General features: G+C 34.8%; 53 protein-coding genes (2 of these 53 only partly in view). 25 read left to right on the top strand and 28 right to left on the bottom strand.

Features of this window, described 5'->3' with window-relative positions:
- From IPI31_10565 to IPI31_10595, 7 genes are all read left to right on the top strand, one after another.
- A protein-coding gene (locus IPI31_10565; GenBank protein MBK7568251.1) for a S9 family peptidase crosses the window boundary here: on the top strand, nucleotides 1-1223 show its 3' portion. Its footprint begins 592 nt before the window's first position; only the last 1223 of its 1815 coding nucleotides appear in the window; its start codon lies off the left edge, out of view; it ends in the stop codon at nucleotides 1221-1223.
- Nucleotides 1224-1227: 4 nt separating this feature from the next.
- Nucleotides 1228-2082, top strand: coding sequence for a TraB/GumN family protein (locus IPI31_10570; GenBank protein ID MBK7568252.1), 855 nt, complete (start codon nucleotides 1228-1230; stop codon nucleotides 2080-2082).
- A gap of 99 nt (nucleotides 2083-2181) precedes the next feature.
- A complete protein-coding gene (locus tag IPI31_10575) occupies nucleotides 2182-2964 on the top strand; it encodes an ATP-binding cassette domain-containing protein (protein MBK7568253.1) in 783 nt (260 codons plus the stop codon).
- 24 nt (nucleotides 2965-2988) lie between these two features.
- A complete protein-coding gene (locus IPI31_10580; protein MBK7568254.1) occupies nucleotides 2989-4197 on the top strand; it encodes an ABC transporter permease in 1209 nt (402 codons plus the stop codon).
- A 195-nt stretch (nucleotides 4198-4392) separates the two neighbouring features.
- On the top strand, nucleotides 4393-4869 hold the full coding sequence (locus IPI31_10585; GenBank protein MBK7568255.1) for a GNAT family N-acetyltransferase: 477 nt from the start codon (nucleotides 4393-4395) through the stop codon (nucleotides 4867-4869).
- Between the two features lie 112 nt (nucleotides 4870-4981).
- Complete coding sequence (gene mscL, locus IPI31_10590) at nucleotides 4982-5395, top strand: large-conductance mechanosensitive channel protein MscL (GenBank protein MBK7568256.1); 414 nt, start codon at nucleotides 4982-4984, stop codon at nucleotides 5393-5395.
- A gap of 96 nt (nucleotides 5396-5491) precedes the next feature.
- A complete protein-coding gene (locus IPI31_10595) occupies nucleotides 5492-6424 on the top strand; it encodes a DUF3078 domain-containing protein (protein MBK7568257.1) in 933 nt (310 codons plus the stop codon).
- Nucleotides 6425-6485: 61 nt separating this feature from the next.
- On the opposite strand, the gene IPI31_10600 is transcribed toward IPI31_10595, so the two are convergent.
- The 8 genes from IPI31_10600 to IPI31_10635 form a co-directional block, all read right to left on the bottom strand.
- A complete protein-coding gene (locus tag IPI31_10600; GenBank protein ID MBK7568258.1) occupies nucleotides 6486-7124 on the bottom strand; it encodes a hemerythrin domain-containing protein in 639 nt (212 codons plus the stop codon).
- Between the two features lie 330 nt (nucleotides 7125-7454).
- The gene (locus IPI31_10605) at nucleotides 7455-8729 is read right to left on the bottom strand and encodes an acetyl-CoA hydrolase/transferase family protein (protein MBK7568259.1); all 1275 of its coding nucleotides are present in this window, start codon (nucleotides 8727-8729) and stop codon (nucleotides 7455-7457) included.
- A 56-nt stretch (nucleotides 8730-8785) separates the two neighbouring features.
- Nucleotides 8786-9715 carry a ChaN family lipoprotein gene (locus IPI31_10610; protein ID MBK7568260.1) on the bottom strand — a complete coding sequence of 310 codons (930 nt, stop codon included), beginning with the start codon at nucleotides 9713-9715 and terminating at the stop codon, nucleotides 8786-8788.
- A 126-nt stretch (nucleotides 9716-9841) separates the two neighbouring features.
- Nucleotides 9842-10693, bottom strand: a complete 852-nt coding sequence (locus IPI31_10615; GenBank protein MBK7568261.1) for a hypothetical protein — start codon at nucleotides 10691-10693, stop codon at nucleotides 9842-9844.
- 25 nt (nucleotides 10694-10718) lie between these two features.
- The gene (locus IPI31_10620) at nucleotides 10719-11693 is read right to left on the bottom strand and encodes a deoxyhypusine synthase family protein (protein MBK7568262.1); all 975 of its coding nucleotides are present in this window, start codon (nucleotides 11691-11693) and stop codon (nucleotides 10719-10721) included.
- Nucleotides 11694-11823: 130 nt separating this feature from the next.
- On the bottom strand, nucleotides 11824-12468 hold the full coding sequence (locus tag IPI31_10625) for a hypothetical protein (protein MBK7568263.1): 645 nt from the start codon (nucleotides 12466-12468) through the stop codon (nucleotides 11824-11826).
- A gap of 26 nt (nucleotides 12469-12494) precedes the next feature.
- Nucleotides 12495-15389 carry an aminomethyl-transferring glycine dehydrogenase gene (gcvP, locus tag IPI31_10630; protein ID MBK7568264.1) on the bottom strand — a complete coding sequence of 965 codons (2895 nt, stop codon included), beginning with the start codon at nucleotides 15387-15389 and terminating at the stop codon, nucleotides 12495-12497.
- Nucleotides 15390-15900: 511 nt separating this feature from the next.
- The gene (locus IPI31_10635) at nucleotides 15901-17355 is read right to left on the bottom strand and encodes a hypothetical protein (GenBank protein MBK7568265.1); all 1455 of its coding nucleotides are present in this window, start codon (nucleotides 17353-17355) and stop codon (nucleotides 15901-15903) included.
- A 270-nt stretch (nucleotides 17356-17625) separates the two neighbouring features.
- Here IPI31_10635 and IPI31_10640 point away from each other — a divergent pair, with 270 nt between their 5' ends.
- The 3 genes from IPI31_10640 to IPI31_10650 all read left to right on the top strand — a co-directional run bounded on the left by IPI31_10640 (nucleotide 17626) and on the right by IPI31_10650 (nucleotide 19338).
- Nucleotides 17626-18129: a T9SS type A sorting domain-containing protein gene (locus tag IPI31_10640; protein ID MBK7568266.1), complete on the top strand. Its 504-nt coding sequence runs from the start codon at nucleotides 17626-17628 to the stop codon at nucleotides 18127-18129.
- 259 nt (nucleotides 18130-18388) lie between these two features.
- Nucleotides 18389-18622, top strand: coding sequence for a hypothetical protein (locus IPI31_10645; protein MBK7568267.1), 234 nt, complete (start codon nucleotides 18389-18391; stop codon nucleotides 18620-18622).
- 89 nt (nucleotides 18623-18711) lie between these two features.
- A complete protein-coding gene (locus IPI31_10650) occupies nucleotides 18712-19338 on the top strand; it encodes a carboxypeptidase-like regulatory domain-containing protein (GenBank protein MBK7568268.1) in 627 nt (208 codons plus the stop codon).
- 213 nt (nucleotides 19339-19551) lie between these two features.
- Here the strand turns inward: IPI31_10650 and IPI31_10655 are convergent, their stop codons facing one another.
- Both IPI31_10655 and IPI31_10660 read right to left on the bottom strand, forming a co-directional pair.
- Nucleotides 19552-21708, bottom strand: a complete 2157-nt coding sequence (locus IPI31_10655; protein MBK7568269.1) for a S46 family peptidase — start codon at nucleotides 21706-21708, stop codon at nucleotides 19552-19554.
- 93 nt (nucleotides 21709-21801) lie between these two features.
- On the bottom strand, nucleotides 21802-22125 hold the full coding sequence (locus IPI31_10660; GenBank protein MBK7568270.1) for a cupin domain-containing protein: 324 nt from the start codon (nucleotides 22123-22125) through the stop codon (nucleotides 21802-21804).
- 194 nt (nucleotides 22126-22319) lie between these two features.
- Here IPI31_10660 and IPI31_10665 point away from each other — a divergent pair, with 194 nt between their 5' ends.
- A complete protein-coding gene (locus IPI31_10665) occupies nucleotides 22320-22574 on the top strand; it encodes a hypothetical protein (GenBank protein MBK7568271.1) in 255 nt (84 codons plus the stop codon).
- A gap of 41 nt (nucleotides 22575-22615) precedes the next feature.
- Complete coding sequence (locus IPI31_10670; GenBank protein ID MBK7568272.1) at nucleotides 22616-25351, top strand: T9SS type A sorting domain-containing protein; 2736 nt, start codon at nucleotides 22616-22618, stop codon at nucleotides 25349-25351.
- Nucleotides 25352-25987: 636 nt separating this feature from the next.
- Here IPI31_10670 and recN read toward each other — a convergent pair.
- Entirely contained in the window at nucleotides 25988-27649 is a 1662-nt protein-coding gene (gene recN, locus IPI31_10675; protein ID MBK7568273.1) for a DNA repair protein RecN, read from the bottom strand.
- Nucleotides 27650-28043: 394 nt separating this feature from the next.
- Between recN and IPI31_10680 the strand changes: the two genes are divergently transcribed.
- Nucleotides 28044-29234 (top strand): DUF3179 domain-containing protein, encoded by a 1191-nt coding sequence (locus IPI31_10680; GenBank protein ID MBK7568274.1) that lies wholly within the window; start codon nucleotides 28044-28046, stop codon nucleotides 29232-29234.
- Between the two features lie 27 nt (nucleotides 29235-29261).
- Here IPI31_10680 and IPI31_10685 read toward each other — a convergent pair whose 3' ends face one another.
- From IPI31_10685 to bamD, 4 genes are read right to left on the bottom strand one after another with little or no spacing between them, the layout of a single operon-like run.
- The gene (locus tag IPI31_10685) at nucleotides 29262-30161 is read right to left on the bottom strand and encodes a DUF4835 family protein (GenBank protein ID MBK7568275.1); all 900 of its coding nucleotides are present in this window, start codon (nucleotides 30159-30161) and stop codon (nucleotides 29262-29264) included.
- Nucleotides 30154-31371, bottom strand: a complete 1218-nt coding sequence (coaBC, locus tag IPI31_10690) for a bifunctional phosphopantothenoylcysteine decarboxylase/phosphopantothenate--cysteine ligase CoaBC (protein MBK7568276.1) — start codon at nucleotides 31369-31371, stop codon at nucleotides 30154-30156. The genes IPI31_10685 and coaBC overlap by 8 nt, the downstream gene beginning before the upstream one ends.
- Nucleotides 31371-31739 carry a DNA-directed RNA polymerase subunit omega gene (locus IPI31_10695; GenBank protein MBK7568277.1) on the bottom strand — a complete coding sequence of 123 codons (369 nt, stop codon included), beginning with the start codon at nucleotides 31737-31739 and terminating at the stop codon, nucleotides 31371-31373. The genes coaBC and IPI31_10695 overlap by 1 nt, the downstream gene beginning before the upstream one ends.
- Entirely contained in the window at nucleotides 31717-32571 is an 855-nt protein-coding gene (bamD, locus tag IPI31_10700; GenBank protein ID MBK7568278.1) for an outer membrane protein assembly factor BamD, read from the bottom strand. The genes IPI31_10695 and bamD overlap by 23 nt, the downstream gene beginning before the upstream one ends.
- 138 nt (nucleotides 32572-32709) lie before the next feature.
- Between bamD and IPI31_10705 the strand changes: the two genes are divergently transcribed.
- The 3 genes from IPI31_10705 (at nucleotide 32710) to IPI31_10715 (ending at nucleotide 34925) form a co-directional block, all read left to right on the top strand.
- Nucleotides 32710-33951: a pyridoxal phosphate-dependent aminotransferase family protein gene (locus tag IPI31_10705; GenBank protein MBK7568279.1), complete on the top strand. Its 1242-nt coding sequence runs from the start codon at nucleotides 32710-32712 to the stop codon at nucleotides 33949-33951.
- A gap of 121 nt (nucleotides 33952-34072) precedes the next feature.
- Nucleotides 34073-34255: a histone H1 gene (locus tag IPI31_10710; GenBank protein MBK7568280.1), complete on the top strand. Its 183-nt coding sequence runs from the start codon at nucleotides 34073-34075 to the stop codon at nucleotides 34253-34255.
- A gap of 319 nt (nucleotides 34256-34574) precedes the next feature.
- Nucleotides 34575-34925 carry a four helix bundle protein gene (locus IPI31_10715; protein MBK7568281.1) on the top strand — a complete coding sequence of 117 codons (351 nt, stop codon included), beginning with the start codon at nucleotides 34575-34577 and terminating at the stop codon, nucleotides 34923-34925.
- Between the two features lie 223 nt (nucleotides 34926-35148).
- On the opposite strand, the gene IPI31_10720 is transcribed toward IPI31_10715, so the two are convergent.
- The 3 genes from IPI31_10720 to IPI31_10730 form a co-directional block, all read right to left on the bottom strand.
- Nucleotides 35149-36066, bottom strand: a complete 918-nt coding sequence (locus tag IPI31_10720) for a 4-hydroxy-tetrahydrodipicolinate synthase (protein ID MBK7568282.1) — start codon at nucleotides 36064-36066, stop codon at nucleotides 35149-35151.
- A 584-nt stretch (nucleotides 36067-36650) separates the two neighbouring features.
- Nucleotides 36651-37178: a hypothetical protein gene (locus tag IPI31_10725; protein ID MBK7568283.1), complete on the bottom strand. Its 528-nt coding sequence runs from the start codon at nucleotides 37176-37178 to the stop codon at nucleotides 36651-36653.
- 9 nt (nucleotides 37179-37187) lie between these two features.
- Nucleotides 37188-38165: an acetyl-CoA carboxylase carboxyltransferase subunit alpha gene (locus tag IPI31_10730; GenBank protein ID MBK7568284.1), complete on the bottom strand. Its 978-nt coding sequence runs from the start codon at nucleotides 38163-38165 to the stop codon at nucleotides 37188-37190.
- Nucleotides 38166-38681: 516 nt separating this feature from the next.
- Here IPI31_10730 and IPI31_10735 point away from each other — a divergent pair.
- The 4 genes from IPI31_10735 to IPI31_10750 all read left to right on the top strand — a co-directional run bounded on the left by IPI31_10735 (nucleotide 38682) and on the right by IPI31_10750 (nucleotide 41469).
- Complete coding sequence (locus tag IPI31_10735) at nucleotides 38682-39107, top strand: hypothetical protein (GenBank protein ID MBK7568285.1); 426 nt, start codon at nucleotides 38682-38684, stop codon at nucleotides 39105-39107.
- Between the two features lie 29 nt (nucleotides 39108-39136).
- A complete protein-coding gene (locus tag IPI31_10740) occupies nucleotides 39137-39691 on the top strand; it encodes a YceI family protein (protein MBK7568286.1) in 555 nt (184 codons plus the stop codon).
- A gap of 72 nt (nucleotides 39692-39763) precedes the next feature.
- The gene (locus tag IPI31_10745) at nucleotides 39764-40642 is read left to right on the top strand and encodes a hypothetical protein (GenBank protein MBK7568287.1); all 879 of its coding nucleotides are present in this window, start codon (nucleotides 39764-39766) and stop codon (nucleotides 40640-40642) included.
- 395 nt (nucleotides 40643-41037) lie between these two features.
- Entirely contained in the window at nucleotides 41038-41469 is a 432-nt protein-coding gene (locus tag IPI31_10750; GenBank protein MBK7568288.1) for a hypothetical protein, read from the top strand.
- On the opposite strand, the gene IPI31_10755 is transcribed toward IPI31_10750, so the two are convergent.
- Nucleotides 41470-42147 (bottom strand): hypothetical protein, encoded by a 678-nt coding sequence (locus IPI31_10755; GenBank protein MBK7568289.1) that lies wholly within the window; start codon nucleotides 42145-42147, stop codon nucleotides 41470-41472.
- 219 nt (nucleotides 42148-42366) lie between these two features.
- Here IPI31_10755 and IPI31_10760 point away from each other — a divergent pair, with 219 nt between their 5' ends.
- The 3 genes from IPI31_10760 (at nucleotide 42367) to IPI31_10770 (ending at nucleotide 45081) form a co-directional block, all read left to right on the top strand.
- Complete coding sequence (locus IPI31_10760) at nucleotides 42367-43065, top strand: endonuclease III (protein MBK7568290.1); 699 nt, start codon at nucleotides 42367-42369, stop codon at nucleotides 43063-43065.
- Nucleotides 43066-43479: 414 nt separating this feature from the next.
- Nucleotides 43480-43794 carry a helix-turn-helix transcriptional regulator gene (locus IPI31_10765; protein ID MBK7568291.1) on the top strand — a complete coding sequence of 105 codons (315 nt, stop codon included), beginning with the start codon at nucleotides 43480-43482 and terminating at the stop codon, nucleotides 43792-43794.
- Between the two features lie 78 nt (nucleotides 43795-43872).
- The gene (locus IPI31_10770; GenBank protein MBK7568292.1) at nucleotides 43873-45081 is read left to right on the top strand and encodes a type II toxin-antitoxin system HipA family toxin; all 1209 of its coding nucleotides are present in this window, start codon (nucleotides 43873-43875) and stop codon (nucleotides 45079-45081) included.
- A gap of 476 nt (nucleotides 45082-45557) precedes the next feature.
- Here IPI31_10770 and IPI31_10775 read toward each other — a convergent pair whose 3' ends face one another.
- Nucleotides 45558-46568: a hypothetical protein gene (locus tag IPI31_10775; protein MBK7568293.1), complete on the bottom strand. Its 1011-nt coding sequence runs from the start codon at nucleotides 46566-46568 to the stop codon at nucleotides 45558-45560.
- A 452-nt stretch (nucleotides 46569-47020) separates the two neighbouring features.
- Nucleotides 47021-48106: a tetratricopeptide repeat protein gene (locus IPI31_10780; protein MBK7568294.1), complete on the bottom strand. Its 1086-nt coding sequence runs from the start codon at nucleotides 48104-48106 to the stop codon at nucleotides 47021-47023.
- 444 nt (nucleotides 48107-48550) lie between these two features.
- Here IPI31_10780 and IPI31_10785 point away from each other — a divergent pair, with 444 nt between their 5' ends.
- Nucleotides 48551-48832, top strand: a complete 282-nt coding sequence (locus IPI31_10785) for a hypothetical protein (GenBank protein MBK7568295.1) — start codon at nucleotides 48551-48553, stop codon at nucleotides 48830-48832.
- A 411-nt stretch (nucleotides 48833-49243) separates the two neighbouring features.
- Entirely contained in the window at nucleotides 49244-49666 is a 423-nt protein-coding gene (locus IPI31_10790; GenBank protein ID MBK7568296.1) for a hypothetical protein, read from the top strand.
- 31 nt (nucleotides 49667-49697) lie between these two features.
- On the opposite strand, the gene IPI31_10795 is transcribed toward IPI31_10790, so the two are convergent.
- From IPI31_10795 to IPI31_10825, 7 genes are all read right to left on the bottom strand, one after another.
- Entirely contained in the window at nucleotides 49698-50249 is a 552-nt protein-coding gene (locus IPI31_10795) for a hypothetical protein (GenBank protein MBK7568297.1), read from the bottom strand.
- The gene (locus tag IPI31_10800; protein ID MBK7568298.1) at nucleotides 50224-51126 is read right to left on the bottom strand and encodes an HNH endonuclease; all 903 of its coding nucleotides are present in this window, start codon (nucleotides 51124-51126) and stop codon (nucleotides 50224-50226) included. The genes IPI31_10795 and IPI31_10800 overlap by 26 nt, the downstream gene beginning before the upstream one ends.
- Nucleotides 51127-51206: 80 nt before the next feature.
- Nucleotides 51207-52061, bottom strand: coding sequence for a hypothetical protein (locus IPI31_10805; GenBank protein ID MBK7568299.1), 855 nt, complete (start codon nucleotides 52059-52061; stop codon nucleotides 51207-51209).
- A gap of 1 nt (nucleotide 52062) precedes the next feature.
- On the bottom strand, nucleotides 52063-52770 hold the full coding sequence (locus IPI31_10810; GenBank protein ID MBK7568300.1) for an OmpA family protein: 708 nt from the start codon (nucleotides 52768-52770) through the stop codon (nucleotides 52063-52065).
- A gap of 4 nt (nucleotides 52771-52774) precedes the next feature.
- Complete coding sequence (locus IPI31_10815; protein MBK7568301.1) at nucleotides 52775-54187, bottom strand: MotA/TolQ/ExbB proton channel family protein; 1413 nt, start codon at nucleotides 54185-54187, stop codon at nucleotides 52775-52777.
- Between the two features lie 100 nt (nucleotides 54188-54287).
- Complete coding sequence (locus IPI31_10820) at nucleotides 54288-57590, bottom strand: DEAD/DEAH box helicase family protein (GenBank protein ID MBK7568302.1); 3303 nt, start codon at nucleotides 57588-57590, stop codon at nucleotides 54288-54290.
- Nucleotides 57591-57593: 3 nt separating this feature from the next.
- Nucleotides 57594-57671: the final stretch of a site-specific DNA-methyltransferase gene (locus tag IPI31_10825; GenBank protein MBK7568303.1), read on the bottom strand. It continues 1725 nt past the right edge of the window; only the last 78 of its 1803 coding nucleotides appear in the window; its start codon lies off the right edge, out of view; its stop codon occupies nucleotides 57594-57596.

Here is a 57671-nt window from a genome sequence, read left to right on the forward strand (position 1 = left end):
TTTCTCCTCTGTTTTTCGATTTCGACAACGATCAGTTTTATGCTTTGAGTAATGTAAACAGAGATAAGGTCGCTATTGTAAGGTTCGATCCGAAAACGGCAACTGAAACGGAAATTTTATTTGAACATCCCGATGTTGATGCAGATTCCATGGGATTTTCCAAAAAAAGAAAAGTATTGACCGTAGGAGTATTTACAACGTGGAAACAAGAATTTAAATTTTTCGATGCCTTGACCGAAAAAAGGTATAAAAGATTACAGGAGTTAATAAAGGAGGATGCCGAAATATTTATTGTTGCAAAAAATAAAGAAGAAAATAATTTTATTGTAAGAACTATATCTGATATTTCCCTTGGAAATTATTATTTATTTGATGAGCAAATTGATGCAGTAATACCACTCGCAAACGTTAGTCCTTGGTTAAAGCCGGAGGAACTTTGTGAAATGCAACCCATTCAATATAAAAGTTCTGATGGATTAACAATTCACGGGTATTTAACATTGCCTAAAAATAAAAAACCGGAAAATTTACCCTTAATTGTAAATCCTCATGGTGGTCCCTGGGTTCGTGATACTTGGCGTTTTAATCCGGAAGTTCAGTTTCTGGCAAACAGAGGATTCGCTGTTTTACAAATGAATTATCGTGGCTCCACCGGATATGGCAAAAAATTTATGGAAGCTGGATTTAAACAGTGGGGGAAAAAAATGCAGGATGATATTTCAGATGGTGTGCGGTATTTAATTTCGGAGGGAATTGTAGATAAAAATAGGGTTGGTATTTATGGTGCCAGTTATGGGGGATATGCAACCTTGGCAGGTTTAACATTTAGCCCCGAACTTTATGCATGTGGCGTTGATTATGTTGGCGTGAGTAATTTATTTTCTTTTATGGAAACAATTCCCCCTTATTGGAAACCATATCTGGAAATGATGTATGAAATGGTAGGTCATCCGGAAAATGATAAAGAATTATTGGCCTCCTCCACACCATTATTCCATATCGACAAAATTAAAGCACCCTTATTTGTTGCACAGGGCGCCATGGATCCTCGTGTAAAAAAATCGGAAAGTGATCAGATAGTAAATGCCCTGCGCGATAAAAATATCGATGTGGAATATATGGTGAAAGATAATGAGGGACATGGATTTTCCAATGAAGAAAACCGATTTGAATTTTATACCGCAATGGAAAAATTTATGGAAACTCACCTTTTAAAAAAATGATTTGATGTTGAGATCCTTAACTATATTATTGAGTTTAATTGGCATTTTAACGATAAAAAATGCCGGCGCTCAAAACAGTTTACTGTGGGAGATATCAGGTAATGGATTGGAAAAACCTTCCTATATATTTGGGACGATACATTTGATAGCACAAAACGATTTTGTAGTTCGAAAGGAAATTGACTCAGTATTCGAGCTTAGTGAACAAGTTGCATTTGAAATTAAATTGGATGATCCGTCTTTACTTACAACCTTTCAGGAATGGATATATCTTCCTGACGGTACAACAATTAAGGATCTTTGCACAGAGGAAGAATATCAGAAATTAAAAAAATATTTTTTAGAGTCATTAGAAACAGATATTGAAACTTTAAAAGATCAAAAGCCATTTGTATTAACACAATTGCAAATTGCTGATTATGCAACTGGAGAATCGGCTTCCTTTGAGATCTACTTCTTTAATAAATGTATGAGCACCTATGTTCCGATCTATGGATTAGAGAAGCTGCAGGATCAGTTGAATATTTTTGATTCCATACCATATGAGGAGCAAATGGATATGGTGATAAACAGTGCCAAAAATGCATCATATTATCAAACAAGCTGGTCGTCGCTGATCAAGGCATATAAAGAGGAAGATATAAATAAATTAAATCAAATATCAATGGAGGTTTCTCCTGAATTAATTAAATATGATGACATATTTTTAGACGAAAGAAACGCCAGATGGGTACCTGTAATAGAATCATTGGTAATGACAAAATCAACCTTTATTGCAGTTGGAGCAGCACATTTGGGAGGTGAAACAGGAGTGCTTCAATTATTAAAAAACCGTGGATATACGTTGAAACAATTATAATTTATTTTATCACGAAACTTTCTTTTGATTTTTTTTTACGCAATAAATCATTTTCATTATACAAAATAACATATTCCATAAATAATTAATTTTTCACAAATGATAGAAATACAAAACCTTTCTAAAACCTTTTCTCTTTCCAAACAACAAAAAAAGGAAATGGGAACTGAATTTAAGGGATCGTCGATTGATGCTGTTAAGAATGTGAGTTTCGTTTGTCACCCTGGACGTGTCTTTACCTTACTGGGTCCAAATGGTGCAGGAAAAACAACAGTTTTGCGTATGATCGCTACCATATTGAAACCTTCAGTGGGATCAATAAAGGTGTGTGGATTAGATACGGTAACTCATGGAATGGAGGTTCGCAAAAAGCTCGGTTTTCTCACTGGTTCAACTGGTTTATACGACAGACTCACACCCGATGAAACCATTACCTATTTTGGAAGGCTCAATGGAATGGATGAATTGCTGATTGAAAAAAGAAAAAAAGAATTATTTGAGCTTTTAGGGATTAATGACTTTGCACACCGAAGAGTTGGAAAATTTTCTACCGGTATGAAACAAAAAGTTTCCATTGCCAGAACAATGATACACGATCCTCAGGTTGTTGTTTTTGATGAACCTACTTCAGGTTTGGATGTGATTGCAGCAAAAAGTATTATCGAATTGATACGCGACTGCCGAAAACAAGGTAAAACCGTTATACTTTCCACACATATCATGAGTGAAGTAAATATGCTTGCCGATGATTTTGCAATTATGCACAAAGGAAACCTTATTTACAATGGACTGTTTACTGATTTTAAAAATTCCATGCACGAAAAAACATTGGAAGATGAATTTATTCGTATTGCTACCGAGCATGATAAAACTCTTGCATAATATTTATTAAATTAAAAAAGACATATGAAAAATATATTCACCATATTCAGGAAAGAACTTAAGGATATTACGCGCGACAAAAGAACACTAATGATCATGCTTGTTATTCCTCTTTTTGTTTATCCTGCAATTTTTGTAGGTATCTCAAAATACATGACCAAACAATCGCAGGATGCAGGTCAGCAGGTTTTACGTTTGGGAATTGTGAGCAACGGCAATGAAAAAAACTTTGAGCAATTTGTTTCCGCCATGCCAAATGCAAAGATCATTTCCATTGCCGATACAGTGGAAGGTAAAAAAATGATTTTAAGTGACAGTATTGATGCGGCATATTATTTTCCGGCAGGTTATGACACTGCACTTGCAAAGTTGGAGCCAACAGATTTTCATTATTTTTATACCAGTACTAATAATGAATTTGAAGTAGGTTTTATCAATAGTATCAATGATGCTTACCAACAAAATTTGGTCAAAAATAAATTGGCCGAGGTAAATATATCTGAAACAATATTGGAGCCGGCAAAAAGTGTTGCAAGAAATCTCGCTTCATCAAGAGAGCAGATAGGAAGTATAGTAGGAGGGATCCTGCCGTATTTCTTTATCATATTTTGTATGATAGGATGCATGTATCCTGCTATAGATCTGGCAGCAGGAGAAAAGGAACGAGGTTCTCTGGAAACTTTATTGGTGAGTTCCGCAACCAGATTCGAAATTTATATGGGGAAATTATTGACCGTTGCATTAAGTGGGTTTATTTCAGCCATGGCAAGCATAGTAGGATTAATTATTTCCGGACAAATGATGAGTGCTGATGCAGGCGGTGGAGAAGATTCTATGCAAATATATTCACTGCTTAGTGGAATTATAGAACCGAAATCTATTTTACTTCTATTGGCAATTTTACTTCCCTTGAATATATTTTTCGCAGCTGTTACATTAATGTTATCTATTTATGCAAGAACATTTAAAGAAGCACAAAGTATGATAACTCCACTAATGATATTTATTGTTTTTCCAAGTATATTCGGAATGTTACCCGGTGTTAAACTTGATTACTCAACGGCACTTATTCCTATTTTAAATGTTTCACTCGGTTCCAAAGAAATAATTTCTGGAAATGTATCCATCGGACCATTAATAGTTACCTACCTGGCACTTATTGCGTATGCAGCAATAGCTCTTATTGTGAGTGTTCGCTTTTTTAATAATGAAAAGAATATTCTTAGGGGATAGAACTCCTATTCCTATAAAGTGAACAATTATTCCGGTAATCCACCATTATCGGAATAATTTCTTTTTTAGGATAGTTTCAAGTTCCCGAACATTGCATCCCCATGTTTGTAAACGTAATGTTGACAAATTCAGGGGGTATGTTTACAACCTTTTTTTACTTTCAAGCGTTTAAATCTTTAGGATAGAACTAATACCATGGAAAATTTATTTTGGAAGATCAAAAGTTTTCATCAACTGAATGTTTTTGAATTGTATGGTATTCTTAAGTTGCGTCAGCAGGTTTTTGCTGTGGAACAAAACTGTGTGTACCTTGATGCAGACGGGAAAGATCAGTTATGTGACCATATCTTTGGCGTTGACGATGCCGGTCAGGTAATGGCTTATTGTCGCATTTTGCAACCAGGTTCCGCATTTCAGGAAGTTTCTATCGGAAGGGTGTCTACGCATCCCGATAACCGTCATAACGGCTGGGGTAAATTAATTATGGAAAAAGCCATTAATTTTATTGATGATAAATATGGCCCTGTTGCTGTTAAAATAGAGGCACAATACTATTTAGAAAGATTCTACGCAAATTTTGGTTTTGAAACCAGCGGATCAGTGTATTTGTTGGATGGTATTGAACATGTTGAGATGCTGCGCGACAAAAATGCAGTAAATGTTAAGGCCTGAAAAGGGTTTTGGAGTTTGCAAAAATATTATATCACACTTTTGTTTTGCTTATCCATCAAATATTTATAATATTGCATTTTAACCCGATTCTTTAACTTTTAAATTTATTTTTATGGGAATGATGAGTGAATTCAAGGCCTTTGCTATGAAAGGTAATCTTGTCGACTTAGCAGTCGGATTCGTTATGGGGGCTGCATTTACTTCGGTAACTACCACCTTTATCAATGGCATTGTGATGCCTTTGGTAAGTTTGATAGCAGGTAAAGATTTTTCTGATTGGACTTTTGTGTTGAGGGAAGGCAAAACAGATGCAACTGGTGTTATTACCACACCTGCAATTGTAATTCAATATGGTACATTCATCTCCGCCGTAATTTATTTTCTAATTGTTGCCTTTGTAATGTTTATGGTGATAAAAGCAATAAATGCAACAAAACGAAAAGAAGCGGATGTTCCTGCTGCTCCACCGGCTCCAACTAAAGAAGAAATTTTATTGACAGAAATAAGAGACCTTTTGAAAAAATAAAAATAAAAAAAAACACTTTCGGCCGAAGGTGTTTTTTTTCTCTTTTTGGCACACACTTAATTAAAGCCAAAAAAATTTGCTATTTAAAATTTTTGTATGAAAAAACTATTTACACTAACAATTCTATTTGGGGTATACTCCACTGTATTTACACAAGTTGATACAACATGGAAAAAGGGTGGGGGCGCCATATTAAATTTTAATCAAACATCATTAACAAATTGGGCAGCCGGCGGTGAAAGCAACCTTTCAGCAACATTGCTCACGAATTTTTATGCTAATTATAAACTTGAAAAAACAACATGGGACAATACACTAAACATGAATTATGGATTAGTTACCGCAAATAATTATGAGGACATCAGAAAAAATGAGGACCGCCTGGAATTAAACAGCAAATATGGCAGATATGCATTTGCGGATGATTTTTATTACAGTGCCCTGGTCAATTTTTTAACCCAGTTTACCGCGGGTTACGATTATATAACGGATCCGGAAGCGGCAATGCCTATTTCCAATTTATTATCGCCCGGTTATCTAACTGCAGCTGTAGGTTTGGATTGGAAACCAAGTGATAAATTTTCAGTCTTTCTCTCCCCGGCAACCGGAAAATTTACTTTTGTACTGGATGAGGAAATTTCCACTTATGTAGCTGATACCCTAAATCAGAAAAACAGATATGGTGTTGCGGTAGGAGAGTCGCTTCGAGCTGAATTCGGTGCATCTATGATCGCTTCCTTAAATACACCATTGAGTTCAACAATTAGTTATTCCTCTAAGTTAGTTTTATTTAACAATTTTACTGATCCTATAGCAGAGCATCGAGGAAATATAGATGTTGATTTTCAGAATAATCTCAACATGAAAGTAAGTAAATATTTTGCAGCTACGTTGTTTCTTCAAGTATTATACGATCACGATATCGTAATTTCTACATTCGACGAAAATGATGTTATTATTGGTTCAGGTCCTAAAACACAATTCAAAGAAGTGTTTGGAATCGGATTAAGTTATTCGATAAATAATTAAATAATATTTTAAATAAAAAAAAGCCGGAGCATAATACTCCGGCTTTATTATTTCTATTAATTTAAATACAGGAGGTCAATTTTTCGAATTTCGGTTTTGCTGATAAATTATAGATCCATTTCACAAAAAATGGGGCGAGTCCGAAAAAATATTTTTTATCCTTCTCGTCCATTGCGTCAACCATCCAGGGCATTAATAATGCCATCTCTGAACGGGGGATCTGATTTCGATATTCTAATTCTGCTTTTAAAACGTCCGCTTCCGGTAATTTACTTATCACTTCATTTACAATTACCTCCTCTTTATCCAAATGACCAATTACTAATTCAATATAATTTTTAGAGGCTGAAATAAAATTATTTAATTCTGTTTTATTTCCGGATTTTAACTCCTTAAATAATCCATTGAGTTTTGCCAAACCTTCATCTAATGCAATATGTTCGTGTTCCATTGCATCGATCTTAGTTAAAAAATCAGGTTGTTTTTCGCGCATGATCGGAAAAAAGAACCCATCCTCACCATGATGGTGTGCGAGAATACATTGTTCGTGATAAATGAACCAATTATGCAACTTATTAAAATCGTCTGTAGAATAAGAATCGATCTTATTAACTATTGTTTTGAGCTTATCCATATCCTTACGAATAGCATCATGGTTCCAATAGTAACCCTTGAGTAATTTGCGATCTGAAGTCTTCATTGTGTGGTTGTTTTTCAACCCAAATATAGATAAAATGGGGCAAAGGACACGGGACACGGGACACGGGACACGGGACACGGGACACGGGACACGGGACACGGGATGTATCGGGTATCAGGAAAACTTTGGATTTTTTTAATTTCGAAGAAATTAAAACTCAGAACTGAAACATGCAGTGATCGACGCAGGAGATCTACTGCATGTCAGAACTCAGAACTGAAACATGTAGTGATCGACGCAGGAGATCTACTACATGTCAGAACTCAGAACTGAAACATGTAGTGATCGACGCAGGAGATCTACTACATGTCAGAACTCAGAACTTTATGCTTACCAACATTTTCCATAAAGTCTATATGCTTCTTCCTCAAGTATATCGCGATGTTCAGGACTAGCTATACTTATGAGGGCTTTTGCTCTTTGGGCGATGTTTTTTCCATAAAGATCTACAACACCAAATTCGGTAGCCACATATTGAACATGCGCCCTTGTTGTTACAACTCCGGCACCTGTTTTGAGTACGGGCACTATTTTAGACACTCCTTTTGCTGTGGCTGCACCAAGCGCGATAATGGGTTTGCCACCGTCACTTAGAGCTGCACCCCGAATAAAATCCATTTGCCCTCCAACACCACTGAATATTTCTGTTCCAATGGAATCGGCACATACTTGTCCTGTAAGATCAATTTCAATTGCGCTGTTTATGGCAGTAACTTTCTTATGTTTTCTAATTACGGAAGTATCATTTACATATGCAACGTCAAGCATTGCAACCTCCGGATTATCGTTAATAAAATCATAAAGCGCTCTTGACCCCATTGCAAAGGAGGAAACAATTTTACCGGGATGTTTACTTTTTAGTTTTCCGTTTATCACACCACTTTTTACCAGCGGTAAAATTCCATCTGAAAACATTTCCGTATGTACTCCTAAGTTTTTATGCGTATTAAGAAAATGTAAAACTGCATTTGGAATGCCACCAATTCCCATTTGTAATGTTGCACCATCTTCTACTAATTCAGCAACGTTTTTTCCTATAGCCATTTCAACATTACTCATTTCACCTAATAATGATTCGTGAATTGGATCTTCGGCATAAACGGCTGCTGTTATTTGTGAATGATGAATAAATCCATCACCATGCGAACGCGGCATATTTGGATTAACGAGTGCAATTATTTTTTCTGCCACCTCACAGGCTGCTTTAGTAATATCTACTGAAATTCCAAGAGAACAAAATCCATGTTCATCTGGAGGACATACTTGTATGATGGCTACATTAATTGGAAACTTTTTCTTGCGTATAAATAAAGGAATATCACTCAAAAACATGGGAATATATTGCACGTTGATTTCATTAACGTGTTTACGAACATTCTTCCCGACAAAAAATGCATTCACGTGAAACGAAGATGCAAATGCAGGATCTGCGTAGGGTGCTCCACCCTCCGTGTGTAAATGCGCTATCTCAACATTCGACAATTCTGCATGTCTGTTGGTTAATGCGTCAACAAGTCGGCTCGGTGTTGCGGAACCACCGTGTATAAAAACTCTATCATTACTTTTTACAATAGAAAGGGCTTCTTCAGAACTAATAAAATGCATGGAAAATATTTATAAAATGAATGAATTAAAAAAATGAATGAATGAAAATTGCGGATCTATTCTTCATAGGTTTTTGCAACTTTTGGATCTGTAATAATAATGTAATCACCCAAATATGTAAAATCATTCCAATTGATATTTGGAAAAGAATCATCAGAGCCGGCGGAGATCACTAACGCCTTTGTTTTTGGACTATAATTTTTAAGTTGTGTAACAATAGCAAACTTTTCATCGCTGTGAAATCTTCCATTCACTTGCATTACTTTATTTCCTTTATGTTTTTTTATATATTCTGAAATGGAGTATGCCATGGTGGCATCCCAAAGCGATTGACCCATTATTAAATTAAATCCTGTCATATAAGGTACAGGTGGAAGTGGTTTTCCAGTAGAATCCACTGCCGCACCATGGGAGGTAAGTTCCACCAACTTTTCATAATATTTTCCTGATGCTGTATCATAAGGTAAAGGCGCAAAAAACTTTTTAGATTCCTTGGGTAATTCCATTAATGCTTGTTGCCCTTTTCGGCCGGCAAGGTTTGTGTAACGAGTTGGAGTATTTGCACAAATTACATTCAACTGATTTGTTTTTGCAAATTCCACCATCGGTTTATAATCACTATAATTACTCCAAACCCGTGCATCTTTTGTAAAATTCTTTTCTCTAATATAACCAGTCAGATATTCATTCATTACAGGTTGCACATCTCTGTCGAACATTTCCATAGAAAGTGCAACTTTATTTCCATAAACGTTGTATAAAGTTTCAAGCATCATTTTTTCTAAAAAATGTGTTACGCTGTCATTATGTTCTTCTCCAAAAAACAATACGTCGTAATTTGCCATGTCATTAGCGATATCATTTAGGGTAACTTCCTTCGCTAGTTTTACTGAATATATACGATAGTTTTCTGATGTAATTTGTGTGAATAAACTAAAACTGCAAGTTAAAAATGCAACTGTGACAAATGTTCTTATATAAAACATGATAAAAATTTAAATTTTGAATTAATTATGCGTTTGGCAAATGGAAATTATTTCGCCTTAATATATGCCGAAAGGTAAGCTAAAAACCCGAATTATTTGATGATGTTGGTTGGGGGGACGAAAATCTCAGTACAACGAAAGTCCCAACTTAACTCCATAACAATGATCCACATCATATCTTGAAAGGAATTTGGATTTTACGATCTTCGAAAAAGGGATTCCATTAAAATTGGCATTTTCCAATTCTAATTGCTCATAATAAAAACCAACAGTAATTAATTTCCAAATATCCGTAGAATGAAAATTATTTACATCTGCATATCCGTTTTTAAAAAATGTGTATGGCTTAATGGAAATTTCTGCAGAATAATTTTTTTTTAACTGAAAAAGGGTATTGTCAAGTTTACCATCATCTATAAAATCATTTCCATAGGTTCCAAAAATTGGAAAATCGCGATAACCTCTTTTTGCAGATATTAATACCCCACCATATTTTTGAGGAAATAAGGAAAACATAATCCCAAGATTACCCGAATAGTTTCCAAAAAATCCATGGCCCGGTACATCATTTATTGCCTGGCTAATTACATAAGCCTTGGCTGAATCTGAGGGTTTATTATATTCTGTTATAAAACTTTCATTAAAGTCGTTTATAAAATCATCGGAAAAATGTTGTTGTGTTAAACCTTTTACGCCTTTTACATCTGCAATGATTCCGATCACAAATTTATTGGAAAAGAAACGGGCAACGTTTACTCCAACAGAAAGTTGCATACCACCCGTTCTAAAAGATTCGAATTGGTACGAATATAAATATTGCCAACTACAAGTCAGCAGCCTGGCTTGAGCATCATCGGCCGGAATATATAATTGATTTAAATAAGGATGATCGGATATAAATTTAGGTATTTTGATCGTATCCGTTTGAGCTTGCAACTCAAAATTTAATAATAGAAATATTAAAAGTAGTTTTTTCATTTTACGGGGAATAAATGTAAAAAAATTACCAGCCTAACACCCAGGCGAATATCAATGGTGCTACAATTGTTGCATCACTTTCCACTATAAATTTAGGTGTATTGATGTCTAATTTTCCCCAGGTGATCTTTTCATTTGGAACAGCACCGGAATAACTTCCGTATGAAGTTGTGGAATCACTTATCTGACAAAAATAACTCCAGAAGGGAACATCATGCCATTCGAGATCCTGATACATCATAGGTACTACACATATTGGAAAATCGCCTGCAATACCTCCACCTATCTGAAAAAAACCAACCCCTTTCCCGGATGAATTTTCGCGATACCAACTGCTCAGCATCACCATATATTCAATTCCGCTTTTCATGGTAGATGCTTTTAATTCTCCTTTTATACAATAGGAAGCAAAAATATTTCCAAGTGTACTATCTTCCCATCCTGGTACGATAATCGGAATATTTTTTTCTGCAGCAGCGATCATCCACGAATGTTTAGGATCAATTTCATAACCATCCTTCATCACTTCACTTAGTAAAAGTTTATACATATATTCATGAGGAAAATATCTTTCGCCGTTCGTTTCTGCTTTTTTCCAGATATTTACTATGTGTTTTTGAATTTTTCTAAAAGCTTCCTCTTCCGGGATACAGGTATCCGTTACACGATTTAATCCCTGCTCCAATAATTCCCATTCCTGCTCAGGAGTAAGGTCTCTGTAATTCGGAACGCGTTTGTAATGCGAATGTGCAACAAGATTCATCACATCTTCTTCCAGATTTGCCCCGGTGCATGATATGATATCCACCTTTCCTTGGCGGATCATCTCTGCAAAAGATATTCCGAGTTCGGCAGTGCTCATTGCTCCGGCTAGGGTAACCATCATCTTTCCTCCCTCCAAAAGATGCGTTTCATAACCCTTTGCAGCATCAACAAGTGCAGCTGCATTAAAATGGCGGTAGTGGTGTTCAATGAAATTAGATATTGGTCCTTTGCTCATAATATCGGTTTTATAGTTGCAAATTTAATAAGGAATAGCAGATAAATCATTAATTATTTAAATGGAAAGCCGGCTAAGGTAAAGGTGCTCTTTTATGCTTTCAAACTAAAAAAATGCTATGAAATTGATATTAATTCAGAAAAATTTTAATACCAACATTGTAATTAAATGCAAAATCAGAAGCTACATCAATAAACATAATATCACCATAATTATCTGTAAACGGGTATTTAAATAAAAAATCATTTACAAGGTATAAATTATCACCTATCTCAACCTCAAAACCGGCACCTAAAACCACTCTTAATTGTTTATTGGTAAATTTATAAATCGTTTGTGCATCAGTATAAATATCATAATATTCATCTCTGCCCCTTGCCCAAACCATTTCTAACCCGCTGTTTGTAAAAACACGGACCGCATTACCTTGCATTCCTATTAAATAATAACGCCCATATAAACCGAGCTCATAAATGGAAATTCTTTGTTCAACACTTGTTTCGTATCCATTACCACTGTAAATATCTCCAATGTATTTATCAAAAACATAATTTCGCGGGATATAAACACCGCTTTTTAACAAAATACTCATCGTTTCCCCTTCTGCTCCTATTTCTGCACTTAGCCCTGTAAATAATCGTTCAGGACCATTTTCATCAATTATTGGATAGATATAACTCGTGTTTGCCTGGCCAGTGGCAAATACCTGCGCATCAACTTTTGTAAATGGAATAAATATCAATATTCCAACTAATAAGCTAAATGTATATTTCATAGGTGCGGATAAATTATTTAAATTTTTTATTCAGCACTTACCATATAACTTTCTATGGGCGGACAAGTACAAATTAAATTTCTATCACCATAAGTATTATTGATCCTGCTTACACTTGGCCAGAATTTTTTATCCTTTAAATATGCAATAGGATAAACTGCTTTTTCTCTGGTGTATGCATGATGCCAATCTGCAGTTATGATATCATTAACTGTATGCGGCGCATTTTTTAATACATTATCCGTTTTATCAGCACTGCCGTTTTCAATTTCCTCAATCTCCTTTCTTATTCCCAACATTGCGTCAATAAATCTGTCGAGTTCTTCTTTGCTTTCGCTTTCGGTTGGTTCTATCATCAGAGTACCGGCAACTGGAAATGAAACAGTTGGAGCATGAAATCCATAATCCATTAATCGTTTTGCAACATCCTCCACTTCCAAACCAATGGTATTTTTCCATTTTCTAAAATCGATGATAAATTCATGTGCCACTCGACCACTTTTACTCACAAATAATATATCGTATTGTTTTTCCAATTTACTTTTTAAATAATTGGCATTTAAAATTGCATATTTGGTTGCATTGGTACAACCCTCACTTCCAAGCATTTTAATATATGCGTAACTAATTAATAAAATACTTGCACTTCCAAAAGGTGCGGCATTAATTGCATGAATTGCCTGATTTCCACCCGTTTTAAATAATGGATGGCCCGGTAAAAAAGGAATTAATTTTTCGTTCACACAAATGGGTCCCATTCCGGGTCCGCCGCCTCCGTGTGGTATCGCAAAAGTTTTATGAAGATTTAGATGGCAAACATCTGCGCCTATTTTTGCCGGTGAAGTTAAACCGACCTGTGCATTCATATTTGCACCATCCATGTAAACAAGTCCGCCATTTTGATGAACGATATTACATATCAACATAATGGTCTCTTCAAAAACTCCGTGTGTGGAAGGATATGTTACCATTAATGCTGCAAGGTCATTTTGATGTTCCTCTGCTTTTAATTTGAGATCTTCAATATCAATATGTCCTTCCGCATCACTTTTTACTACTATAACTTCCATGCCTGCCATTACAGCACTTGCGGGATTTGTTCCATGCGCACTTGCCGGAATTAATACTTTGTTTCTGTGCGCAGCATTATGATGAATATGATATGCCCTGATCACCATTAATCCTGCATATTCTCCCTGCGCACCTGAATTTGGTTGAACACTGCATCCCTCAAAACGGGTGATCTCACAAAGATCATTTTCCAACTCCTTTATTATTTCTAAATATCCTTCCACTTGTTCAGCTGGAACAAAAGGATGTATTTGAGAAAATTCAGGCCAGCTTACAGGAAATAATTCCGTTGCGGCATTTAATTTCATAGTGCAACTTCCAAGAGGGATCATGGAGGTTGTTAACGAAAGATCTTTATTCTCCAATCTTTTTATATAACGCATCATTTCACTTTCTGAATGATAGGTATTAAAGACTGGATGAGTTAAGTAAGAGGAAGTGCGAATTAATTGATCGGGAATAGATGCATTTAAAGTTTCAATATTGGGTAAGTCTGATTTATGTCCATTTTGAATTCCTTTTACTTCTGAAAATATTTCGAGTATATCTTTTACATCTTCTATTTCCGTTGACTCATCAAGCGAAATTTGAATATCTCCATTTGGATGATAAAAGAAATTCATATGTTTTGCAATTGCGTGTTGATGGATCAATCCGCAAAGTGCACCACATTCAATATATAAGGTATCGAAAAAATAATTATTTGTTTGTTTGAAATTCAATTTGGTAATTCCATCATTTAATACACAGGTAAGACCATGCACTTTTTCTGCAATGTTTTTAATTCCTGTTGGTCCGTGATAAACACCATACATGCTTGCCATAATTGCAAGTAAGGCCTGTGCAGTACAAATGTTTGATGTTGCCTTCTCTCTTCTGATATGTTGCTCACGGGTTTGTAATGCCATGCGCAGAGCAGGATTATTATCGCGGTCGACACTCACGCCAATAATTCTTCCGGGAATGTCTCTTTTAAAATCCTCTTTTGTTGCAAAAAATGCAGCATGCGGACCACCAAATCCCATTGGTACTCCAAATCTTTGAGAATTTCCAATTGCGCAGTCGGCGCCTAATTCACCCGGTGATCTCAAGATTGCTAAGGATAAAATATCTGCTGCCAGTGTAACATAAATGTTATGGCTGTGTGCATTTTCAATGAAATCGCTGTAGTCAAAAATATTTCCATTTGATGCAGGATATTGTAACAATGCACCAAAATAGGTTTCATCCAATTGAATTGTTTTATGATCACCAATCACCAAATTTATTCCTAGAGGTTCCGATTTAGTTTTAAGGATATCAATTGTTTGAGGCAAACACAAGGCGCTGACAAAAAAATTGGGTGAAAGCACCTCTCTTTTATTTTTGTGATGATAAAACATGAGCATTGCTTCACCTGCTGCGGTTCCTTCATCCAACAAACTGGCATTGGCAATTTCAAATCCAGTTAAGTCGGAGATCATTGTCTGAAAATTAAGCAGCGCCTCTAATCTTCCCTGAGCAATTTCTGCCTGGTAGGGCGTATATTGCGTATACCAACCCGGATTTTCAAATACATTTCGTTTTATAACACTTGGCGTAAGTGTGTGATGATAACCTAAACCAATATAGGTTCTATAGACCTTATTTTTTGAAGCTAACTTTTTAAGGTGCTTCAGGTAGTTGTGCTCAGTCATTGGCTCTCCTATATGAAGAGGTCGTTTCAAGCGGATATTTTCAGGAATGGTCTGGTTTATAAGGGATTCAATAGAATCTGCACCTATGGCATGTAACATTTCCCTAACATCGTGTTCACGAGGGCCCAGATGGCGATTTTCAAATTTTTCGTTGGTAGCTATTCGAAGTTTCAATTTGCGTAGTATTTAAAATTGCTGCAAAATTAAGGATAGATTAAATGCCTTTCGGATTTATCTCAAAAGATTGCACACGGAATGCACATAAATTTATAGTATGCAAGTTTGGACACGGGACACAGGACAAGGGACACAGGATTTGACAAAGGACATTGGAAAAGGACACTGGAAAACAAAGGGTGGGATTTGTAAAAATTCGGAGACTGTGAGGCTCTCGCTCCCAGCGAGGGTCTCACTAATGGTACAGACCAAAAATTTAGCTAAAAATTTAAACTCCTTTCTCCTTTTTAGGTATCAAGAATCAGGTATCAAGTATCAGGAAAACAAACGATGGGGTTTGGTAAAATTTCGCTAGAAATTTAAACTCCTTTCTCCTTTCTCCTTTCTCCTTACTCATTACTCCTCACTCAAAATCATTCGCCCCTTTTTTAACCTTACCAACCCCTTCCTTCCTTCCTTTCCTTAGAACCTTCCCCTTCGAATCTTCGAATCTTCTCCCTTCGAATCTTCACCTCCTCCAATTCCCGGTCAACTTTTCTGCCAACCCCTGCATATCTTCCAATTTTTTGCGCATCCATAAAATATCAACAACGGGTTTTGTTGTATTAAATTCATCGATGATATCCTTTAAATTATTTTTAGGATTTAATTTCCACTTATACAATTTGGCGGAGAGTTTGATCATATTATTATAACCTGATTTTTGATAACCAGGTATAAGATTATTTCGTTTTATATAAATTTTAAATGCTTCGATGAGTGAAAAAAGTGCATCCGTTTCTTCTAATTCAAAATAGGTTTTAAGTAAAAGGGATTTGGAGTCGAGGTGATAATAAAAATCGGTGAATTCGACAGAACGAAGCAATGTTAACACTTCATCATAATTTTTTTGGAAGAAGTGATAATAGGCCATATTAAAAGTAAATGAATTTTGGCGAATTGCAGGATCCAGGTGTTCGTTGTATTTAATGATAAAATGTTTTACCCATTCAAATTCATTGATACGTAGTCCCAGATACACGATATTTTTATAATCGAATTGCGACAAATAATTTTCTTTAAATATGATCCTGTCCTTTAACATCACCTTATACAGGTCGAAAAGCTCCCGTATATATTCAATATCACCGTGATTGATCTTTCTGATGCAATAATTTTTGGCGTATACGTACATCTCAAAGATCTCCTCTTTTGAAAATAAAAGATGATGTTCTTTCAACAGATCCAAAAGATTAATATAATGTATTTTATTTTCAGGTTCTGTAAGTGTTAATATGATATTGTAATAGATTTTTGCAGACGGAACATAATCAAGGGGATTGTGCCTGATATGATTCATGATCTCATCATACAAGAATAATTTATAATTTATTGCTACTACATTTTTATTATTAATTATCTCTGCAGAATATCGCATTTTATTCAGGATATAATATTTATCCAGATTGTCAACCACCTGTTGCAAATTTGTTTCATGCAAATGTTCGCGTCGGTCTGACATGAAGCGATATTTATCCTCCTCAATTAAATATTCGTAAAATGCATGACTCACATCTCTGCGAGGTTGTTCCTTTAATGTTTTTTCTGCAAGTTTTAATGTATTTAAAAATGCCTTATCAAGTCGGCGAAGGCGATAGGTATATAATAAGAGATGATACTTAAAGATCTGTTCTTCAGAAATTGCTTTATAACAAAGGTATTCTTCCAGATGTTTTGTAAGATCTGTCATCAGATACCGAAGCTTCTGTTCGTCAAACACCTCATCCTTAAAAATCAGTTTATAAAGTAAACTTCTTTCCAGATTTGGGTGTTCATATAATGGGTGCCAAGCCTTGATCGTATCAAAAGCCTGAATTATGGTTTGGTTTTTGTTAAAAAAGGGTGAACGGAGGTAATCGTCGAAAAGTCGAACTTCCTGACCGGTAAATGTTCTTAAAATGACTATTGCCTTGTTTTGAAACATAAATAAATTCGGCTAAATTTAACAAAGGATTCGAAGTTCACAGCGGATCAACAGTTTTTTTAACCGATAGAAACCATGGGAGAGTGGGCATTTTAATTATTAAAGTATTGATTATCAGTTAGTTATATATTATAAAAAGAGTTAAAATTTTATTTTTATTCCGATAAATTAGTATATTTGTCTTTAATAAGTGCTAATACAGCCTCTAATTTTAGAACAAAATCAGAAATAAAGCGTATACCTTTTTCAAGTTGACCAAAATTTATTGCTATGAAGAAACTTATATTGTCCACCATGTTACTCGCATTATCAGCAGTAATATTTGCACAAAGCGCAAGAATCAGATCAGAGGACTCTAACGTTCCTGAGATCGACAACCTGAGTGGTTTAAAACCTGACGGTGAAGACATGGAATCTGAGTATGTAGTAAGTGGATTATCCGATAATTCAGCGCAAAATGGTTCAACGGACATTGGTAACGAAGAAAATCCTATTAAATCAACAGGTAAAGGTGAGATAGCTGCAGAAGCTATAAGAACTATCAGTACCACCGAGGTTTATCCAAATCCTGCCACTGATTTCATCACTATAAGTACAGAAATTGAAACAGGAACCATACGAATTCTTAATCTATTAGGTCAGGAAATGTCAAATTATCCTGTTTCCGGTAAAACAACTTCTCTTAATATAAGTGAACTGAAAGAGGGAATTTACTTCATCAGTGTTGAATCCGGCACAGAGAAAATAGTTAAAAAAATAAAGGTATTATATTAATTTTTAGGGGTTAAATCAAGCAAAAACCTCTCCTTTGAACAGGAGGGGTTTTTTGTTGCTCCCAATTGAACAGTTACCGATAAAGGGACATTTTTGTCATGGATTATTCATTTAACATATCTTAAATATGAGCAATATCAGCACTTTTGGTTAAAAAAACGATTATTAACTTAAGAAATGTGATTGATAACCCTATTGATTTTGTACTTGGCAACGGTTTTTAAGGGCTGTAATTTGGCACTATAAAACCAGAAAGTCTATGAAAAAGTTAACCGGAACCATTCTACTCGCACTCGTTTTGTTGGTGCATGTAGGCATTACAGTAGCCACGGAAGAATCTTATACTTTTTCTTCTTCCGATTACGACAATGCGGCTGCTTTAAGAATGATCGATAATTCTGCTTCACCCTCAGCTGCCGTTTTTACAAGCACAAGTTCAACGCAAGGAGCATCATCCATGACTCAATTTGGATTGTTCTCTATAGAAGAATAATAATTCTATAACTTTCGTTATCACTAATTCTTCTAAAAAATTATTCCTATTCACAATAAACGTATCTTTGGATTGCCTCAAATTTAACGATGCGTATATTATTTCTTTTACCAATCTTCTTAATTGCAATCAATTTGCAGTCGCAAACTGTAGATAGTGTTATACAATTTTCCGGTATAACAATGTCTAGCGATAGTTTGATGGCTATTCCATATACCAATATCGTTTCTTTAACAAGCGGGAACGGAACTACCTGTAATTACAATGGTTTCTTTTCGTTTGTTGCAGAAAAGGGCGACAGTGTTAAGTTTACTGCCGTGGGTTATAAAGATGAAATTTTTGTTATTCCTCAAAATTTGTCGGATAACAAATATTCTGTTATTCAATTGATGACCAAGGATACCATATTTTTAGCCGAAACAATTATTTATCCCTGGCCTTCCAAGGAAGATTTTAAAAGTGCATTTTTATCCTATAATATACCCGACGACTATTACGAGACCGCGCGAAAAAACCTGGAACGCGAACAATTAAAAGAACTCGGTGAAGCAATGGCCATGGATGCCGATATGAATGCCGATTACCAAACAAAACAACTCGCCCAAAAAATATATTACGCAGGCCAATACCCTCCAATGCGCATCTTCGATGTATTCGCCTGGAAAGAATTTATTGAAGCATGGAAGAGAGGTGATTTTAAGAAAATTGAAAATTGACAATTGATAATTAACAGCCGAAAAAAAATTGACAATTGATAATGGGCAATTGATAATCAAACAGCCGAAAAAAATTGACAATTGATAGTTAAACAGCTTTAAATGATTTAAAATTAGAGGAATAATAACTTAATTCTCATCAATTAATATAAACTCCCAATTAGAAACTTAATTATCAATCCACCGAGATCTCTAATTCTCAATTCTCAACTCTCAATTCTCAATTAACTCCATTTCGTTTATTAAGTTACTTGCCCCACCATATTTATCTATGATAAAAAGAGCATATCTAATATCAAGGGAGATATTGCGGCATCTGTCGGGGTCGTACATGATATCGCTCATGGTGCCTTCCCAAACACGATCGTAATTTATACCGATCAGTTGACCGTAAGCATTAATAACGGGACTTCCCGAATTTCCACCCGTGGTATGATTTGTAGCTATAAACGCAATAGGTAGTTCCCCTTTTTTATTCGCATATCTTCCAAAATCATTTTTTTTCATCAGGGAAATTAATTTTTCGGGCATTTCAAATTCTTCATCATTCGGAATATACTTTTCTTCAATTCCATTATCCGTAGTTTGGGACGTATAATAAACCGCGTCCTTTGCAATATATCCTTTTACATTTCCGTATGTTAAACGCAAGGTGGAATTTGCATCCGGGTAAAATTCTTCCTTCGGCTGCATCTCGCGCTGTGCCTGCATGTATTGTCGCATTAAAACATTTATCTGAATCGCTAAGGGATTTACTTTAGATCTTAATTGTTCTTCATAAAATTGTGTAACTTCCTCATATAATTTATATGCTGGATCATTCATTAATTTTTTCCCTTTCTTTTTATTGAATCCACTAAGAAGTTTATTTAATTTATTTTGATCAGCAAATACGGATTTACTGTAAATTGCATCTGCCCATTCCGTAAAATTATTATTGTATTTAATTGCCTGTTCTTTAAAGTATGGAGATTGCAGATCCTTTGAAACCTTTTCAGAGTAAATCTTCATCATAGCAGCAAACATCTCTCTGTCGATCTTTATGGAATAATTTTTATAAAATCCCGCTGCATTTCCCTGCAATTTTGTTGCTTCCTTTTGCAAAATATCAATTGGAATAGTATCACTGCGCACCATATTTATAAATTTTCGGTATCCACCTGAAAAATTCAGGAGTTCCACTGCATAAAAAGCTTCGGAGGTATAATCCACCAGTTCCGAATAAGTTTTATAGGAGGCATATATTTCTGAAAATTCAGATAATAAATTTTTGTATTCTTTTCCTTCATGCGTATTAGCCCATTGCTGAAAAAGTTTTTCATATTTAAGTTTTTCTCCCACGGCATCGTTCAATTGTAATCCCGTCATTTCACCTTTCCACTTTTTATAGGCATTTGCAAGTCCCTTTGCCTTTGATGCATATTGTAAGGTAATGGTATCGTTTTTCGACATGTACTTATTATAAATTTCCAACCGTACATCTCTGCATGCAATTCTATTTGGATTTGTTGTATTAATTGTGAGGTCAACTGCATAAGAAGTTAAATATTCCTGTGTGCGGCCCGGAAATCCATAAACCATTGTAAAATCATTTTCTTCCACACCTTTGAGTGAAATTGGAAATGAATAACGTGGAATAAAAGGGACATTTTTTTCATCATAAGCAGCCGGTTTATTATCTGCATTCGCGTAGATCCTGAACATACTAAAATCGCCTGTATGCCGCGGCCAAACCCAATTGTCGGTTTCTCCGCCAAAATTTCCAACACTTGCGGGCGGAGCACCTACCAAACGGATATCGGTAAATACTTCTGTCACAAATAAATAAAATTCGTTGCCATAATAAAATGATCTTACAGTTGCATCATAATGGTTGCCTTTTTCAAATTGTGTTTCCAATCTTGAAGATAATTGCGCAATAATGGCATTTCTCGTTCCTTCATCCATCGTATTATTTAAATAGGGGAGTATGCTATCGGTAACATCATGCATACTTATAATAAATGTAACGGAAAGTCCCGGGCAGGGTTTTTCTTCGTTCTTATTTTTTGCCCAAAATCCATCCTTCAAATAATTATTTTCCACGGAACTCAAGGAATTAATAGTTGAAAATCCACAGTGGTGATTGGTAATTATTAATCCCTCTTTCGAGATCACTTCACCTGTACATCCACCACCGAATAAAACCACAGCATCTTTCATGCTGCTTTTATTCACCGAATAAATATCCTCTGCAGTCAGCTTGAATCCACGTGCCTGCATATCTGCAATATTTAATTGTTCCAATAATATTGGTAGCCACATGCCCTCATCAGCCCTACAAAAATTCGTTATCAAAATAAAATTCAACAGAACAATATATTTTTTCATGATATTTATTTGAATTATTAATTACTATTTTTTTTATTCATTCCTTCATTCCTTCATTCTTTCATTCTTTCATTCTTTCATTTTTTCATTCCTTCATTTATAATCCTCCCTCACCGGATAGAACACATCTATTATTTTACAGTTGGTCAGTGCTTTTGCCTTATGAGGTACATTTCCCGGAATAAAAGCAACTGTTCCATATTCCAGTAAACGGATATTTCCATCAATGTTAAGTTCAAGTTTTCCTTCTATAACATTTACCATCATTTCGTGAATATGACTATGCAGCGGTATTTCGGCACCTTCAATAGCTTCCCAATAGACAATACTCATTTTTTCGGAATGAATGAATTTGCCAAAAAAGCCCGGAGCTACTTCGCGAGACGTCAATAAAGCTGTATCAACAAAATTTTCCATAGGGCGAAGATATTTTACAGGCAGGTATATTTCTACTAAATTTTGTTAAACATTGAATCGTCAAAATATATTGTTATTGTGTGATCATTAAAACCGCGTGAACCGAGCCTGAATTGCCGTTTTTTTGTCACTTTTATGGACAGATTTTTTCCTTTGCCGAAGTATGCTTAATTTTATATAAATTTTGAAAAAACATGAAATATTTTTCCTTTTTACTCCTCACATTTTCCATCACAACCACACTTTTTGCACAAATTAGTCATCCGGGCAAGCAACCATGGCCGGTAATGGACGATTCTCCAAATTACTTTGAGATCCGTGAACCAGAGTTGATGCAAATGGAAATTTTCCTGATCCCTATACTCCTTTCAGGGAACTCGACCGATATAAAAACACGCATCCAGATGCTTTTAATGCCGGTACACGTGCTGCAAACTGGGCACCGGTAGGAACAGCGGAGGTTCCGGGTAACGGGGGAGGAGTTGGACGAATGAATTGTCTTTATTTTGATCCGCTTGATCATAATATTTTATATGCCGGGACTGCAGGGGGCGGACTATGGAAATCACCCGATGCCGGTGGAACCTGGTTGCCGCTTACCGATCAATTGCCGGTTACCAGTATTGCAGATATTGCAATTGATCCTGATAATACAGATATTATATATGTAGCTACCGGCGACGGATATGCTTATGAAGCCTCATGGCAAGCAGATAATGATTTTTGGGGCGGTGTGTACAGTGCCGGAATTTTAAAATCCACGGATGGTGGTTTTACCTGGAATCCAACGGGTTTGAGTTATATGCAAGACCAACTTTCTGTTGTTCAACGTATCATTATTCATCCTGAAAATACAAATGTTTTAATCGCAGCAACACGTGAAGGAATTTATAGAACCGATAATGGCGGCGATACCTGGACATTGGAAAGTTCAGCACATTGTTATGATTTTGCATTTAATACCGCTAACCCGGATATAATTTATGCTGTAGGTGACCGAGATGTTCTTAAATCTGATAATGCAGGCGTTACCTGGACCGTAATTCAAAATGATCTTGCAGAATATGATGATCGCATGTCAATCGAAACTACGGTGGCTGATCCCGACATGATATATGTGTTTGCAGTTTCTGTAGAAATATTTATAAGCGATAATGCCGGTGTATCTTTTACTAACGGAGCTTCTCCTGATGGGGTTAATGATTATTATGGTTATTATGATAACGTGCTTGAAGTTTCTGATGTAAATGCTAATTTATTATTTACGGGAGGATTAGATATTGCGCGTTCTACAAATGGTGCAAATACCTGGCAAAAAAAATCATCTTGGGATGCATGGCCCGCCTCTAATTATGTTCATGCAGATCAAAAAGTAATACTTTGTGATCCCTTGGATGAATTAATTGTTTATGCAGGAAATGATGGTGGTATATTTAAATCAACAGATAAAGGACAAACATGGACTGACCTTTCAGAAGGGTTAAGAATTGCTCAACCCTATAGAATATCCAGTTCGTTTACTGACCCTGAAATTGTTTTAAGTGGTTGGCAAGACAATGGTTGTAATTTATGGAATGGTGTTAATTGGAAAAGAGTGCAGGGAGGAGATGGTATGGAAGTAATTATTGACTATACCGATTCTGAAAGAATTTATGCTTCGTATCAATACGGATATGTGAACAGATCAACTGATGGTGGCGATAGTTGGACCTATCTTCCTGTTGATGGTGGTGGATGGTTAACGCCTTATGTGATGGATCCGATCAATCATCTTGTAATGTATTATGGAAATGGGTCCGGTGGCATTCAAAAATCTGTAAATGGCGGTACAACCTGGAGCAATAAACCGTCAAATTTAGGCGGAGAAGTTTTTGCAATTGCAGTTTCACCGGCCGATAATGATTATGTTTATGCCTGTGCTTTGCAAACATTAAAAGTTTCTAGTAATGGTGGTGATTCATGGACTAATATTACTGCAGGGTTACCAATATCAGGAATAGGATTTAATTATATCGGAGTTAGTGATGAAAATCCCCAACATGTTTGGATCGCATTAAGTGGATATGATGATGGTAATAAAGTTTATTATTCTGAAAATGCAGGATCAACATGGACAAATATTTCCGGTACACTTCCTAATGTTCCGGTAAATACAATTGTGTATGAAAATACCAGTGAAAATAACAGATTATATATTGGAACTGATATAGGTGTATTTACTAAAGATGATCTTGATGCTGATTGGGAACCCTACATGACAGGTTTACCAAATGTAATGATCCACGAACTGGAAATAAATTACGCGAGTAATAAATTAGTTGCTGCAACTTATGGACGAGGAGTATGGAGTAGTGATCTGTTTGAATTTGTTACTCCTACCATTGCGATTAATGTTATAGAATCGGAATATTGTCCCGATGAAGATCTTAATATTTCTTATTCAGCAACAGGAACATTTTTAGGTGGAAATGTATTCACTACACAATTAAGTGATGCCTTCGGAAGTTTTGCATCTCCGGTTAATATTGGTTCAATTACCTCTATTGCACTTACCGGCGTTATTTCCTGCACCATACCCGCAACTACCGATTCAGGTTCAGGTTATAGAATGCGTGTTGTTTCTTCATCACCTGCTGTTTTAGGGACAGATAATGGTACTGATATAACAGTAACCTGTGAAATTCCTACTGCATTAAATAATATTACCATAACAGCAACAACTGCGACACTGGAATGGGATGCAGCTAATTGTGCAGATGGATATACCATTCAATATAAACCTGTTTCTGAACCAACCTGGATTACAGTTACCACAACTGATCCAACAGTAGTATTAACCGGATTAATTCCAAACACTTTATATGAATGGGCAGTTAGTAATACCTGCGTAACATCACCTTTGGTGGAAACAGATTTTAGTGCTACTGAAGAATTTACCACCGCACAAAGTAGTTTAGAAGAAATATTAGGATTAAGTGGATTCAGTGTATATCCGAATCCGTTTAATATTTCTACTACAATTCAATTTACTTTAACACAGGAACAAGAAATTAAAATCGAATTGCTCGATATCACCGGCAAAATTGTTCGCCAGATAAATTCAGAAAAATTAACAGCAGGATTTCACAGTTTTGAAATTGTAAGAAACGAATTAAGTAAAGGAGTTTATACTTTACAATTTATTTCAGGAGATAATGCTGCAGGAATAAATTTGATCGTTGATTAAATAAAATAAAATTTAAATAAATTGCTCAATGGATCTTAATGATTTGTTGAGCAATTTTTTTTGGGGATTACCACTACTGAGATCCACGGTTGGTTTGTTATTTATGATTACCACTACTGAGACACACGGTTGGTTTGTTATTTATGATTACCACTACTGAGACACACGGTTGGTTTGTTATTTATGATTACCACTACTGAGACACACGGTTGGTTTGTTATTTATGATTACCACTACTGAGACCCTCGGTTGTTTTGTTATTTATGATTACCACTACTGAGACCCTCGCTGGGAGCGAGAGCCTCAGGTAATAATAAATAATAATCAAAAAATAAAAAACCCGTCCGTGGCCGGGCAGGCATTAATCGGATCGTAACCCGGAAGCTTTTGGTAACCATGTAAACCTTTTTAAATAATAAATAACTTTTGTGGATTACCACTACTGAGACCCTCGCTGGGAGCGAGAGCCTCAGGTAATAATAAATAATAATCAAAAAATAAAAAACCCGTCAGTGGCCGGGCAGGCATTAATCGGAACGCCAGCCTGAAACTTTTTCTAACCATGTAAACTCTTACAAACCCAGAACCCAGAACTCAGAACCCAGAACCCAGAACTCAGAACTCAGAACCCTGAACTCAGAACCCTAACAACTCCCTCGCATTTTCCATAGCTGCCTTAGTCGGTTTTTCTCCGCTTAACATTTGTGCTATTTCGGTGAGACGTTCGTTGGGATTTAATACTTTTAATTTTGTGTTTGTGGTTTTGGCATTTGTTTCTTTGTAGACGAACAAATGATGTTGTCCCTTTGATGCAATTTGGGGGAGATGTGTGATCGCAATTAATTGGTGATTGGCAGATAATTTAACCAATATATTTCCTACTTTATTAGCGATCTCACCGGAAACGCCAGTATCAATTTCATCAAATATTAATGTTGGTAATGCTACACTTTTTGCAAGTAGTGATTTAATACACAACATTAATCGTGATAATTCTCCACCGCTGGCAACCTTTTTAATGTCCTGCAAAGCAGAACCTTTATTTGCACTGAATAAATATTGAATGTGATCGGCACCATTTTCTGACAGATATTTCTCAGTATCAAACTCATGTTTAACACTTAGAACGGCGTCTTTCATACCCACTTCAGTCAGAAGCTTTGAAACAGATTGTTCAAGAGTTGAAAAAACAGCAACACGTTTTTCCGATAATTTTTTTGCAGCAAGTGTTGTTTGAACCAATAATTTATTTTGTTCTTTCTTCAGTTTTTCAATTTCCTCTTCACTATTACTGAATATATTTAATTTTTCTTTTAATTGATCCCTTAATTGGATAAGTTCTTCTGTGGAATTGCTGTTGTGTTTTTTCTGAAGCCGAAATAAAATATTTAACTGTTGTGTGATCTCCTCACTCCGCACCGGATTTGCCACCACTAATTCAGATCTGTTTTCCAGATCTCTCGTAATATCTTTAATTTCAATATAACTCGATTCTAATCGCTGAATATAACTTTCAATTTCGGGTGTGTATTTTACAATGGCATTTAATTGTGTGATAACCAATCGCAAATTGGCCGATACATTTACTGAATCATTCTCCAGCAACTCCACACTTTGAATTAAATTTCTTTTTATTTCTTCAGCATGAGTAAGCTGTGTAAGTTCAGATTCCAGTTCTGGTTGGTTAATACTGTCCAATTCGGCTTTATCGAGTTCCTCAAATTGAAATTCGATAAAATCTTTTTCTTTTAATGCTTTACTCGCAATTTCTTCCGTTTCCCGAAGTTTTTTACTGCACGATCTCCAGTTATGAAAATGAGTTTTATAAGTGTTCAATAATTCATTGGAATTAGCAAGTGCATCAATAACAGTCAACTGAAAAGCCGAATCCCCCAGATCCATCGTTTCGTGTTGCGAATGAATGGTGATCAGCTTGTCGGATAATTTTTGTAACACATTTAAATTAACCGGCGTATCATTAATAAAGGCACGCGATTTTCCATTTTCAGCCAATTCCCTGCGTATGATGGTCAGGTTTTCAAAATCGATATTCTCTTCTTCAAAAAAAGGTTTTAAACCATAATGTGAGATCTCAAACTCTGCTTCCACAACACATTTTTTATCCTTGCTGAATAAAACTTTACTTTCGGCACGTTCCCCGAGTATTAAACTCAGTGCACCCAATAAAATTGATTTTCCGGCGCCCGTTTCTCCTGTAATAATATTCATCTTATCAGAAAAATTGATCTCCGCCTCATTAATTATTGCATAGTTCGAAATGCGCAGTGTTTTGAGCATGCGCAAATTTAAGGAAAAGAGAAGGACATAGGAAATATGACATATGACATATGACATATGACATAGGATAGGTCATTCCCTGGAAAATGGCTTTTAACAATGAGTTATGAGTAATGAATTTTGTTTGAGTGAACCATATTTTTATTCTACTACAAAATTACTGCTGGGAAATTCTAATATATCAAAGAAATACCAGACAATTAAGAACCCAGAACTGAAACATGTAATGATCGACGAATGAGATCTACTACATTTCAAAACGCAGAACGCAGAACCCAGAACGCAGAACGCAGAACCCAGAACCCAGAACCCAGAACCCAGAACCCAGAACCCACTCTCTTAAATTCTTTGTAAACGTTTAAATTCATTAAAGGCAAATCCTAATTTTGCCTGTATGAAAAAATGGATACTTCCACTTGTACTTTTATTACTTTTTGTTGTTGAAATTCTCGGTATTTATTTTATTATGCCTTTTCCCGGTAGTCAGTATGATAATACGGTAGGAATTGCGTGGTTCTTTCATAAAAATTTAATATGGATCAGGATATTGTTTCTTTTGATCGTATTCTGGCAAGTATATAAGCTGATAAAAAATAAAAAATATTGGCGCTTTGGGTTCACAATTTTTTTTCTTTTTTTGTATACCATTATTGCCTGGTTTATCAATACTAAAATGAATGCAGATACCATGTTTTTTCAACCGGAAAATAAAATTTTTGCCGGGGTTGCAGAGAATAAAATAGCGGAAGGGAAATTAATAATTGGTGTAGAAATAAATAATGAGTCAAAGGCTTATCCCATAGAAATTATCGGTTATCACCATCAGGTGCGTGATAATGTTGGTGGAAAAGAAATTATGGTTACCTATTGCACTGTTTGCAGAACGGGTCGGGTATTTGATCCGGTCATAAATGGAATTTCAGAAAATTTTCGTTTGGTAGGAATGGATCATTTTAATGCAATGTTTGAAGATGAAAGCACGGGAAGCTGGTGGCGGCAGGCAACCGGGGAAGCCATCACAGGAAAATCAAAGGGAACAAAACTTACTGAAATAAATTCAGAACAAATGACCTTGGCAGCATGGATAAGAAAACATCCGCAAACAAAAATTATGCAGCCTGATACCTTATTTTTAAAACAGTATGCAGACCTCAGCGGATTTGATGAAGGCACAATAAACAGCGATCTCGAACAACGAGATGAAAATGCCTTTCAATTTAAATCGTGGGTTGTTGCTATTAATATTAATTCAAGGTCCAAAGCATATGACTGGAATTATCTTCTGGAAAAAAAGGTAATTAATGATGAGTTTGAAAGGACGCCCGTTTTATTGGTGATAGAAAATGACAATAAAAGTTTTCATGTTTGGAGCAGAAAAGTTGACAGTGAAATTTTGCAATTTGTACCTGATGAAAGCAGTAATAATTTTCGCGATACCAATACTAATTCAGTCTGGAATTATGATGGAAATTGTACGGAGGGAGTTTATGCCGGAAAACAATTGCTCATAATAAAATCGAGTCAGGAATTTTACCACGCATGGCAACAATTTAATCCGGAAGGAGTGAGTTATAAGATTAAATAAATATCTGAGATTGCTTTTTTCAATTATCTATTTACCTGTAAGCAACTCCTGATAACTATCGGCATTTACCGGATCCAATCTAATTAAATAGGATATGCCTTTTGCTTTTTCTGCAGGTGCGGCCTTTGAATAAATACCGAGTAATTCATCACTCTTCGCACTGAAAAAAAGTTGCATCACCATACTGTTTGGCTGCGTGCGATTTACATTATCTAATGTTTGAAGCGACTTAGTAATGGTAGACACAGGTTTGATCTGGTCGTTATACATATTATCAAGTCCCTGACGATGGTATTGATAAAAAACATCTCTTACCACAGAAAATTTCGCATCCATTAAATTATTAATATACCAATATCTGTTTCTGGTTCCATCATAACTTTTCCAGCCTTTGAAATCGCTGTTCGAAGCCTGATTAACGATGGTCTGGGCTTTTAAAAAATATTTATCTCCACCTTTTAATGCAAATGAATCATAATCCAAACCGATAATAATATATGCATAATAAGCCAACATGGCTGTCAGATTATTGGTATATTGATTTTCGTTGAATTCCAATGGTTGATATTCCGAATAAATAAATTCAAAATCTTTGTCCTGAAAATTAAATAAAGTGGAATTATAATCAGAACCAAAAACAGGGCGACGCGAAACTATACTGGTTTGCGCTCTGAATCTATCACTGGCGAGTTCTTCCGTAATGGAAATTAAGATCTGACATTCAATTCTTTCGTCCGGTAGAAAAACATCATCTGTCCATTTGCGGGTATTCATAAATTCGAATATCGCAGTTTCCAGGGTTTTAAATATTTTGGGATCTGTTTGAGTTACTTTTTCGGCATTAATGGTTACGGCACAATTTATTTCCTGTGCAAATAATTGCGACCCGAAAAAAACGAAGGATAGAATAATAAATATTTTACGCATGGGTCATTTTTATAATTTGGTTAACGATATCCTGAGCTACTTCTTTTTTACTCTTTAATTCAAAGTTAATCAGATTTTTATTCTTGTCCAATATCGATATTTTGTTCGAATCGTGCTGAAAACCTGCTCCTGCATCCTGTAATGAATTCAAGATGATCATATCCAGGTGCTTTTCCGTTAATTTTTTCTCTGCATTTTCCAATGCGTTGTTTGTTTCCAGTGCAAATCCTATCACCAATTGTTTTGAATCTTTTAACAAAGCCATTTCCTTCAATATATCCACCGTTCTTTTAAGGTGCAAAACCATGCCGTTTTTATTTTCAGCGGTTTTTTTAATTTTTTCAGCCGCGGGATCCTCCGGTGTGAAATCTGCCACAGCGGCAGCACTTATAAAAATATCACTTAAAGGAAATTCCCTCGAACATACACTGAACATTTGTTCCGCATTTGTTACTGCAATTTTTTCGATGGAAACATCATTGGTGTTAATCTGAACAGGGCCGTGAACTAAGGTAACTTCTGCACCCGCCTCCGCCAAACATTCGGCCAATGCAAAACCCATTTTCCCAGACGAATAATTCCCTATGAAACGAACCGGATCAATCGCTTCGTATGTGGGTCCGGCTGTTATTAATACCTTTTTTCCGGCTAATGGTCTTACTGTTGTGGAAAAGAATTTATGTATTTGTTTAACAATATTTTCAGGTTCGGGCATTCTGCCTTCGCCATGTAAACCGCTGGCTAATTCACCACTTTCAGGTTGTAGAATAATATTGCCATTTTTAGTCAGTGTATCAATATTATTTGTTGTAGCTGGATGTTTCCACATATCCAGATCCATGGCCGGAGCGAGCATCACTTTGCATCGTGAAGATAAATAGGTTGCCAATAAAAAATTATCTGCAATTCCGGCTGCCATTTTTGCGATGGTATTTGCAGTTGCCGGTGCTATTAAAAATAGATCCGGCCATAAACCTGCTGAAACATGATTGTTCCACGTTCCATCATTTGCATTATAAAAATCAACTGCAACAGGATTTTTTGAAAGGGTGGAAAAAGTTAAGACCCCGATAAACGCTTTCGCATCCGGGGTCATAATTATTTTAACCTCTGCACCTTCCTTAATTAATGATCTGGTAAGATGAGCGCATTTGTAAGCGGAAATTCCTCCGCACACACCTAACAGAATTTTTTTGCCCGCTAAGGACATTATTTTACTTCTTTTACTTCCTTTATTTCAGCAATAGGAGCAGCAGTTTCACGTTCGCGCCAGTATAATTTTTCTTCTAAAAATTCATCTAATGCTACAATTGTTGCCTTAGGTAATTTTTCATAGAATCTTGATATCTCGATCTGTTCGCGATTCTCAAATACTTCTTCCAAATTGTCCTGATGTGTTGCAAATTCTTCCAGCTTGCTGTGTAATTCAGTGCGGATCAACTGTGTGATCTGCTCCGAACGTTTAGAGATCATATGAATGGATTGATAGATATTACCGGAAACATTCTGGATATCTTTCAAACTTTGCACCTCTATTTGCGGTGATAATTGCGTATTAATTTTCTTTAGTGAACTCATTACAATCTATTTTATAAGTATTTATTTCGGTTAATGCTTTTTGTCTAAGGTCTATACTTCTTTCGTATAATGATTTGGCCTGATCAGCTTTTTTGCTTTGGGGATATTGAGATATAAATTCCTGATAACTGTCTATTGCCTTATCATAACGTTCTTCTTTACGGCAAACCACACTTTGTCCTGCATAATTAAAATAACTGCTCACGATCTTAAAACCTATTTCTTCTGCATCTCTTGTATCAGGAAATTGCAATAGAACATTATTAAAAGTGATGGCTGCTGCCTGATAATCTTCCGTTGCATAATAAAGTTCCGCACTATAGATCAGTTTTTCTTCCAATTTAGCCCTGAGCGTATCCATATATGCATTTGCCTGAGGACCAAGTGAACTTTTAGGGTATACATCAATAAAATATTGAAAGGCTTCTATTGATTTATACGAATAAGTTTGATCCAGCTGGAACCTTGGAGAGGCATCGTACATGGCTTTGGCGCTCATATACAAGGTCTCCTCTGCTTCTCCTGATAGTGGAAATGTTACAAAAACCTGTTTGAAAAGGGTAGCAGCAGAAAAAAAATCGCCCTGACCATAATAACAATAGGCCATGTAATATCTTATCTGTTTTTCTTCGGCGGAACCGATCTTCACTGTCAGCAGCTGATCCAGCAATGGCAAGGCTCGGGCGTAGTCGCCCTTGTTGTAATATTCCTTAGCTTTCACGTACTTTAATTCAAAGTCGTCGCTCTTCAATATTTTATCATATTGACATCCGGTGAAAACTCCGAAAGAAAGTAGTATAATTGTGATGGCAATTACCCTTGTCTTATGCATAAGAGGCGCAAAGTTAATAAATATAAACGGTAAACGTAACTATCGTAAATTTATTGAAAACTTAGCATAAAATTTTTTAGACCAAGTTTAACGTAATATCTTTGCACACTTTTTAAAGTAAAAAACCAACCTTACGCTATGGATATTTTTGATAAATTACGTAAAGACAGAGGCCCACTAGGCAAATGGAGCGATGTGGCTCATGGATATATGATGTTCCCGAAATTGGAAGGAGAGATAGGGCCACGTATGTTTTTCAGAGGAAAGGAGCGCATTACATGGAGTTTGAATAATTATCTCGGACTGGCAAATCACCCCGAGGTGAGAAAAGTGGATGCGGAAGCTGCAGCGCAATGGGGTATGGCATTTCCAATGGGAAGCCGCATGATGAGTGGAAATTCTGATCATCACGAACAACTGGAAAATGAATTGAGTGCTTTTGTGATGAAAGAAGATACTTTTCTGTTAAACTATGGTTATCAGGGTATTATGAGTGCGATAGATGCTATTTGTAACCGTCACGATGTGATTGTTTACGATGCTGAAAGCCACGCATGTATTATTGATGGTGTGCGTTTGCATCAGGGAAAAAGATTTGTTTATCGCCATAACGATATAGAAAATTGTGAAGTTCAGTTGAAACGTGCAACGGAACTGATTCAGGGAACTCCCGGTGGAATTCTTTTGATCACGGAAGGTGTTTTTGGAATGGGGGGAGACCAGGGGAAATTAAAGGAAGTTGTAGAACTTAAAAAGAAATATGATTTCCGTCTCTTGGTGGACGATGCGCATGGTTTTGGAACCATGGGCGAAACCGGAGCTGGAACAGGAGAAGCACAGGGTTGTCAGGATGGTATCGACCTTTATTTTTCCACTTTCGCCAAATCAATGGCAAGTATTGGAGCATTTATTTCAGGTGAAAAAGCAGTCATCTGGAATTTGAGATATAATTTACGTTCACAGATCTATGCAAAATCATTGCCGATGCCTATTGTGATCGGCAATTTGAAACGACTCGAATTACTGCGCAGCAAGCCTGAACTGAAGGCTAAACTCTGGGACAACGTAAATAAACTACAGGAAGGATTCCGAAGCAGAGGATTTGATCTCGGAAATACCAATAGTCCGGTAACGCCTGTATTTTTAAAAGTGAGTATTCCAGAAACAATAAACCTGGTAGTTGATCTTAGAGAAAACCACGGCATTTTTTGTTCGGCAGTTACCTATCCGGTAATTCCGAAAGGAATGTTAATGTTGAGAATAATTCCAACTTCTTCTCATAGCGACGAGGAGATTCGATTAACTCTTGAAGCTTTTGAAGCCATAAGAGAAAAAATTGAAAGTGGAGTTTACCTTCAACAGGAATTAGCTAAGGTTTAAGTATCTTAAGGCGCATTTTTATTCCTTATTAACTTTTTTGCGACCCAATTATAATTATCTGCAAATGAACCTGCAGGTAATGGTAATTTTTGTAATTTTAAACACATATTATTTTATGAACATGCAACAAAAATTCAACCAGCTGAAATCCCTCATTAACCTTGCAGAAGAAGACATGCAAAAATTCACTACAAAAGGAAACAAAACCGCAGGAACGAGGCTCCGAAAATCGTTGCAGGACATGAAAGATATTTCTACAGAAATCAGAAAGGAAGTGCTTGAATCTCGAAAAATGAAAGTGTAGGTAATTGATAATTGACAATTGATAATTGATAATGGGGAATAACGTGGGAGGAAAATTTCAGTCTTTGGAAATTGATAATTGACAATTGATAATTGACAATGGGGAATAACGTGGGAGGAAAATTTCAGTCTTTGGAAATTGATAATTGACAATTGATAATTGACAATTGGGATCCGGGTAGGAGGGAAATTATAGACTGAAGAAAATGATAATTGATAATTGTTAAATGATAACGGGAATTTACTTTGGAGGGAAATGGTAGACATTATTGGGATTTAGAATTGGTTTTTTTTATTTTTTTTTATTAAGTTTTATTGTGATGAAGGAAAGTGTGGTGAGGGATAAGAGTATGCTGTTTGCAATAGATATTGTAAATCTGTGTAAAGAATTACAAGAGAAAAAAGAATTTATTATCTCTAAACAATTATTGCGCTCCGGAACTTCAATCGGTGCAATGGTTAGAGAAGCTGAGCAAGCGGAAAGCACCAAAGATTTTATTCATAAACTCTCCATAGCTCTTAAAGAAGCACATGAATCAGAATACTGGCTTGAACTGCTTTTTAAAACAAATTATATCTCAAAGGCAAAATTTGAAGAAATGACAAATAAAGCAGGGGAATTGATACGTTTATTAACAAGTATCATCAAGACATCAAAGCTAAAACTGTAAATAAATTATTTGTTTATCATTTCACAAAAATGTATAATGGTAAGGATTATTATTCACGATAAAATATTTAATTATTTTATCTCATTAATGTAAAATGGTTTGCAGAATTTTACGGCAGTAAAAATTGTCAATTTCCTATATCATTATTCCATCTAAAAGCATAATGGTAAACTAGAATTTTACAGCAGTAATAATTGTCAATTGTCAATTGTCAATTGTCAATTCAGTTGTCAATTGTCAATTCGACTGCTATTTTTTGTTCAAGGTCAGGACTCACTTTCCACAACGGCAATCTCACCTTCTCCCCACATACTCCCAGTTGTTTGAGGGCGGATTTTACGCCGGCGGGACTTCCTTCTTTGAAAATTAAATCGGTGAATTGGAGGAGCGAATAATGTAATTTATTTGCAGAGATAAAATCTTGTTTTAGGCTTAATCTAACCATTTCTGTGAAGGGTTTTGGCAGGGCATTGGCAACTACGGAAATTACACCATGCATTCCTAAAGCAATAAATGGTAAAGTGATAGGATCATCACCACTGATGATTAAAAAGTTTGAAGGTGCATCGCGGATTATTTTCATGCACTGCATAAAATTTCCGCTGGCCTCTTTAATTGCTATTACATTTTGCGAATCACTTACAATTCTTAAAGTAGTTTCCGCTTCCATATTGGAACTTGTGCGGCCGGGAACATTATATAAAATGATTGGAAGAGAAACATTTTTATCTATCTCTAGATAGTGCTGATAAATTCCCTCTTGTGAAGGTTTATTATAATACGGTGATGCAATTAATATCGCATCAATATTATTGTCGGCTGTTTTATCTGTTGTATACTTTTTAACAGAACGAATGATCTCTGCAGTATTATTTCCACCAAATCCCCCAACAACAGGAACCCTTTTATTCGCGATCTTTAAAGTAAAATCAATAATAGAAAATCTTTCCTCCTCACTCAGCGTAGCACTTTCACCGGTTGTTCCCATACTCACCAAATATTCAACTCCACCCGAAATTACATGTTCAATTAATTTTTCCAATCCTCCAAAATCAATTGTATCATCCTCATGAAATGGTGTCACCAATGCAACGCCGGTGCCTTTGAATTTGTTTAGAAGTTCGTAGTTGTAATTATGCATTGTTTAGGATTTAGGAAGTAGGAAGTAGGACATAGGACGTAGGACATAGGACATAGGACATAAGACATAGGACAGATAAACGTTGGTGCGATGATTTTAGTTTTCTTTTAATGTTATGGTTTTTCAAATTCTCAATTCTCAACTCTCAATTCTCAATTCTTTTTTTGGCTGTTCCAATTGTCAATTGTCAATTATCAATTGTCAATTTTTTTTTGGCTGTTTCATTCTCAATTCTCAACTCTCAATTCTCAATTCCTTTTTGGCTGTTCAAATTGTCAATTATCAATTGTCAATTGTCAATTTTTTTTGCTGTTTCATTCTCAATTCTCAACTCTCAATTCTCAATTCCTTTTTGGCTGTTCCAATTGTCAATTGTCAATTGTCAATTATCAATTATCAATTATTTTTTGGCTGTTTCATTCTCAATTCTCAACTCTCAATTCTCAATTCCTTTTTGGCTGTTCAAATTGTCAATTATCAATTATCAATTGTCAATTTTTTTTGGCTGTTTCATTCTCAATTCTCAACTCTCAATTCTCAATTCCTTTTGGCTGTTCAAATTGTCAATTATCAATTGTCAATTATCAATTGCTCTTCACCATCCTCAAATACCTCTCCACCTGTTCCAAATATTCATACACATTATCATTGTCCAAATGCATCATAAAATCGTAACAAAATGTTTTTTTATCGTCGAATTTTCCGATGCGCAATTTTGCTTTTGAGTAGGTGGAAACATATTCAAGTGGGCGAATTGTTTTCATGGAAGTATTTATAAGAACATCAAATTCGCGTTCAATAAAATGTTTGATCTTTGGCGCTTTTGGAATTCCGAACCAGTTCATGTCCTTTTGTGTGATCCATATAATTTCTTCTTGTTCGAATGGGGGTAATTTTTTTACATATCCGAAAAAGGATAATTTTTTGCCATCAGCGGCATATTTATGAACAGTATTTAATAATTCGCGCAATGCAATCGGATTTGATCCATCCACCAAAAATGCCATGGATTTTATCTGATCATATTCTATTGTTTGTCTGGCATGGGTATCTGTATAGGGTTTGGAGCGAATAAATCTCCCGAACAGACTATTTTTAATTTTTCTGATCACTTTCCTTAATTATTGTTCAGAAGGCATTTCTTTATTTACTTCTTCATACATTCCCATAGAACCTAATTTTTCGATGCGTTGATTTATTCTTTCTTCCGGTTCAATAGCAGATAATTCTTTTAAATTCTTTTTCAGATGTTTTTTTAAGAGTTTCGCCATTTCTTCCGGATCGGAATGTGCTCCACCAATTGGTTCTTTTATAATGCCATCTATGATCTTATTTTTAAAATTATCTGCAGCGGTCAATTTTAATGCTTCTGCCGCTGTTTCTTTAAAATCCCAACTTCTCCATAATATACTGGAACAGGACTCCGGTGAAATAACGGAATACCATGTGTTCTCCAACATAAACACTCTATCGCCAATACCAATACCCAACGCACCACCGGAAGCACCTTCACCAATGATGATACATATCACCGGAACCTTTAGTAATGTCATTTCATATAGGTTGCGCGCTATTGCCTCTGCCTGACCGCGTTCTTCTGCTTCTAATCCAGGGTATGCACCCGGTGTGTCAATAAGTGTAACAATAGGTCGGTTAAACTTTTCGGCAAGTTTCATAAGTCGCAGGGCCTTGCGGTAACCTTCAGGATTTGCCATTCCGAAATTACGGAACTGACGCATTTTAGTATTGATCCCTTTTTGGTGTCCGATAAACATTACTGCTTGTCCGTCCAAATTTCCGAAACCGCCTACAATTGCTTTATCATCCTTCACATTTCTATCACCATGCAACTCTACAAAGTTTTCACTCATTTTCTCTATATAAAATAGCGAGTAAGGTCTATCGGGATGGCGACTCAGCTGCACTTTTTGCCAGCCGGAAAGATTGCTATAGATCTCCTTTTTGAGGTTGGATATACGTTCCTCCAATTCTGCGGCTGGAACCGCAATGTCGATCTTTTGCTTTTCACCCATATGCTTCAGCTTCTCCAACTCTTCATACAGCTCGGCAATGGGTTTTTCGAAGTCAAGAAATACCATGGGGCAAATTTACAAGAAGTAGCTGAGATATGTGAAATCGGAAAGTGCCAGTCACGACAGCAATTCTGTCTTATTGGAAGAGTTTAAGCCATTTGTTAAGACCCAGGTTATTAAAAAAGTGACAAAAATGGAAAGAAAGTGACCAGTTAATTTTGGAAATTTAGACAAGGTAACTTTTCGCCTCGCTTTAACAAATCTTATGTACCTCGCACCAGGACTTGTTTTCTGATACTTATTTTGGGCGTATTGATCAAATGCATACTTAAAAATGTGATATTTTTCTTGGAAACTGTGTAAATCTGTAGTTGTCTGCCCGACTGATGAAAATCACCTTTGCATATCAGTTTTATACAGGTGCTAAAACGAACTAATGCAATATGGAAAATGTTATACTTTAGTGTATATACATACAACGAAAAATGTTTTTTACAATTTATACATACTTTTGTTGTTCACCCTATTGCATTTTTTAAAACGTGGAACGATATTAGTATAACATTTAAAACCTAAACAATTATGAAAAAGTATTGGAAAATTATTTTACTCGTTGTTGTCCTTGTGGGCGGCATCGGACTTTATTTTGGAATGAAAGAATATAACAGAGGAGCGGCAGATGTTTCTGACGCAGATGCAGATGTTGTAATAAAATCAGAGGAGCTTACAAAAATTTTCGGAGAAGATGAAACAAAAGCAAACGGATTATACCTCGATAAGGTAATTGCAGTTTCAGGTGTTGTAAAAGGAATTGAAAAAGATGAAAAAGGTGCTTATACCATTATATTGAATGGTGATAGTGAATTAAGTACTGTTACCTGTCAAATGGATGAAAGACATAATGAGGAAGCCAAAGATGTAAAAGAAGGAAGCACAATTACAGTTAAAGGATATTGCACAGGTGTATTGATGGATGTTGTATTAATAAGATGTGCAGTTGATAAATAGATTAAACTTTAAACAAATATAAAAACAAAATGAAAAGAATAATTTTTGCATTCACGATCATGTTGATGTCCGGTAATTTTTTATTTGCCCAGGACAAGATCTTCACAAAAACCGGAACAATTAATTTTGATGCTTCCGGTGAAATGGAGACAATTGCAGCGGTTAATAAAAAAGCAACCTGTGTTGTTGATACCAAAACCGGAAATATGGAATTTGCAGTGCTGATGAAAGCATTTACATTCGAAAAAGCTTTGATGGAAGAACACTTTAATGAAAATTATGTTGAAAGTGATACTTATCCCAAAGCTACTTTTAAAGGTAAGATCGATAATTTGAGCGATATTAAATTCGCTACAGATGGAACTTATAACGCTAATATTTCAGGTGATCTTACCATTCACGGTGTAACTAAAGCAACAACTGCAAAAGGTACTTTTACCGTAAAAGGTGGTAAAGTAACTGGTACATCAAACTTCAAAGTATTGTTGTCTGATTACAAGATATCAATACCTTCTGTTGTGGCAGCCAATATAAGTAAAGAAGCAACCATTACGGTGGATGTTTCGCTGGATCCACTTAATTAACAATTTACAATCCTGAATGAAATTTACATTCAGGATTTTTTTTATTTTTAATGCTTCACTAAAAACCAAATTATGAAAAATGTTTTACTGGCCTTTGTTCTGCTTATTGTGGGCAGCAACTTTGCAAAAGCACAAGATCTGTTAGACCTTCTTGGAGAAGAAGAACCAACAACAGTATATGCTAAAAATGCTTTTAAATCTTCCAGAGTAATTAATGGACAATCGATGGAGATGATCGCGAAAGGCACACTCGATTTTCGTATTTTACATAGATTTGGTGAAGTAAGTGGTGGAGCATACGAATTTTTTGGATTAGATGCGGCAAGTATGCGTTTGGGTTTTGATTATGGAATTACCAAAAACTGGACTGTTGGTGTTGGTCGCAGTACATCGAGAAAAGAATTGGATGGTTTTGTAAAATACAGAATCATGCATCAATCTACAGGCGAAAAAAATCATCCTTTTTCCTTATTATATGTTGGTGGAATAACAGGCGACGGAATGAAATGGGAAAATCCCGATATTAAAAATTATTTTTCCTCCCGTTTGGCATTTTATAATCAATTAATTATCGGAAGAAAATTCAACGACAGATTAACACTTCAATTATCTCCAACTTATTTACACAGAAATTTGGTTGATCTTGCATCAGAACCAAATGATCTTTATTCGTTAGGTGTTGGAGGAAGAATTAAAATAACACAGCGTCTCGCATTAACCGGTGATTATTTTTATGTTTTTAATAGTACCGATAGCACTGCAGTTAATCCACTTTCCATAGGTGTAGATATCGAAACCGGCGGTCACGTATTCCAATTACATTTCAGTAATGCCGTTGGTATGAATGAACGCGCATTTTTAGCCGACACAAAAGGTGATTGGTTAAAAGGTGAAATTCGGTTTGGATTTAATTTATCACGTATATTTCAGATAGTGAAACCGAAAGAATGAGTGATGAGTGATGAGTGATGAGTAATGAGTGATGAGTAATGAGTTTGCTCTTAGTTAGCCGGGTGATTTTATTATTGACATATGACTTCTTACAAAAGGTGAGTGGTGATTTTACTCCTCGGAAGCCGAATGTTTTTACTCCTGACGATTTGCTATTTACGGATTCACGACTCACGACTCACGATTCACGCCTCACGCTATACGATGACCTTTGTCCCCGCAGTGTCCTCACCCGGCAAGAATTCAAGTATCATTAAGGATAAGTTTTAATTGTGTAATTAATTCTAAGGGTTTAATAAATGGTGAGACACGGCGGATTGGGATCCTGTGTCCCTCACCGCTCACCATGATATTTATCATCATATTTAATAGTGACACAGAATAACTTTACTCTCATGAGAAAGTTACGATCTGTGTTGCTCATTCTGATTTCGCTATTTGTGTTCAGTTGCAATACTAAACCTGAAAATGAAACATTGAAACATCACGAACAAACGATCAGCAGTGCTGAAATTCAATTGGATCATGGGGAAAAATGGGTTGCCAATGCAGAAACTACGGAGGGAATAAAAACCATGCAGAATATTTGCTCACATTATAATGGGGATGTGGCTCAACTGGAAAATACTTATTTGTCGTTATTCACCGAATTTAATTTGATATTCGAAAGATGTACCATGACAGGTGAGGCACATGAACAATTGCATGCGTTTCTGATTCCGGTTAAAAATCAGCTTGCCATTTTGAAAGATTGTAAAGCAGATTGTGATAAGGAAATAAAATACCTCGAAGAATATCTTCTTACCTACGACAAATATTTTAAATAATTAATTATTTAGTTTGTAATTCAGAGCAAGGGTCCAGAATCTATCGCTGAGTAATATTGATTTATATCCGACATCTGCTAAATTATCCGGTGGAGATGCTCCTATAGGAATAAATGGGAATTGTAGTTGTGCGCCGTATTTAATTCCAAATTTATCACCAAAATTTATTCCACCGTACAAACCAAATTGAAATCCAAAAATAAACCAGGGTCTTTCATATTTATCAGACCAGGGAAGTGCAACATCCGGACCGCTTCTTTCGCCTTCCATTTTTAATGGAATACTTCCTGAAATTCCGAAATCTGTTCCCAAAACAATGCTGTGTTTAAACAAAGATATCCAGTCGATCTGCAAACCGAGAGGTATTTCTAAATTATCGTACCTATATCTTTCCGTACCATTTAAAATGGTTGAATGGGTGGATGCCTCTAGCTTTCTATAACGCAATCCATAATATTTGCGCACATGATCAGAGGTAAATATCGCATTACCATCTCCTTCTTTTTCTAAAATGAAACCCAGATTCAAAGAATTGTTATCATAATAAACATTTCCATCACCATCTCCAACAAATGCTGTAGTGCCGGTTCCGCCTTCTATACGTAGATATTTATCCTGTGAAAATATTGTGAGGGGAAGGAGCATTAAACTCACCAATAATAGTTTATAATTTTTCATATGTTACCGCAAATATAAATTAAATATATTGAGCTGTGGGACTTTGATTATGGGGTAGTGGTTTCCAGATGATTTGATTTTGTAAAAGGTTTCTAATTTGAGTGTTTTGGTTATGTCTAATTTATTAATAATGTTAATATGGATGATAAAAATGGGATTTTTGTCTGATTTCATATAATTTAGAGTGTATTTTTATCATAAAATTTTATAACAACTACTATGGGAGTAAAAATAAAATGGGAAATTGCTATTAAACCCTTAATAAAAAAATACAGAAAAAAACCACATCCATTGCAGCATTATAATTTATATGAATGTATGGTAATGGTAATTTTATCGGCGCAGAGCAGTGATGATTATATTAATAAAATTGCACCTGCATTATTCGATGAATTTCCCGATCTTAATTCACTTGCAAAAGCAAAGGATGAACAGGTTTATCCCTTTGTTAAAGGTGTGATCGGCCACGTAAAAAAAATAAAATATCTTACCGATATAGCCAAACAATTAAAAAGTAATAAGAACATTCCTGTTACTATGGAAGCCCTGGTTGCTTTACCGGGTATCGGAAGAAAATCGGCAAATGTAATTATGCGTGAAGCAGGTGTAAAAGCAGAAGGTATAGTTGTGGATCTGCACACTGTGCGTGTTGCAACGCGATTGGGAATTTCTAAAAGTGATGACCCCAAAAAAATTGAGCAGGATTGTATGAAAAACATCGATGAAAAAGATTGGGGTGAAGCAGGAATGGCAATGTCGTTTCTAGGCAGAGAAATTTGTCGCCCAAAACCTTTATGTCCGGAATGTTTGATGAATGATGTTTGTGTTTTTTATTTAAAGGGTGGATATGAAAAATTGCAAAAGGAGTTGACGAAAGGGAAAAAGAGTGGAGGAGTTCGGAAGAAGGGGAGGTGGTAAGATAGGAAGAATTATGAAAAATTTAATTGATAATAAATAAACGGGAATTTGTTAACTATATACCCAAAAACATAAATACAATTAAAACCAAAATAAGAATAGACAATATTGATCTTGATAAATATTTCAGTTTTAATAAATTTTCCTGCTCTTCGGTATAGGTTCGAAATAATGAATATCGGTGTAGTATAAATACGTCGATAAAACATCCAAAGAGTTGGTGACTTTTAATTGCTAAAAAGATATACCACGGAATGTAAATAATTAAAATTGCAGGTAAAAGTATGTTCATGATTGCAAAAGGTAAAAATAGCATATTAGAAACTTCAGAAATAAGAATTTATTCAAAATACTTTACATAAGTATAAATACTATTTACAAAAATGCGTATATTTGTAAATAATATTTAGCATTATGCCTCGAAATAAACCCATTTTGTTCCCCAAATCCTCTCGTATTCTGGTCGAATTTGGTGAAAACATCCGTCTTGCCCGCCTTCGCCGAAACTTCAGTGCTGCGCAGGTTGCAGAGCGTGCAAATATTAGTCGCCCCACCCTAACGGCTCTCGAAACCGGCGCTCCCGGTGTAAGTATTGGTCATATTATTCAGGTACTTGGTGTATTGGGATTGGAAAAGGATATGTTGGAGGTGGGCAAGGATGATGTGTTGGGGAGGAAGTTGATGGATTTAGGGTTAGAGGTAAATAAAAGAGCTCCAAAACGAAAATAAGGGATTATGAAAACGAAATTAAACAGTGAAAATATACAGGTGTATGCCGACTGGGATGGGATGGAGATTCCTGTTTTAATGGGAGTATTAAAGGTTGCGCATTCAAAGGGAAAGGAATTATTTTCTTTTGAGTATGCCGAAAAATGGCTTGAGGATCGCACAAGGTTTCAGATCGATCCTGAATTACAATTGTATTCAGGTTTACAATATCCAGGGGATGAAAAACCGAATTTTGGTATTTTTTTAGACTCTTGTCCTGACAGATGGGGTAGGATTTTATTGCAGCGGAGAGAATCTGCAATCGCAAAATTAGAACAGCGACCAAAACAACAATTATTTGAGCGCGATTATTTATTAGGAGTTTATGATCAGCAGAGGCTTGGAGCGTTGAGATTTAAAAAAGAAAAAGATGGTGAATTTTTAAGTAATGAAAAAATAATGGCTGCACCACCTTGGGCAGCTTTGAGAGAATTAGAGGAAATTAGTTTGCGTTTGGAGGAAGAAGAAGCACAAGACAATCCGGAATATTTAAATTGGTTAAGTATGTTAATTGCACCCGGATCTTCCTTAGGTGGAGCGAGACCGAAAGCAAGTATAATTGATCCCGATGAACATTTGTGGATCGCAAAATTCCCCGGTAAAAACGATCATTTTAATGTAGGTGCCTGGGAATACGTTGTTTATTGTTTAGCAATTAATGCCGGAATAAATATGTCGGAATCTCAGGCACGAAAATTTACCACCCGACATCACACATTTCTTACAAAACGTTTTGACAGAACTGCAACAGGAACCCGTTTACATTTTGTATCTGCATTGACCTTGTTAGGTTATTCGGACGGAGTAAATAACACAGATGGTGTTAGTTATCTCGAACTCGCGGAATTCATTTCTGAAAACGGTGCAAATGTTGACACTGATCTTAATCAATTATTCAGGCGTATTGTTTTTAATATTTGTGTCTCCAATACCGACGATCATTTGCGCAATCATGGATTTATTTTATCAAACTCCGGTTGGAATTTATCACCTGCTTATGATATTAATCCCAATCCATTCGGCAGAGGTTTAACACTTAATATAACAGAAACGTCCAACGAATTAGATCTTGATCTTGTAATGGAAATTTATCCATTTTTCCGATTGAAAGAGGTGGTTGCGGAAAGGATTATAAGCGAAATTAAAAGCAGTGTGGGTAATTGGAAAAAAATTGCGAGGGAGGTAGGGGTTTTGAGAGGGGAGGTGGAGGAGATGAAGGGGGTGTTTGAAGGGGAGATGATAAATTGATTTGGTGGTTTTATAATCGATTATACTTATAAGTATAGTTTATAATTGAAATTGCTTATAAATGTTTTTTATAAACTTAAATATTTATATCGGTAAAAACACTCAAATATGTATATCACAGGTTTTATATTGTATATTACAATTCAAAGATTCCATTTTTTTTCTGAAAAAATGGCTAATAAATACCAAATCAACTATTTAAATAATGAATCAACTCAGCAAGCGCATTTTATTTGAAGGCTATACATGAAGATCAATATGAAGACATTGGTTTTATTACCATAATTTATTCTTTGATACTGGCTGGTTTGGATTCTTTTATTAACATCAACTTTGTTTTAAAGTCAGAAACTATGAACAATCGTGTTGAAGTATATTTACTTGGAGTTGGAAAAAATGGTATCGTACTTCTTTGAAAACACCATAATTGGTGTTAGGAAAAAATATATTTATTTTTTTTTTCATCCCCGTTTCAGCTAATATTCATGATGGTATAGTATTTCACGAATTGTTATATTTGTGGGTTTACTATTTAAATATTCAACCTTTTTTGTCCAATTATACTTTTTGTCAAATGAATATTTATATTCAAAAATTGATTCAATTTTTCCACTCGTACCAAAATATTCAATTTTGGAAACTAATCCATTTTCTAAAAATAAGGATTTGCTAAATAATTTATTGTTAGATGTGTAATTGTCAGCAATAATCAGTATTTTATTCGAATCAAAATATTCAATTTTTGAAGACGTAATTACTCTGTCTTTATTGTGAAATTGTTCGATTTTACAATTCTCATCGGTTAAATAGGTTGTAGTTTTTTCTGAAGTAAGGCATCCATCTGAAAATTTCGCCTCGAATGAAATCACTCTATTTTTAGAATCAATATTATATAATAGTTTTGAATGGAAAGTGCCATTGAGGTTGGTTCTCAATATTTCTGTTGATTTATTTTCATTATGAAATTTTTCAACTTGAATTATATTATTAGAATATTCAGAAACATAATGTTTATGTTCAATTTGTCTATTTTCAGTATCGTATTTATATGTGTGCTTACAAAACGACCTTGGACTAGAACAATAATCACATGCTTCTATTAAATTTGAAAGGGTATCATATTTATTATATATCACTACTTGTAATTTATGTGGAATATAATATTGGATAATCAATAATTCATTGGACAAGCTGTATGTATTATAGGTTTCAGAACAAATATTCCCCTTTGCATCCCTTCCAATTTCTTTAATTATATTATTTCTATTGTCATATGTTTTTTCAAAGTGAATTAATTGATCATTTTTCATTGGTGAAATTGAATTTGCGGAAGCAATGAGTTGGCCATTTAAATTAAACCGTTCTTCACCTAAATAATAAAGCAATTCGCCACGTTTAATAAAACCGAAGCGTTCATAAGCCTTATAACAGGCTCCTTTTATATTTCGAACTAAAGAGTTTAAATTTTCATTATAATACTGTGGCATCTGACATATTTGTAAATTGCAAGTTTAACTTTAATTAAAGATTTTATTTGAGTGCCCTAAATATGCAAATATTTAAGAAAGTTATCAATTGGTTTATTTAAGTTGGATTTATTTCAAATATAATTGATAGTTTTTAATACGCCACCATCCCCACCTCAAAAACCTCCACATACTCTTTCATCCTATAAATAATCCTCTCCCCTATTTCCTTTGCCTGTAATATACTCAGACAAACACCCAAACATTATAGTGCGTCATCACGAAATGCACCTTGGCTTTTGAAAATATAGATTTTAATCGGGGGCTTTAATTGATCCTTGTCCAGAGATTTTCTTCATCGCAAAGAGCAAATAAAGCTATCACTATATCATCCTGCCACTATTTTTCAAATTCGTCTTGTATGTTATCGACATTGTCAATTTTGGGTAAATTTTCCCGGATAAATTTTTCGATCAATTTGCGTTGTTTATTTTATCATAGAGAGCCTGATAATATTCATTATTCGGATCAATTTCAAGTGCTTTAAGAATGTAATCCTTTGCCTTTTGATATTCGTATTGTTTCAAGCAAAGACTGGAATAGGAATAAAATAATCCACTTTGAAGACTGTTTTCCAATGTTGGCAAACTTAGGGCTTTTTCATACTTTTCTTTCGCTTCTTCATATTTGCCCAAATCGTTCAAAATAACACCGAACTTATAGTAAGAGTATGCCGAGTTGGGGTAACACTCGATAGATTTCTCAAGATAATCAATCGCCTTGTCAGTCTGTCGTTTGGCTACATAACAATTTGAAAGGTTGGCATATATTGTAGCTTTATCAGGTTCATTTAACGCCATTTCTAGCCCTTTGTTATAACTGTCAATTTGTAAATCGCTCAAATTTATTAATGAGTAATAGCTTGCCATTGCATTATAATGCGTCCATTCGTCTGGTTCAAGAGTAAGTGCATATTTAAAATTTTTCATAATTTCATCTTTACGCACAACATCGGATTTCGTATTATCACGCAAATAGCACCATCCGATTTTCTCAATGGCTTCAGCATCATATGGATCCAGTTTAATTGCAGTTTCTAAAAGGTCTAATGCTCCATCGTAGTCACCGTTATTAAAACTATGATCCGCCTGTTGGGTTATAATATTATCCCAGACAATCCGCCACCTGGCATCCTCATTCTTTAAAGTAAAATAGGTTAGATATTTTATTGAATCACCTTTATGCGAAATCTGTATCCCGTTTACCTTAAATCGTCTGTATGATGGAGAATTTATGTTTTCGTCCACTGCTGCAATGGATTTAATTAATCTGCCTTGAGGTTTTAAACTATCGGGAATTTCAAAATATTTAGTGTATTCGCCTAAAGTGGCAGATTTTTTAGAATCTGTTGAAATCAGATCATATGCAGCTTTGAATTCCTCCTCAATCCTCAATTCCATGTATTTGCTCAATACTGCCTCAGGATTGGTTTCGTCCAGTTTTTTACAACTTTGTAAGATGGCCAATAGGGTGATTAATCCGACAAGTGAAACTTTCATAAATATTGGGTTTTAAGAATAAAACTATGGCCATACTCGGTTTTAAAAAGAGGGTGCCAGAGGGTTGAGTCAAATCTAATCAGTTTTCTGAAAATTTTACACAAATTATGACTAAACACGAGTAAAATTTGATGGATCCGTTAAGAATGTATGAACTATATTTAAAGTATTGAAAATCAATAAGATAATATTTTGTTGTCGCTTAAGGTTGTTTTATTATCTCCTAAACGGCATTTCCCGGGGTTGGGTTGCTTCGGGTTTCTTTTGAGAATTGTAATAAAGGATACAACAGATCATTAGGACTGCAAGAATGTTCAGAACAAGAGAAAGGGTACCCTTAGGTTTACTGATGGGGGCACTGGATAGGAGCAAAATAGGAACCTCAAAACCTTTTTTAATAACTGTATAGGCCGGGAAATTATTCCGTTTATTGATTTATCATTTATGAAGAAAATGGGGGAGAAGACTTTTAATGTATATCTCAAGGAAGAGGAACTGGATACGCTGCTTAAATTCGACCTTAGTAACAAACCGGAAAAAGAAATTATACGCAACCTGTTTATGATTGGCTGCGAAACAAGGCTAAGGTTTTCCGATTATTCCCGATTAACAAAAAATCATCTCAGCGACAAAGTGATACGGATAACAACCTTAAAAACACAGGATAGGGTTGTTATTCCAATTTCAGAACGTCTACGAACAGTTTTAAGTAAATATGAGGATTAAGGCGTATTCCAAATTACTAATCAATACTTTAACAGGCAAATAAAGGAAATTATGAAACTGGCAGGGTTTACATCTCAAGTGGTTGTCCCTGTTAAAAGAGGGACGAAAACAACCGAAGTGGTTTACGAAAAATGGCAAATGATTTCTTCACACACTTGCCGCCGGTCTTTTTATACAAAACAATTTTTGAAGGGTGTCCCTTCAATTCTAATTCGGAAAATAAGTAGGCATAAGACTGAAAAGGCATTTTTAGAGTATATAAAGGTGGATGAGGAGTTAGGTGCTGTGGAGATGATGAAATATTGGGAGAAAATAAAATGGAAAAAAATAACTATTTTCGTATTGTAAAATGTGGCTTCTTTTAATTATTTATAAACCGAGTTTTGATCAATTTGTAATTTATTAGTCAAAATGAGATACATTACAACAATAATCTTTTGTTTGGTATTTGGCAATAATTATTCCCAAAATGTCAACAATGAAAATACCTATAAATGTGATTCTATTTACATGCAATATTTAGGAATTAATACCGAAACAGGCAAAACGGAAACTGCTGCGTTTATACCCTTTGGCACAAGTGGTCAAATTGTATTTAATTCTTTTTTTAAATCCTATAAGATTAGTTTCAAGGATAGTGATGGTGTTTTTTATTATATAAATTTACATTATTTGAGCCAACAAGCAGACGGAAGTCTTAATATGGCTGATCAAGATTCAATAAAATATACATTGACTGACAATATAAGTATAGATAATACCTTAATTTTAACATTTCAACAGCCAATTGAAGGAAAACTAATTGCAACTTTGTTTTTCGTAGGAATAAATTGATGTAATTTTTTAAATATTTAGAGTCGGTAAATTAATTCCAATTGTTTATTCGGTGTCCTATACAATTAAAAAGACCATAATAGGAATCTTTTTGATTTTTTTCATCCAAAACTATCTTGTTTATACAAGATATGTTTAAATAATATACCATGCCATTTTCCCAAGAAGTCCAAACCGATTTGTCAATCCTCCCTTTTACATACCATAAATATTCTTCTGCACAAAGATTCAAATAGTCTTTAATTAGTGCATCTTCCTTTTGAGATAATTTAAAATTTGAATCATGCTTGTTTATATCAATTTTGTTTAGTGTATTGTTAAAGAATTTATCGTATTTAAAATTAAACCCAATAAATAACTCCTTAAACAACTTATCATTTTCAATTTTGTAATTTCGGATACCAATGGAAATTGAAATGCCAGTGGCAATAAAGGCAGTTAAAATTTCAATTTTATTGTCTAAAATAAAATACATTATTGTTCCAGAAAACAAAGCAATAAAGTTTATCCAATAGATGTCTTGATATTTAAAGTGGTTCAGTTTGCTTTTCACTTCGTTATTTTTTAATTCTTGCGGATTCAATAATTTCTTTTAACAAAACAATATGGCGTTTAGTGCCTCCTAGTTTGTGAACCATGTTATGGCAATTCGCACAAAGTGTAATTAAATCTTTTAATTTTGTATCAACTTGATTCCTGGAAAGTACTAAAGGATTTAAATGATGAACTTCTAGAGCTGCGAAGCCGGTCTTGCCATATAGCCGATCTGCATTGAAATTACAAATTTTACAAATATAATTATCTCGAAATTTTGCATCTTCTATAAATTTCATTTTCCTTTCACGCAATAAATGTTTTGCTAATTTCTTATTGTTTTCAGTAACTGTTGCATTAGTGGTATTTTTTAAATTGATGCCAATAATTATCCTTGTAATTAAACTAATATATTTGGTAATATTTGTGATGAGGGTTTTTGAATTAAGGCTTTTGGTTAATCTATCTGATAAAAAAATTGTTAAATAATTTTCTTTTTCGTAACTTTCTATCAAAAACAAGTCGAAGTGTTTTTTTGCAAGTGGCTTATTTAGAATATAAATACTGTTTTGGGTAGGTTGGATTATTGATTCATTTAAAGTTTGGATAGTATTAAAATTTTCTAGCCTCTTTGCAACTGCTTTAATAGATTTTGCATTATTGATTTCATAAGAAATTGAAATTGTTGGTTTGTCATGGTTTGTAAAGTTGTCAAGCCATATTATTATTCTACCAGGTGCATTTTTAATTGTAAAAAGTTTCGATAAGTAACCAAGGCTATTGGTGCTTTCCGGCCTAAATTTCCGTTGGTTTAATTTTGGGTAAAACTCTTGTTTTTCTAATTCCGAATGAATTTTATTTCCTAAAATGTTAAAATTTCGTTTCCAGTCATAATCTACTTTTGTCAAATTTGAATTTATTTTCATGGTGGTTATTTCGTTAAATTAATTATTTTTTCAAATATGCCGATCTCATTACTTGCAGGAGATTAGGTTAAATTCTGATTTTAATAATATTTGCCTAGATATTTATTTCCAATTCTTCGTAATTCATCGTCAAATAAATTAATAAAATCGCGCAACTTTTGTTTTCCAGCACCGCGAGAATAATTATCTTGATGAACCTTGTCAATATTGGCATGACATAACACACATAAACATTTCAAATTGTAATCATCATTATTTTTTTTATTTCCGTCAAGGTGATGGGTCTCCAAATAATATCCATTTGCATAATTTGAACTTAAATTAATACCGCAACCTTCACAAGTAAATTTTTTATTCATTCGGTAATTCTTACTTGTTTCATCCCATTCTGGAGTATACCCCCAAAAATCTGTAGTCACATCTTTAGGAAGTTCGCTCTCCATAAAATTCCCTTCTTCATCGCCATTTAATATTACCTCATCTCTATATTCCGTTGTCGTCATTTTGTTATAAATATTATCAACGTGCAATTTAAGACAGTTTCCACAAATTTCAAGGTCTTTTGTTAGGCCATCAAGATCTTTCATTGTTTGAACCTCATTGGAAAAAACATATTTACCATCAAAATCTCTAGCAGATTTTTTCTGTTGAATTGTAAAACAATTCACTACATGAAATTTTGGAACAATAGTTTTCCATCCATTTCTAAGAGCGACTTCGCGGCTGTAGCCAGCTTCAATGTAAAGAAATCCCTTATGTTTAACTCCCTTTTTATCAATATAATATATCCCATCCCTATCAAATTCAACATTTTTTTCAAGCTCTGCTCTTGTAAATGTTTTTGTAATTGGCTTAAAATTAGAATTAATAGTATCTGGATCAACACCTAATCGGCTTTGAACAAAATATTTTAAATCTCTGAAATCGTACAGCATGCTAATTATTTATTTGTTTAATTGCTTCCTCAACCAGTTTTTCACTTGTTGTTACTATTCTAAATTCTGCACGCCTACATTTTAAATCATCTGGCGGTAAATTAGAATATTCAGTTAAATTTCCTTCGCTGTCTAATGTTCTTCCGAATGAAAGGCCGTTTGCAGTCAACCAAAATCGCAGCTTATCTTGATCTATCTTACCTAGGTTTTTATAATATTCAAGATTAAGCAGGAACTCCATTACATTCCTTGTTCTGTCTTGCGACAACTGCAAATTGTAAATGTAATCGCCCTGAATATCGGTGTGACCTTCAATTCTGACTTCCGCAATCTTATCCTTGTATTGTGGTTTCATTAAAATATTTAGGTAACGGGGAAAGAAGTCTGCTAATATGGATTGAAACTCTGGTTTTAATTCGCTTTTATTGTAGTCGAACAAAACATTTTCATTTACGAATTTTATGGAAAGATCCTGATCAAGAATTGCATTCCATTTGTCCTTTCTGAAGTCGTCTTGAAATTCTGTTTGCAACTCTTTGAGCAAGTCAACTTTAGTTTCTTTAAAATCTTCAAAAATTTTATCGCGTTCTGCTTGCTTATTCTGAACATCTATCATATAAGAGATAGAAATGAATAAAAAGATGACCATTAAAACAGTCATCAGGTCTGCAAGTGGAATCCAATAATTGTCTTTTTTAATTGAAGTCATAAAATTATCGTTTTATTTCGTTTATGACTTCATTAGTTTTCTTTTGATAATCCATAACCATTGCCTGCAGAACTTTATCTAAACTCATAAAACTATCACTGAGTCTTTTCATAAATTCGCTATCTAATTTGTTTACATCATTTGCAAGTTTTTTATTTCCTTCAGCAATAATATTAACGCCTTCTTTCATCTTCAATTCAATGTCTTTCCAAAATTCTTTGTTTGTATCTTTTATTTTTTCAATTTCCTTTAATTTCTCTAGTAATTGGTTGATCGATTCTTGGAACCCTTTTTCCTTCTTCATGTAGTCTGCTAGTTGATTGCTTGAAGATTCAACATTTGTTGTTGCTTTATGCAGCTTTTCAATGGCTTCTGTAAATTTCCTATCTTCTACTAATACTGTTTGCAATTCTACTATCATTTTTACTAATACAGAATTATCATCAGTAAGAGATTTTGTATTTACTGAAATCTCTTGAATATTCCTTGAGGTTTTTTCAATATTCGAGGTGACATTATTAAATTGATCTATTAGAATTTCTATTTGTACTTTGTTTTCTTTTTGCCAATCATTGAGATTTTTGACACTATTATTAAGTTCCTCGAAATTTTCTTTTACTAACTTTTGAATCAATTCATTCATTTGCGTATTGAAATCAGTAATTACTCTTTCCATAGCCTCGACTAATGCCTTGGTATTGTTTTCAGTTAAAAGGAGCGTAAATTCATCAAACTTCGTCCTGAGCATTTCGTTATTCTTATTCATTGTTTCTACAATGAAGGTTGAATTGGTTGATGTCAATTTTGAATATTCGTTTTGTTCGGCTCTTAATTTTTGAATTTGCGTTAATAGACTTGTTTCACTGTCTCCGCCAAGTGCAGTTTGTATTTTAGAAAGTTTATCAGTTTGCTCCTGCATTTGGTTTTTAAGTTTCGCAAATTGTGTGGCTAAACTTTCATCTGTTTCACCAACAAGTGAGGTGTTTAAAATTTTGAAGTTTGAAGCATTCTCTGCTGCTGCTTTTTTTGTATGATCTATTAAAAGATTGAGGGCACTAACTTCATCACTCGTTATTGTTTTACCTTTATCATTACCTCTTTGAACAATGGCTGTTAGTTTTGAAAATATTAATAATCCGATTATACCAAAAATTGACGCAATGAATGCAGTTTTAAGCCCGTTCAACAATTCCGGAATACTTTCTGTCATATTATCTACATCAAAGTAGAATAAGCCATAGGCAATCCCCAGAAAAGTGCCTAAAATCCCAATAGTTGGGAATACTTGTGGTATCGAATCAAAAATATAAGGATTGATTTTATCAGGAGTTCGTTTAGCTTTAATAAGATAATAAATACTGAAAATAAACCACCCGACAAGCAGGCCGTAAGGAAAAATCTCAAATATATCTTTCATATTATTGTTTTATTTTAAATGGTTTAATTCTTAGGGTTGTGCGAATAATTTATGTTTCCCAATCGAATGCCTTTTATTTTTCTGTATAAACTGATTTAGCTTAAACTAATTTTTCAACTCCAATAACCTCAATTTCATCACCTGTCATAATATTGCTAATAATTATTGTATTGCTACTTGGATTAATAGATTTCAATTGAATATGCTTTTCCGGAAACAATTTACCTGCAACCTTCTTATCAACAGCCTCTATTATTCGTATTGTGCAATTTCCCTCATATTCATCTTCAATATTACTATTAAACACCAGTGTTATTTTGCCGGGTACTTCCTCAATATTTGGCATGTAATTTAATATAATCCAAGAATTATGTGAATATTGCGGCAACAAGGCGTTTCCCTTTACTTGCGTTGCATATACTGTTTCCGGTAATTTCACATTGTTTTGATCTAATAGTAGCCACCCGTCCGGCTTAGGTGTTTTCTGACCTTTAATGAATTTTTTATATGCTTTTAGTGGGGAATATACAGGAATGTATTTTATGAATTTTTCTTCCTCTTTTGGTTCAGCATGCAATTGGTCGCTAGATTGTTTCCTCTTTAGCGTTTCCTCAGATTCAGAAATAAAATCATTCCAGGGTATATATTTAGAACCCATTTTGTCCATTTGAGTTGAAAATATTAGTAGACCTTTAAAACCATTAACATTTCCATCACCGGGCATTTCATTTAATCTAGTTAAAAGAGCATTTTTCTTTGTGTCAGAAAATATTTCACCTTTAGCTTCGATTACATATATTACATGATCTTTGAATAAAATAAAATCCGGGTAGTATTTTTTAGATCCATAATTAAAATGAATGTTGCGCTGATTTCTCACCCAAAATGGTTTTTCAGTTGATTTTGATTCGTATTTAATGTCTTTTTCTGCGGCAATTTGATATTCTTGTTGCGGTTCTTCTGATGTTAAATTAATTTCTTTAGTTTCATTCGGTGTATTAGTTAATAAAATGTTATCCAAGTATTCGGCTAGTTGCAATTCGGTATAAGAATCGAATTTTTCATAGTCATATATCGATTTTTCATAACCATGAAAATTGTATTGACCTTCAATTAATTCAATAAGTTTGCTTTTGTCATTGACTTTATACCTAAGATTTTTCTTTCCAATTTGATCTTCCGGTATGTTTATCTGATAATCATGGAATACTTTTTTCATACTCCAACTATCTTCATCATTGAGTTTTTGAAAGTCAAGTATGAAGTAGTCTTTTTCAATTTTGTTTCGGTAATAGAAGCTGAACGCATCTACAAATAATTTCAAAGCAAGTTTATTGTCTGCATCATCTAATTTATAATACTGTAGGCCTATTTGATTGAAAGTATCTATGTAGTCCCTGAACGCTTTTTTTGATGTTTCTGTATCAGGTAGGCATGGTAGATTTTTCTGCACAATGCCATAAATTTGTTTAAGTTCCTTTTCTGTTATGTTTAGTGTTTCCGGTTTGCCTCCTTTCTCTTTTATTTGTTGGTGATAAGTATTCTTGTCAGCGAATATATCTACCTCTATAAAGAATTGTTCCGGCCTGTATTTTAGAAACCTTTTGTTTGTGTCGTTTTCCCCTTCAAAACAGTTGTCCTCCATGAATTTTGAAGTGATGCCCTGAACATTGGTTATCAGTGAAATTAAACTCACATCCTGTTTTGCTTTCAAATCGGCTTTAATGTGCGGAATGTATTTGCCTGTGAGTAGATCGGACTTTGCCTTGTTAATTATTGGTTTGCGGGCTTTATCAAAACTAAGGTACTTGTTGTTCAAACCAAATTCCTGACGGATTGCTTCTATTACTACCTCAAAGTTTTTTCCCTGGTCACAAACTATATGAAGCATTTCAGCGTTAGCCTTTAGTTTATCATTTTCGTCATCAAATTCTCTTTTGTCTTTGTTCAGCCTTATTCCTCTACCAATAATTTGTTTTACTGATGTTTTAAAATCCGTTTCTGTGTCATTTATTACTGCCATTGAAAAAATATTCGGAAGGTCAATTCCTTCATCAAGGCGCTGCATGTAAACAACTATTTCAACATTGTTCTTGCGGATATTCAGGAACTTCTTTTCAGTTTCTTTGTCGGAATTGCCGTAATAGAAAATTGCTGTGCTTGCTGCCTTTTGTATATCGTCCCGGAGCAATTTTATTTTGCCCTGATATTTTTTCTTATAAAGGTCGGTGAGCAAGATTGTAATTTCAATGTTTTGCACTTTTATCTTTTCCAAAATGATGTTGATGTTGTCTACATCATTGGCTAATTCATTTTTGATATAATCAAAAACTTTTTGCGTGTAGATGGTATCGTTCTTGACTTTTACAAATGCAACGGGTTTCAGGTTTTTACTCTTTGGGTCTAACAGCACTGCTTCTTTCTTCAGTATGTGAATGAGGAAAAGAGTAATGATTTTTAATTTTTCATTTTCGTTGACTTCTTTCTGTTTGCCTTTGTTTCCAGTAGCTAACGCAACTGCCCTCACTAATTTTCCGTGTCCATCTTCTAAAAATCTCCGTATGTCGTATTTGTAAATGATGGTTTGATTTTTCTTGTCAAGCCCTTTTTCGTTTTCAATTGCGGTTGCCGTAAATTCTAAAACTGCCTCTGGGTGGAAGTTGCGAATGATTTTTGTTGCAACCCTTGTTTGAGCATGGTGAGCTTCGTCAGTAATTACAATTAGCTTTTTGTCTTTGAGAAATTGTTTAATGCTAATTGTATGACCTTTTTCATTTTTCCATTCAGCAGATTCCCATGGCAAGTCGGTATTAGTTGCATTTGCGCCAAACTTGCTGATGTTGAAAATGAAAATATTAGCATCCTTCTTTGTATCAAAAAATAAATTCTGTGTGTAGTTATCGCCTGTAATCAAGTTGAAAGTAAAGGGAGTATCATCTGCCCAAACTGATTCAATGCCGCCAATATGAAAGTTGCGAATTGTTTTTTGATAAATGTCTGTTGAAGCTGGGGTTATGATTAAGAAATTGTTGATGTCATATTTCTGGCTGAGAAAATAAATGCTCGCACCCATGAGCATTGTTTTGCCTGAGCCGGTTGCCATTTCATAACTGAGAAAGGGGGCTTCTTTTCCTGTTTCTTCATCAACAATTTCCATTAGTTCTTTTTTCTCAGGCTTGTTGTTGTTGCTCTTTAGAAGGTAGTCAAGCATAAACAAAGCATCCATTTGATAGTAGCGGAGCGGATGTTTTGTGATGCCATTTTCAATTGAATTGAAAATGGCAAAATCACTTGTTGCAAACAAGTTGTAAGAGGCTGCGCTTTCCCTGTATGTCTTTACAACATTGTTTAACAACTTGGAGTGCTTCTCAAAATATGTATTTGAAGTTTTCTTTTTTGCCATGTTTTACTTTTCTAATTCTGCGAATATTGCGGAAGGCACTTTAATAACTTCAAGGTCTTCGGGTTTTGAATCATAAGCAAT

The sequence above is a fragment of the Bacteroidota bacterium genome (genome assembly GCA_016706865.1).
GTDB lineage: Bacteria > Bacteroidota > Bacteroidia > Chitinophagales > BACL12 > UBA7236.

Excerpts from the sequence above, each read along its gene's own strand:
- IPI31_10695 (MBK7568277.1), bottom strand. The coding sequence starts at position 31,739 with ATGAGTTCACTAAAGAAAATTAATACGCAATTATCACCGCAAATAGAG.
- IPI31_10790 (MBK7568296.1), top strand. The coding sequence starts at position 49,244 with ATGAGATACATTACAACAATAATCTTTTGTTTGGTATTTGGCAATAAT.
- IPI31_10640 (MBK7568266.1), top strand. The coding sequence starts at position 17,626 with ATGAAGAAACTTATATTGTCCACCATGTTACTCGCATTATCAGCAGTA.
- IPI31_10650 (MBK7568268.1), top strand. The coding sequence starts at position 18,712 with ATGCGTATATTATTTCTTTTACCAATCTTCTTAATTGCAATCAATTTG.
- IPI31_10720 (MBK7568282.1), bottom strand. The coding sequence starts at position 36,066 with ATGCATAATTACAACTACGAACTTCTAAACAAATTCAAAGGCACCGGC.
- IPI31_10610 (MBK7568260.1), bottom strand. The coding sequence starts at position 9,715 with ATGTTTTATATAAGAACATTTGTCACAGTTGCATTTTTAACTTGCAGT.
- IPI31_10820 (MBK7568302.1), bottom strand. The coding sequence starts at position 57,590 with ATGGCAAAAAAGAAAACTTCAAATACATATTTTGAGAAGCACTCCAAG.
- IPI31_10810 (MBK7568300.1), bottom strand. The coding sequence starts at position 52,770 with ATGACTTCAATTAAAAAAGACAATTATTGGATTCCACTTGCAGACCTG.
- bamD (MBK7568278.1), bottom strand. The coding sequence starts at position 32,571 with ATGCATAAGACAAGGGTAATTGCCATCACAATTATACTACTTTCTTTC.
- IPI31_10775 (MBK7568293.1), bottom strand. The coding sequence starts at position 46,568 with ATGCCACAGTATTATAATGAAAATTTAAACTCTTTAGTTCGAAATATA.
- IPI31_10635 (MBK7568265.1), bottom strand. The coding sequence starts at position 17,355 with ATGTTTCAAAACAAGGCAATAGTCATTTTAAGAACATTTACCGGTCAG.
- IPI31_10815 (MBK7568301.1), bottom strand. The coding sequence starts at position 54,187 with ATGAAAGATATATTTGAGATTTTTCCTTACGGCCTGCTTGTCGGGTGG.
- IPI31_10620 (MBK7568262.1), bottom strand. The coding sequence starts at position 11,693 with ATGAGCAAAGGACCAATATCTAATTTCATTGAACACCACTACCGCCAT.
- IPI31_10570 (MBK7568252.1), top strand. The coding sequence starts at position 1,228 with ATGTTGAGATCCTTAACTATATTATTGAGTTTAATTGGCATTTTAACG.
- IPI31_10615 (MBK7568261.1), bottom strand. The coding sequence starts at position 10,693 with ATGAAAAAACTACTTTTAATATTTCTATTATTAAATTTTGAGTTGCAA.
- IPI31_10625 (MBK7568263.1), bottom strand. The coding sequence starts at position 12,468 with ATGAAATATACATTTAGCTTATTAGTTGGAATATTGATATTTATTCCA.
- IPI31_10740 (MBK7568286.1), top strand. The coding sequence starts at position 39,137 with ATGAAAAGAATAATTTTTGCATTCACGATCATGTTGATGTCCGGTAAT.
- IPI31_10805 (MBK7568299.1), bottom strand. The coding sequence starts at position 52,061 with ATGCTGTACGATTTCAGAGATTTAAAATATTTTGTTCAAAGCCGATTA.
- IPI31_10785 (MBK7568295.1), top strand. The coding sequence starts at position 48,551 with ATGAAGAAAATGGGGGAGAAGACTTTTAATGTATATCTCAAGGAAGAG.
- IPI31_10710 (MBK7568280.1), top strand. The coding sequence starts at position 34,073 with ATGCAACAAAAATTCAACCAGCTGAAATCCCTCATTAACCTTGCAGAA.
- IPI31_10800 (MBK7568298.1), bottom strand. The coding sequence starts at position 51,126 with ATGAAAATAAATTCAAATTTGACAAAAGTAGATTATGACTGGAAACGA.
- IPI31_10655 (MBK7568269.1), bottom strand. The coding sequence starts at position 21,708 with ATGAAAAAATATATTGTTCTGTTGAATTTTATTTTGATAACGAATTTT.
- IPI31_10585 (MBK7568255.1), top strand. The coding sequence starts at position 4,393 with ATGGAAAATTTATTTTGGAAGATCAAAAGTTTTCATCAACTGAATGTT.
- IPI31_10670 (MBK7568272.1), top strand. The coding sequence starts at position 22,616 with ATGAATTGTCTTTATTTTGATCCGCTTGATCATAATATTTTATATGCC.
- IPI31_10760 (MBK7568290.1), top strand. The coding sequence starts at position 42,367 with ATGGGAGTAAAAATAAAATGGGAAATTGCTATTAAACCCTTAATAAAA.
- recN (MBK7568273.1), bottom strand. The coding sequence starts at position 27,649 with ATGCTCAAAACACTGCGCATTTCGAACTATGCAATAATTAATGAGGCG.
- IPI31_10595 (MBK7568257.1), top strand. The coding sequence starts at position 5,492 with ATGAAAAAACTATTTACACTAACAATTCTATTTGGGGTATACTCCACT.
- IPI31_10705 (MBK7568279.1), top strand. The coding sequence starts at position 32,710 with ATGGATATTTTTGATAAATTACGTAAAGACAGAGGCCCACTAGGCAAA.
- IPI31_10645 (MBK7568267.1), top strand. The coding sequence starts at position 18,389 with ATGAAAAAGTTAACCGGAACCATTCTACTCGCACTCGTTTTGTTGGTG.
- IPI31_10770 (MBK7568292.1), top strand. The coding sequence starts at position 43,873 with ATGGGAGTATTAAAGGTTGCGCATTCAAAGGGAAAGGAATTATTTTCT.
- IPI31_10745 (MBK7568287.1), top strand. The coding sequence starts at position 39,764 with ATGAAAAATGTTTTACTGGCCTTTGTTCTGCTTATTGTGGGCAGCAAC.
- mscL (MBK7568256.1), top strand. The coding sequence starts at position 4,982 with ATGGGAATGATGAGTGAATTCAAGGCCTTTGCTATGAAAGGTAATCTT.
- IPI31_10750 (MBK7568288.1), top strand. The coding sequence starts at position 41,038 with ATGAGAAAGTTACGATCTGTGTTGCTCATTCTGATTTCGCTATTTGTG.
- IPI31_10735 (MBK7568285.1), top strand. The coding sequence starts at position 38,682 with ATGAAAAAGTATTGGAAAATTATTTTACTCGTTGTTGTCCTTGTGGGC.
- IPI31_10685 (MBK7568275.1), bottom strand. The coding sequence starts at position 30,161 with ATGCGTAAAATATTTATTATTCTATCCTTCGTTTTTTTCGGGTCGCAA.
- coaBC (MBK7568276.1), bottom strand. The coding sequence starts at position 31,371 with ATGTCCTTAGCGGGCAAAAAAATTCTGTTAGGTGTGTGCGGAGGAATT.
- IPI31_10680 (MBK7568274.1), top strand. The coding sequence starts at position 28,044 with ATGAAAAAATGGATACTTCCACTTGTACTTTTATTACTTTTTGTTGTT.
- IPI31_10715 (MBK7568281.1), top strand. The coding sequence starts at position 34,575 with ATGAAGGAAAGTGTGGTGAGGGATAAGAGTATGCTGTTTGCAATAGAT.
- IPI31_10755 (MBK7568289.1), bottom strand. The coding sequence starts at position 42,147 with ATGAAAAATTATAAACTATTATTGGTGAGTTTAATGCTCCTTCCCCTC.
- IPI31_10665 (MBK7568271.1), top strand. The coding sequence starts at position 22,320 with ATGAAATATTTTTCCTTTTTACTCCTCACATTTTCCATCACAACCACA.
- IPI31_10730 (MBK7568284.1), bottom strand. The coding sequence starts at position 38,165 with ATGGTATTTCTTGACTTCGAAAAACCCATTGCCGAGCTGTATGAAGAG.
- IPI31_10765 (MBK7568291.1), top strand. The coding sequence starts at position 43,480 with ATGCCTCGAAATAAACCCATTTTGTTCCCCAAATCCTCTCGTATTCTG.
- IPI31_10575 (MBK7568253.1), top strand. The coding sequence starts at position 2,182 with ATGATAGAAATACAAAACCTTTCTAAAACCTTTTCTCTTTCCAAACAA.
- IPI31_10580 (MBK7568254.1), top strand. The coding sequence starts at position 2,989 with ATGAAAAATATATTCACCATATTCAGGAAAGAACTTAAGGATATTACG.
- IPI31_10600 (MBK7568258.1), bottom strand. The coding sequence starts at position 7,124 with ATGAAGACTTCAGATCGCAAATTACTCAAGGGTTACTATTGGAACCAT.
- IPI31_10780 (MBK7568294.1), bottom strand. The coding sequence starts at position 48,106 with ATGAAAGTTTCACTTGTCGGATTAATCACCCTATTGGCCATCTTACAA.
- IPI31_10660 (MBK7568270.1), bottom strand. The coding sequence starts at position 22,125 with ATGGAAAATTTTGTTGATACAGCTTTATTGACGTCTCGCGAAGTAGCT.
- IPI31_10605 (MBK7568259.1), bottom strand. The coding sequence starts at position 8,729 with ATGCATTTTATTAGTTCTGAAGAAGCCCTTTCTATTGTAAAAAGTAAT.